The sequence below is a fragment of the Streptomyces sp. NBC_01707 genome, from assembly GCF_041438805.1.
GTDB lineage: Bacteria > Actinomycetota > Actinomycetes > Streptomycetales > Streptomycetaceae > Streptomyces.
In genome coordinates this window covers 9,294,697-9,351,911 of sequence record NZ_CP109190.1, presented here as the reverse complement: position 1 = coordinate 9,351,911, position 57,215 = coordinate 9,294,697, and the positions used below count along the sequence as shown (strand labels likewise).

Genomic DNA, 57,215 nt, shown 5'->3' with positions numbered 1-57,215 from the left:
CCAGCACCGCGTAGCCCGCACCCGCAGCGATCGCCGCCGCGTAGATCCTTTCGGTCCCGGTCTGCAGGGGCGAGTCGGCGAACGAGGCTCGCACCTCGCTGCGCAGCTGCACGTCGACATCCGCTCCCCCGGCCTTTGCGGCTGCCTGTACCGCTCTGACGTCCAGCTCGTCGCCGGAGGCCAGGAGGACCGTGGTCGCGACACGTTGCCTGAGCCTGGAGGCATCCACGAGGAGGAATTCGGGTACGACGACACCCGGCATGCGGCTGCGCACCGCCACCACCCGGACGGTGAAGTCTTTGCCGACCAGCCGGATCAGATGCGGTTCGTGGCCGAGCGTCTCGGCCACGTCTGGCGAGGCGATCACGTTCAGGACACCAGCCCCCTTCGGCCCCGGGCTCTCCTGACGTGCTTGGTCCGGGTACGTGTCGGACCCCAGTGCGCGGGTGATCCGGGCGTAGGACTGCGGTTCCACCGCGACCAGTGCAGGGGAGAGATCGCCCTTGACCGGGTGGGCACGGGGCAGGTCGAACGTGGGTCCGATCCACACAGGGGCAACCACCTGGACCCCGTGGACGTCCCGCACCGCCTGCTCGAGGCCGTTCGGGAGGGGCCCCGTCCCGGACGGGCCGGGGCGGGAGATCCTTGCGTCTGCGCCGACCGCCTGCAGCGCGGCGTGATCCCGTGCGTCGGCGACCCCTGACAGCACAGCGCCTCCGAACGCCGCCGTGGTGAGGGCGATCAGCAGCGCCAGCAACGGCAGGACACCTGTCGCCGAGGACCGGCCCGCCCGAGCCAGCGACAGGAAGCCGAGCGCTCCGCGCAGCCGGCCGGCCGGCCGGGCCGCCCACCGCAGGGGCAGGGGATACAACCGTGCGAGCACCAGTGCCGCGATCAGCCCGACCAGCACCGGGCCCGCGCTCACCAAGTGGTCGCCCGAGTCACTCGTGCCGCGGCGGCGGAGGGTCACCACGGCGCCCAGGGCAAGGAGCAACAGGCTCAGTTCGGCGACGGTACGCCGACGGCCGGGCCGGGCCTTGACGGTGTCGGCTCGCTCCACGCGGAGCCGGGGCCTTCGGTGCAGCGCGAGCGCACCGAGCGGCAGCGCCACACAGGCGAGCACCGCGACCGCCAACACCCCCACGACTGCCGGCACCAGTCGTCCTTCGGGCACCGCCAGGATGGCGGCCACCAGGCCGACGCCGGATGCCGGCAAGGCGACGACTGCGGACTCGACGAGCAGCCTGCCCCCGATGCCACGCAGCGACCCACCACGTGCCCGGAGCAGTGCCAGCTCGGCGCCGCGCCGTGCGGCCGACAGCCCACCGGTCATCGCCAAGGTCAATGCCGCCACCGTGCCGGTCCCGATCGCTGCCACCGCCACGACGGGGCGGACTGCGGAGCGCATCTCCATGTGGGACGCGAGGATGTCGTCCACGTCGGTGGTCAGAGAAGCGTGCTGGCCGGCCGCTTGCTTGAGGCGGAGCAGCTCCGGTCCGTTCTCGAGCGAGGCCACGCGGTCGCTGAGGACGGGGAGCTGTTGAGCCGTCAGCCCGGTGACGTCCGGCGCGATGCGCCAATAGGCCTGCGGCTCGCCGAGGGTGCCCAGCAGCGCGGGTGCCGCCTCGGGGGCGAGGAGCAGCCCCGCGTTCCAGTACGTGAGTGGCGGATGATCGCCCGTGGAGCTCAGGCCGGGGTTGCGCAGAATCTGGTCGCCCGACCAGTAGTTGCCCTCGGGCCGTACGGGGTCGACGATGCCGGTGATGCGCACGGCCAGAGCTCGACTGCCTGACGTACCGATGTGGACCAAGGAGCCTACGTGCATCCGCATCACCTCGGCCGTTTCGGTCGTCACCGCGGCTTCGAGCTCCCTCGTCCGCATCGTCAGGCCGGCCGGGGCGTTCGGCAGCCGCCCTGTCCGGATGGTGGAGTGATGGGCGAGTCCGGCCTGTGCGGCAAGGGTGAACTCGGGCGGAAGCCCATCGGGACGCGGCAGCCAGGCCTCCTGGCCGACCAGAAACTCAGTGGTCTGGACGCCGTACGCGGACTGCGTCGTGTCGGCGCGTACCGGTGCGGGCAGGAGCGGCAGAACCTTACGGTACGCGGCCGCGATCACCTCTGGGCGCAGCGCGTCCTCCCTGACGGACTGCGGAAGTTCGAGGCCGGGTTGCGGCGTGGTCAGCTCCAGCATGCTGCGGGCCGGACGTGCGCCGGAGAGATCCTGCCGCAGGCTGCTGGACTCGTTGGTGTCGACGGCTCGCGGGAACGCTGCGGCCAGGAAGGCCGTGAGCAGGACGAGCGCAGCGAAGGCGAGTGCGGAGCCCGGCGCGGTGCGCAACCGTGTCCTGGTCCATGGCGCGATCGGTCGCTGAGGCGTGATGTGCGGCCCGCCCGTACGGTTGGTCATCTCAGGCATCTCCCTGGTGGCGCAGCGTCACTGCGGGTTCGGCGCGACGCAGAGCGGTGACGGCGACCGTCAGCAGCGGCAGGAAGGCGACGCCGGCCAGCAGCAACATCACGTGGGAAAGCGGCAGTTCGACCAGAATGTCGGGGGTCGGCCGGGTGGCGCGTCCGGTGAGGACGATCAGCGGCACCACCGCGCGGGTCAGTGCCGTCCCCAGGGCGGCGCCGGCCAACAGTGCCATGGCGATCAGTACGCTCTGCTCGGCGGCGACCGACCAGGCAAGTCGACGCCGCGATGCGCCCAGGGCGTTCAGAACGGCCAGCTCTGCGGATCGTTCGCGCAGAGAGCCGACCGCGCCGACGGCGAACCCGATCGCGGCGAGCACAGCAGCCGCGAGCGCGACGGCCGGCAGCGCCTGGCGCGGCCCCGCACCGAGCGGGTCGTCGAACAGTTCCTCAGCGACCTCGTCGCGCACCAGAACGTCGGCGGGGTCGGCATCGGGCCTCACGCGCAACGCGTCGGCAACCGCGGCGGTCCTCCCGGGGGCGGCTCTCAGCCACCATTCGGTGGGAACGGGCGGAGCGCTCCCACGACGGGCGAACAGTTCGTTGACGGCACGGAGATCCAGCAACAACGCTCCGCCGTCGGTGCCCGTGGCGCCCGGCCCCGTGATGGAGGTGGATTCGCCGGAGCCGTCCGGGGCAGTGGCGTTCGCCTCGGGGCCAGTTGTCGGCAGCTGCCGCACGGTCCCGACGACCTTCACCCGCACGTCCTCGCCGGCCAGGGTGACGTCGACGCTCTGGCCCCGCCGCGCGCCCGCCGCCCGCAGGAACGCGTCCGTCGCGATCGCGGCGAGCTGCCGGGGAGCGGCGGGCCGCTCGGCCGTGAGCCGGAGCTCCGTGTTCTCCGCAGGGAGATACGGAGCATCCTTGTCCACCGTCGATGCAACCCGGTACGCAACGGTCAGCGGCCGCGCCGCCGAGGGCCGCAATGCCGTCGGCGGCTGCGCGATGCCGTCCACGGTGCCGGTGCTGCTGCCTTGCCAGCGCAGCCCGTCCGGCACGGCGACGGCATGCGACCTCGCACGGTCGGGGCCCTGGGCGAGTACCTGCTCCACGCTGAAGCACAGGTTGCTGTCCATACCCGGCAGCACCTGGCCGTCCAGCCTCAGCCCTGTGATCGTCAGGGGTCCTACAGGGACAGCGCGCCTGCCTCCGCCGGTCCTGTCGAGATCCAGCGTGCGTACGTGGACCGCGCCGTCGGCCGGGACCGTCCCTGCGGGAAGCCCGTACACCAGCCCGTAACCGTCCTCCACCACCACGGTGGCCGTGGCGACGAATCCCTTCGGCGCCGATTTCGTCAGCTCGTCCTGAAGGCGCAGACGGAGGGTGATCCGGCTGGTGCCGCCGGGCAGCACGAGACCCGACCGGGCGCCGGCCCCGTGGGAGCGGACGGCGGCCAGCAGCCGACCGGCCTTTCCGTCCGCATTGTCCTCTCGCAGCAGCAGGTGCTGTTCCGCTTGTGCGGTGTCCAGAGCCAGTACGGTGGCGACGCGGTTGCCCGACAGGCCAAGTGCGGAGCGGTGAGCGGGCGCGGCGGCCATGACTCCTGGCTGGGACGCGTACTGACCGGCGTCACCGGGACTGACGAGATCGTTGTCCCGTACCCGCATCGAGGCACCGACACGAAAGTCCGCTTGATCGCCCTGCGAGCGGTCCCAGGAAGCGCTCTGCCCGATGGCCAGCATGCCCATCGACACCGCAAGCACCAACAGCAGGACCGGCCCTGCGCCGCGCTGTGGACGACGGCTGAACTGCCAAGCCGCCAGCGCTGCGGGCAGCTTGCGTCCGCCCGCAGCCCTGCGCTCGACGAACCGTGCAGCGAGCGGCATCAGACGGAGGATCAGTACCGTGCCCGCCAGCAACGCCAGCGCGGGCGTGACGACCAGCAACGGATCGACGCCCAGGCGGCCGCTCCGGTCATCACTGAGTACCCCCGTGCCGGAGTGCGACGTCTGACGGTTCAGTTGCCAGTACGCCACAGCGGCGACGGCCAACAGTGCGATGTCCGCTCCTGCGCGCAGCGGTGCGGGCAGCGCTGCGGCCCGGCCCCGGCGCAGGTCCGCCCCGGCTGACACGGCGGGTGCCACCACCGCGGCGGCACAGCACACCGCGACCAGACCCGCCACCAGCCAGACGGAAGGCCCCGCGGCATCATCGAATCGCAACCCGATGCGGCCGAGCGAAGAACGTTCCACCAGCTCTCGGGACAGCGGACCCGCGAGCAGCGGTGCGCACAGAGCCGCCGGCAGGGCCAGCAGCACCGCCTCCAGTGCGATGAGTCCCGTGATCCGGCGGCGCGAACCTCCGCGGGCCCGCAGCAGTTCGGTCTCCCCGGCCCGCTCGCTGTTCAGCAGGCGAGCGACCAGAATCAGCGCACACGCGGCCAGCACCACCAGCTGCACTGCGACGATCACCAGAGTGGAACGGGACACCGTCAGCGTGCGCTCAGCCTGTACAAGTACCGTCGGCAGGCCGGTGCGTACGGTGACCGACCCGGCGAACACCGGATCCTTGCGCAGCGCAGCGGATCCGCTCTCGGCAGCGGATCGCAGCGCTGCGATCCGTTCGGTGCCGAGCCCGCGGAAGTCGGCCGTGGCCAACCAGGCAGAGGCCCCCTGCGAAGTCCGAGGCGAGGCGAGCACGGACGGATCGGCCAGCAGCGGCCCGTACGTGGTGAAGGCAAGGGTCCGCACCCCGCGCCCGCCGAGGCTGTCCAGCTGCCAGTACGGGTCGCTCGCGTCAGCGGCCCGGTACAGGCCGGTGACGCGTATGTCCACCGGCTTGTCCGACGCCCGGTCGGCAAGCGTCAACTGGGCACCCGGCCTGAGCCTCAGTTGCTTCGCGGCTGCCTCGGGAAGCGCGACCTGGAGGGGCTGTGCCGCTGTCCCGACGGGCCCGGGCAACGTTCCCTCGACGAGTTCGATCCGCGATCGGTCCAGCGCCGCGAACTCCGTGAGGTCGGGGAGCTCGGCACCGGAGGCCGCACCCGTCAGCTCACGCGGCAGCGCATAGGACCCCGAGCGCTCGAGGTCACGCACCGTGACCGGCAGACCGTCGAAGGTCTGCCGTGCGCCCCGTGCCACGGCCTGCGCGGCCGCGTGCCGCCGCTCGGAAGGGACGTGTGCGCTGACGACGAGAGCGGCGGCCCCCGCATCCCGATGGCCGAGACCGTGTTGCAACGCGGCTTTGCCCACGGTGCCGGAGAACGCGACAAGCACGGCAAGGACGCAGGTGGTCAGCAAAACGGCGAGCAGGGAAGCTGCCAGGAGCAGACGGTGGGCTCTGACGCGTAGAAGGATGAACCCCGTCACACTGCTTCCTGCCTCGTCTCTCAGGGACCGGACCACATTTTGTCGCACGGAAACATAACATGTGACACTGGACAGGAAACGGTTGAGTGTTCAAGACTCGTGTGATCGCCATCTGAACCTGTACGGAGCCCGGCGACCGCGCCCGCCCACCCAAGGGCGACACCCCTTGAGCTGCAAACGAGGCCTACTCGGCCGGCCCGACCTCCGCCGCTCGGAGGCACTGCCTGCTCTCCATGGAGTCCTGCCACGATCAGTTCCGATACAGGCACCGTAGGCGTGTTCGGCACCGTGCACCGTCACGGTTCCTGCCCCGGCCCGGGGCGCCGCACCACATCAGGACAGGAGATCCGCATGTCGAGGAACTCGAATGGGAGCACGACCGACAGCCCGGCTGCAGCACCGGCGCTGCGCGGCGACGGCCGGGCCGGTGTGGAGGAGCCGGCCCGCGCGCCGATAGTCCGCGTCGAGAACCTGCACCGCTCGTACGGCAGCGGCGCCGCGGCCGTACATGCCCTGCGCGGGGTGTCCTTCGAGATCCCGCGGGGCGAACTCGTCGCGCTGAAGGGCCGGTCCGGGTCCGGCAAGACCACACTGCTCAATCTGGTCGGTGGCCTCGACAGCCCGGACGAGGGCCGGATCACCGTCGACGGCTCGGACCTTTCCGAGCTCGGCGAGGACGGCCTGCTGGCGCTACGCCGCGACCGCGTCGGCTTCATCTTCCAGTCCTTCGGTCTGATACCCATCCTCAGCGCTGCCGAGAACGTCGGTGTACCGATGCGGCTGCGCAAGGCGGACCCGCGCGAGCGGGAGGACCGGGTGGCGTTGCTGCTCTCCCTGGTCGGGCTCGGCGACCACGGTGCGCAGCGGCCCGGGGAGCTCTCCGGCGGCCAGCAGCAGCGCGTCGCCATCGCCCGTGCACTCGCCAACCGGCCCGCGCTGCTGATCGCGGACGAGCCGACAGGACAGCTCGACGCGGAGACAGGGCTCGCCGTGATGGAGCTGCTACGGGCCGTCGTACGGAGCGAGGGAGTGACGGCACTGGTGGCCACGCACGACTCTCAGCTGCTCAGCCTGGCCGACCGGGTCCTCGAACTGAACGACGGTGTGATCACCGAACACTGATCGGCGCACGACCGGTCCACCGGCGGGACGACAACGACCCTAAGACACGCTGGTGATCGCGCACATGCAACTGGCGCCCGTTTCACGCCGGTTCCAGGGCACGCGGCGATCGCGTCACGGCAGGCGGTGGACCGACCGGACGCGGGCCGTGGCCGTGGCCGTGGCCGTGGCCGTTGGAAGAAATCACACTGTTACACAACATCTGTTCAACAGCAGTCCTGGGCGTGTGCGGGGCGAAGAAAAGTTTTGGTAGGCTGATCACAGCGTTCCGGACGCCAACCTCACGATCCCCCGTGAAGGCGTCCGAAACGCGTTGGCATCCACGGCCCGCCCGAGGGGTGGGGTCACACTTCTGAGCGACTCGCGGGCACGACGGTGAGCCGGCACTCGGTTCCGGTCATTCGGGTTTTCATCGATATCGGCTCCGCTCCCGGCTTTCCTGCCTGCAGGAAAGCCCTTGACGTCGGCGGGTTCCCGCCGTGAAACCGCTTCGGCTTTGGCAGAATCCGGGAGAACCGGCGGAGCGATGGTCATCGTCACATGCACGGGCCGACTCGGGATATCAGTGATCTGCACGACTCCGGCATGCAATGAATGGAACATCATGAAGATCGTAGTTATCGGCGGGACCGGACTCATCGGCTCGAAGGTGATCGTCAAGCTCAAAGAGCAGGGCCACGATGCGGTAGCCGCGTCTCCGAACACCGGCGTCAACACCATTACCGGCGAAGGCCTGTCCGAAGCGCTGCACGGCGCGGACGTGGTGGTCGACGTGACGAATTCACCGTCGTACGAAGACCAGGCAGTCATGGACTTCTTCACCACATCGACGGCGCACCTGATCGCCGCGGAGAAGGAAACGGGCGTCAACCATCACGTCGCCCTCTCCATCGTCGGTGTCGAGCGCCCTTCGGACGGAGGCTATTTCAAGGCCAAAGCCGCGCAGGAACAGCTGATCCGGGACTCGGGACTTCCGTACTCCATTGTCCATGCGACGCAATTTTTCGAGTTCCTCGGTGGCATCGCCGACACCGCGACCGACGGAGACACCGTCACGCTCCCGCCCGTGTCGTTCCAGCCGGTCGCTGCCGACGACGTCGCGGCCGCCGTCGCACGGGCGGCAGTCGGCGCTCCTGTGAACGGCATCGTCGACATCGCCGGACCCGAGATCGGCCGCTTCGACGAGATCATCGGCCGAGCCCTTCAGAGCCGCAACGACCACCGAAAGGTCGTCGCAGACCCGGCCGCTCCGTACTACGGAGCCCACGTGAGCGAGCGATCCCTCATCCCCGACGGGGACTCCCCCCGTGGCGAGATCACCCTCGCCGCCTGGCTCGAAGCCTCCGCCAAATAACCCGCCCAGTCCTACGTGGACGGCCACGACCAGCGCGACGACGGCTGTGCCCCCGAGAGTCACCCGGCGTCGTGGTTGGTCATCGGTGGTTTCGTCCTGTTGTCAGATGACCTGAAGTGCGTCGCGCTCGCCGATCTTCTGCGGGCGCGCGGTCAGGTACTGGAGGCTGTCCTGGTCTGTGACTGCGGCGCGGAGTATCGACGATTGAGGGCCGGCTTGCAGGGTGCACCGGCCCCAGTCGACGTCGATGGTCCCGCCTGTGTCGGACGATTCGGCGTGCTCGGTCCGGCGCGTTGCCCCGCCGTCGAGGTGCAAGCCGAGCCACGGACGAATGTGCATCTGGCTGGGGTGCATGCACAGCTGTGCCAGGTACCGGCTCGGGCGGTCGGTCCGAACGTGGCATGAGAAGACCGGCGCCGCAGCACGGGAGCGCCGGACCAAGCGTTGCAGCCGACGCCCATCCCAGCCCTCCCGTACAGCAGCCTCAGTGGCGCAGCGGCCGAGCTGCCGGTCAGGGCCCCTCTCTTGCGGCCGCCACTGCATTCAGCCGACTACCGAAGCCGACCCGCTTCGGTAGTCGGCTGAGCAGTTTCTGCCGATCTTCACCGACCCGCGCTCCGTGGCCGTCCGCCCGCAGCAGGACGGCGGGCACGTCCAGGTCCTCGCAGCCCGGCCGCGGCCTTGGTGGCCGAGTTGACAGCAGTCCCGCTTGCGACCCTGTCACAGATCAGAGCGCCGCCCGGTCTAGAAGTCAAAAGGTACAAATCGGGTCGGATTGATTAGGCCGGCCCGCCCCGTCCGTCCCGGTCGACACCGTCGTCCGCACCAGTTCCCCGCACCACCCTGCCACCCGTCCCCCACCTATCTGAGGGCAACACGACGATGATCAGCAACAGCAATGTGACACTCGGTGATCGACTGAACGCGTATGAGACCTCGGAGTCGGCAGTCGCCATGTTCGACGGGCAGGGGACGGTGGTCGCATGGACGAAGGCCGCCGAGCGGCTCGTCGGATACTCCGCCGGGGACATGGTGGGCCGTTCGACCGCACTCGTTCTGCCTTTCTCCGAGGAAGCGCCGACGATATCGGCGTTCATCGAGCAGTGCCGTGCCCAAAATGGCTGGTCGGGCACAACTGCGGTACGTCATCAAGACGGTCGCATCCTCAACATCAACCTGCGGATCTCGATGTTGCGGGGACAGGACGGAACACTCCGGTGGCTCATCTCCGTGACCGACATCGGCACGCTCTCCAGCGAGGCGATGGACGGATCAGTACGCGAGGCACTGCTCACCCGCGCACCGATCGGCATCGTCGTTCGTGACCCGCAGCTGCGCTGCACCTGGGTGAACGACACGATGGAGCGCCACGACGGCATTCCCCGTGACCGGCGGCTCGGGCGGCAGTTCACCGACGTGCTGCCCGGTGCCAAGGCCGAAGCAATCGAGGAAGTGATGCGGCAGGTGCTCCACAGCGGTGCCACCAAGGTGCACCAGTACCGGATGTGGCCGCCGACGAGTCCGCGCCAGGAGCACACCATGGCGGCTTCGCTCTTCTGCCTTCAGGACGCCGACGGCCAAGCACTGGGGGTGTGCACCATCAACGTCGATGTCACCGAGAGCCGGCAGGCGCTCGAGCGCCTCGCCATCCTCAGTGAGGCCAGTACGCGCCTGGGCAGCACCCTGGACGTGATGCAGACCAGCCAGGAACTGGCCGACCTTGCCGTGCCTCTGCTCGCCGACTACGCCATCGTCGACCTGGAGCAGTCGGTCCCGTTCGGCGAGGGGTCCCCGGTCCGCATCGGCCCGATGGACGGGCGCCTCCCCGAGTTCCGGCGTGCCGGTCTGGCCTCGATCCACCAAGGAGTCCCGGAATCCGCGTGGGTGCGCGGAGAGTCGGTCCCCCTGACGCCCACCTCACCCGTCACCGGCGTCCTGCGCACCGGAAGGTCCCACCTCGAGGCGATCCTGGACACCGCCCCGGGAACGTGGATCGACGAGGACCCGGCGCGAGCGCAGAAGATCCGTGAAAACAACATGCACTCCCTGATGGTCGTACCCATCCGTGCGCGGCGCGTCCTTCTGGGCGTGGCGTTGTTCGTCCGCACCGAGGACCCGGTGCCGTTCCAGGAGTTCGATCTGCTCCTCGCCGAAGAACTCGTCTCTCGCGCTGCGATGTCGATGGACAACGCTCGCCAGTACGCGCGCGAACACACCGCGGCCCTCGCGCTGCAACGCAACCTGCTCCCTCGCCGTCTGAAGGGCGGCACGGCGGTCGAGACCGCCTCGCGCTACCTGCCCGCCGACATGGACCACGGCGTCGGAGGCGACTGGTTCGATGTGATCCCGCTGTCCGGCGCCCGGGTGGCCCTCGTCGTCGGCGATGTGGTCGGACACGGCATCAACGCCGCCGCGACCATGGGCAGGCTCCGCACCGCCGTCCACACGCTCGCCGACATGGAACTGCCCCCCGACGAACTGCTGGCCCACCTGGATGACACGGTCCAGCGACTTGCCGAGGAAGACGCGGACGCCCCGAACCAGACGCCCACGGTGGTCGGCGCCACCTGTCTGTACGCCGTCTACGACCCGGTCACCCGGAAGTGCACCATGGCACGGGCCGGGCACCCCCCGCCCGCGATCGTCGACCCGCAGGGCCGGATCACCTTCCCTGATCTTCCCACCGGAACCCCTCTCGGCACCGGGCTGGGGGTCCCGTTCGAGGCCGTGGAGTTGGAGCTGCCCGAGGGAAGTCTCCTCGCTCTGTACACCGACGGCCTGATCGAGAGCCGCGACCATGACATCGACGTGGGAATGGATCGCCTGGCCGCCGCCCTGGCACAACCGGATCGGTCCCTGGAAGACCTCTGCACTCGCGCGACGGAGACCATCCCGGGGCAGGCACCATGCGACGACGTCACCCTGCTCCTCGTCCGCACCCGCGCGATCAGCCCGGCCCAGGTCGCCTCCTGGACGCTGCCGAGTGACGAGACAGCGGTCCACAGCGCCCGGCACTTGGCAGCCTGTCAGCTGGCCGAATGGGGCCTGGCGGGTCTCGAGGACGCCACGAAGCTGATCGTCAGCGAACTGGTCACCAACGCTGTCCGCCACGGCTCCGGCCTGATCGGCGTGCGCCTGATCCATCATCAAGTCCTGACCTGCGAAGTGTTCGACACCAACGCCGGCTCCCCACAGCCGCGTCGTGCAAACACCACCGACGAGAACGGCCGCGGCCTCTTCCTGGTCGGTCAGCTGTCCCGCAGATGGGGTGTCCGCTCGGTATCGGGCGGCAAGGTCGTCTGGGCCGAGGCGAACCTGGCCCCCGGCGTACCGAAGGCCCGTGCGTGTGAGGGTGCGGTTGCAGCCGAGGCCGGGGTCAGTGAGGGCCACGGAGGCGTTGCCGCGCCAGGCGTCCTCACACCGCGTGTAGCCGCGTAGCTTGCCGCGCATCGCCATGAGTGGCCGAGTCGTCGCGGGACGCGAGGTCACCTGCCGACCGACCACGGGCGTGGCGGGCGTTGGCCATGCAACGGCGGTGATCAACGGATTTCTGTTTCGACAGCTGCCCAGCACGCTGTAGTGGGATCTGTCGCAGCGTTTCGGGAAGGCTGACCCAGCAGGCGATCGAACGGGGTGGTTCGGCGACAGGCCGAGCTAAGTGGTGCCCCGCCCGGCGGAACACGGCGGCAAGGTTCCCGTGAATGCGCGATGCCGGACCGGGCGTACGGCGATGCTGCCCGCGTCGGCGTGACGGTAGGTCACAAGCGGGTCGAGCGCCGGATGCGCGAGACCGAGCCGGCGGCGTGAACCCGCGTTAACGGCTTCATGCGCCGCGACCCGAAGGCCACCCTGGACCCGGAGCCGGTCCGGCGCGCCCCCGGGTCACCCGGGCCGAGGCAGACCTCGCGCCCTCCGAGTACGCCGACCGCCTCTCCGACAGCCGGCGCATCCGGCAACGGCTTGGTTCAGCCCCGCCGAAGTCGAGGAGAAGGAGTACTCCGACGAAACGGCTGAACAGGCATACCTGACACACCCCCCCTTCCCCTCACCACGTACTGACCAGGGGATCGGCAACTGCCGCACGGCGGGGGCCCCAACCGGGGAGGGTACGGCGATGGCATGGTCCCCGAGACCCACATCACACAGCCCTTGATGTCACAGGTTGCCAGGCTGCCCGGTCTTCGCTGTGTACCTGCAACTGAATGAGGAGTTCCCATGGAATCGCGTCTCGACTACTACAGCAGTCCCCTCGCGGCCAAGGTGCTGAAGCACCTCGTCTCGGCCAGCAAGGTGTTGGCGGACTCGACGCTGCCGGACACCATTCAGCATCTGGTGGAGATCCGGGCCAGCCAGGTCAACGGCTGCGGCTTCTGCACCGACATGCACACCAAGGAGGCCACCCACGCCGGGGAGACCTCGGTGCGACTCAACCTGATCGCCGCCTGGCGCGAAGCAACGGTCTTCACCGAGGCCGAGCGCGCCGCACTGGAGCTGACCGAACAGGGCACCCGGATCGCTGACGCAGCCGGTGGGGTCACCGACACAGCCTGGGCGAACGCCGCCAAGCACTTCGATGAGGACCAGCTCGTCGCACTGATGTCTCTCATCGCCATCATCAACAGCTACAACCGCATCAACATCATCAACCAGCAGCCCGCCGGCAGCTACCGGGTCGGCCAGTTCGGCTGAGCCACGGCGTACGGTCCGGCCGAACATGAACGGTTCGGCCGGACGCGTACGATCCCTCACCGCGTCCACCCTGGCCTATGGTGACGAGGCTGATGTCGAACAGCCCATTCGGTGACTGGGGTTTCCACTCCGCACCCAACTTCGGTGGGGAGCAACACTGTTTCCCCGCAAGCCATTTCGGGACTGAAACTCGTGCTGACGGAGACAACTCACCAAATTTCCCTCAGCAACATACCCCTCGCGTCTGATCGACGCCGAAACCCGCCGGCGCAGACTCACGGGATGTCGCACACACGGCGAAGGCCCGCACCCAACGGTACGGGCCTTCGTGCTCCTGCTGCTCGTCGACGCTGTCAGCAAGCAGGGGCCGTGAGGAGGGTCGGAACACTCAGGGCCGTCATGGCTGGGTAACCCGTCGGTGTCGTCGTTTGGCCAGCTCCTCCGCGCTGACCACGGTCAGAACCGGGGTACCCGACGGCGCGAACATGGTCACCACCAGCTGCGACTGCGCGTCCGAAAGGTTGTTGGCGCCCTGATAGTGGATCACGTCACCCCCGGGCTCGAACAGGGCGTCACCGGCCTTGAGCACCCGGGGTGCTTGCCCCTCCAACTCGAAGAGAATCTCGCCCTGGGTCACGTAACCGAAGATCGGCCCGGGGTGCCGGTGCGGCGGCGCGCCGGGGTCACCCGGCGGCAGGGTGATCCGGATGGTTCTGGCCTCGGCGCCGGCCGGGATCCGGGCCGCCGCCTCCGGAAGGGTCATGATCACCTCGACGCCCGGGGGCAGGTGTGCGTGCTCAGCACTCATGTATTTCTCCAAACTGGGGACTGAGACTGTCCGCAGCAAGGACAGGACGGCCTCCCCGTTTGTGACACCCCTACGCGTCCGAACCGGCCGGGGCCGCGGCCCACGGATGGGGCAAGCGCACTCCCGCGGGATCATGCCCTCCGATCGGGGAGGGACGGCGGACGCGGCAGGGTCTGTGCGGTCGGGGCCAACGGGTCACACCCACCCGCGTACCGTGCGGAACTGCTCTGGCGCGAGGAGGTGCCCTCCACGACGACGCGATATCAACAGACCCTGCCCGGCGCAAACGGCCGGTTGCCCACTGTCCGTCGACCAACTTGTCTCCATATGCTCCTCACTGGCCAGCTCGCCTGTCTCAGGAGGTTTCGTGCCGCGCGACACAATGTTTTGCTATACGTGCGACTCCGACGAACCACATCGTCCGCTCACCGCTCTGGAGAAGTCCTGGCTCAAGGAGCGCACAAGCAGGAAGAACGTCGAGGGGTTCTTCATGTGCAAGGCGCCCAACTGCCGGAATGTACGCGCAGGCTTCAACAAGCGCCCCTTCGACCCGGTCATCCGTGTGCCCCTGCCCGACTGACCTGGTTGTTCAGGCCTTCGGTCAGCATCCCGCGCGAACGGTGCACATCCAGGCGCAATGCCAGGGCGCCGGGGACGAGGGGTGGCCGCGTCCGGCGCCGACGTACACGGTCACTGCCGGCACGAGGCCACCCGAGCGGGCCCGCCCCGACGTACAGCGTGCCACCGCCCTGTGTGGGCGGTGGCACGCTGAATCAGGACATCAGTGGCGGGGTCGGGTCATCGGCGGTAGCCCCAGGAGTGGGTGTCCACGGTGCGGCCATGGTCGTCGCGCAGCGTGGCCTTGTCGGCGTAGTTGCTCCAGATGTAGTCCCGGCTGTCCTGGTAGACGTCCCGGCGGGTGTCATTTCCGCGCCCGGTGTGGACACGGACCGTGGCACGGCTCGCCAGGCGCAGGTCGCCGAACCGGTACAGGTTGCCCTCCCGGTCCCAGAGCGTCCATCCGCGAAGGTTGACCGCGCGGCGGCCGGTGTTGGTGACCTCGACCCACTCCCTGTTCAGGGACCGGTTCGACCAGTCGTCGCGACCGGGGCTGTCGTACTGGATGTCGCCGAGGACAACGCTGGTGTACGACTGGTGGTGGCCGTGCCCGCGACCGTGGTCGCTGTCGGCGGAAGCAGGCATCGCCACCACGGCGACGACGGAACCGGCCGCCAGAGCGGTAGCGGCAATGCGGCGGACGGTACGAGAAGCAGACATTGACGTCCCCTCAGGTGAAGGCGCCCAGGACCCGTTCAAGGGCCATGCTGCGCGGTGCGGGTCCCGACCCCTCAGGCCGAGAACCCAAAGCCTGCGACGGTTCCCCCACCGCCGACTGCAACACCGGTTCGTGTTACTTAATGCGGACATTTCCGTAACGCGCAGTTGTACGGCTCACACACCCGCCGGGGCATGACCCTGACACCGACTGCCGGATGCACGCACCCGCCCCGCAGCCGGGAACAAGCCATTTCCAGCTCCCCCGCACACCGCACCGCACCACCGCGTGAGCCACCCATCCAGCAGCACACCCATCGGTAACAGCCACAACACTGCGCGATTCATACGCACATCGCATGACCAAACACTTGATCGACGCTGCCCAGCTTGCCGAGGTCGCGGCCAGGCACACAACCGGGGCCGGGCCCGCGGCCGAGGGGCGGTCAGAGAGTGCGGCAATCGCAAGCGGGTGCGGCGACTTCCGAGGCCAGAGGTGAACCTGCAAGCATCGGCGGAGCGGCCTCACCCTTGTCGCGACACGGGCCCGATTGCGGAATCGCCCCAGGATCATCGGGTCTGGTCAGTCGGTCGGATCAGCGCGTCGGTGACGGCGACATGGTCGGGCCGGGCGACCGCATGGACGACTGCGGCGTCAATTCCCTTGGGCCGGTGAGCTCGGTCGATCATGTACCCAGGACGTTGCCCACGCCTTCCCTCCCGGGCAGTCGGTGGTGCGGAGCCCGGGCCTCCAGGGGTGCCCGGCAGGTGGCGCCGGCGGGAGAAGAGATGACCACCGGGGCACCCAAGAGCTAATCTGACCCATTGGTCATGTTGTGGTACGGTACACGCAAGAAGGAGGCATCGATGACTGCAGCGGCAACCACTCCCGGCCAGCGGGCGGACATGGTGCGCAATCGACGTCTCCTGCTCGACGCCGCGGCCGCAGCCTTCGCGGAACACGGCCTGGACGCGTCGATGGGCGAGATCGCCCAGCGCGCAGGCCTCGCGAAAGGCACCGTGTTCCGGCACTTCCCCACCAAGGAAGACCTCCTGGCTGCGATCACGCTCCGGCTGCTGGACCAGCTCGCCGGCGCTGCAGGCCGACTCCTCGAAGCCGATGACGCAGCCGCGGCACTACGGGAGTTCATGACCAACGGTGTCGAGGCACTGGCCGCCGACCGCGCCTTCTGCGAAGTGATCGGGCGGCCGTCACTGCAGCACTCCGAGGTGCGGGATGCGATCGCGGAACTCTGCGTCACCGTCGAGGCCCTCACCGCCCGCGCACGCGAACAAGGCGCCATCCGCGGCGACATCACCGGAACGGACATCGTGCTGCTGCTCGGCGGCATCCACCAGACAGCAGCGCCCTTGCTCGCTACGCAGCCGGAGGCCTGGCGCCGCTACCTCGAACTGACCCTCGACGGACTGCGCACCGCCACCCCGAGCGCACTGCCACATCGGCCGCCCCTCCGTCCGGAGCTCACCGACTCCGCACTCACCTGACCTACGACGCCGCGAAGTCCAGGTCCTCGCACTGGACGTGCCCAACCAACGCCCCGGAGTCGCCCCGCGCCCCGTTGAGAAGCGTGCGCCGTCATCGGCTGACGGAGATGTCGTCGGGGGCTTCGAGGGGGACCCGGGTGAGGTCGATGGAGGATGCTTCGGTGTCCGGGCTTCCGCCTGGCCCGGTCGTGGCGGTCCGCTGTCGGCGACGGTCGTTGTACCAGGCGATCGCGCAAGCTGCCAGGTACAGCAGGCTGATGGGGGTGGCGAGCAGCAGCATGCTGAGCGGGTCGGTGCTGGGGGTGGCGAGCGCCGCGAAGGCGGCGATGGCGATGAACATGCCGCGCCACCAGTCGGCCATCCGGCGTGCGCTGATCACGCCGCCGAGGTTCAGCAGCACGAGGAGGACGGGGAGTTCGAAGGAGAGTCCGAAAACGAGGACCATGCGGGTGGCCAGGTCGAGGAAGTCGTCGACGGGCAGGAGGTTGGTGGCATTGTCCGGGGTGAAGGAGATGAGCACCCGCGCCGTGGTGGGCAAGGTCCAGTACGCCACCGCGGCACCGGTCAGGAACAGGGGGATGCCCGCCCCGAGGAAGATCAGGGTGTACTTCTTCTCGTTGCGGTGCAGTCCTGGTGCGACGAAGGCCCACAGCTGATACAGCCACAGCGGGCTCGCGGCGACGACCCCCGCGGTGATCGATACCTTCAGCGCGAGGGTGACGGGTGACAGAAGGCCGTTGAGCGAGATCACGCCGCAGCGCCCCGCGTCGTCCGCGCCGTCCGGTTGGCCCGGAGCGCAGCCGGGCAGGGGATCGATGAGGACTCCGATCAGTTGCTTGTAGAACAGGGCCGCGACGACGGTGATGAGCAGGATCGCTCCGACGGCTTTGAGCAGGCGGTTGCGCAGCTCGCGCAGGTGCTCCCCCAGGGGCATACTCGCGGCGTCCTGTGCTGGTTGGATCGGCATGAGCGGTCCCGGTCCCTTCAAGTGCGGCACCGGCTGGGTGCTGGTCGGTGGCTTCGGCGTCTCAGCGCCGGTGGGAGGTTTCTGCCTCCGTCGCCTCCGGGGCCGCGTGCCGGCTCTCGGACGCGAACTGGTGGGCTGCGGTGGCATGCACGGTCGAGAGTTCGGCGCCGTCGTCCTTCTGCATGGCCTTGGTCTCGCTCTTGAGGATCCGTAGCGACTGCCCGAAGGAGCGGGCCATATCGGGGAGCCGCTTGGCGCCGAACAGGAGCACGACGACGAGGAGTATGAGGATGATCTCGGGTGCTCCGAGCCTTCCGAACATGGGCGTTTCCTTTCCGAGTATCTGAAGGCGCAGGGGCGGCGCTCCTGCGCGGGTGGCCTGGCTGCTGCGGGTCGGACGCGGTAGCCAGGCCCTGCCTGCCGGTCGGTGCGTTGACGGGCCAGGCCGACGGCGGGACCGCCGTGGTCCTACACCGGGTCACGGGCCGTTCTTCTCGAGGCTGTAGTGCGCCGCGCCGGTGGCTTGCCGATGCCCGCGGCCGCCGGCTGGCGGAGGCGGGTCGGGGGTGGTGGCCTTCCCGAGGCCCTTCGACCTGTTGGTCCCGGTACTGTCGAGCAGTTGGTCCCCGAGGCCGAGGTCGGCGGTGAGGTCGCCCAGGCCCAGGCTCTGGTCACCCAGCAGGTTCTTGGCCATGAACGCCTTCGGGTTGAGGTCGTCGAGATTCAGGTCCTTGAGCTCGGCAGGGAGTTCGTCGCGAATGCTCGCCTGAGCGCTCTGCGAGAACTCACGGAGCTTGCGCAGGATCCGCACGGTGTCGGACACCATCTTGGGGAGCTTGTCGGGCCCGACAAGAATGACGGCCAGCACAATCAGCGTCACAACTTCGAGTGGGCCGATGTCGGAAAACATGCATTGCCTCCCGTCGGGGATGGTGAAGGCTCCGCCGCTCCTCGAAGCGGGCGAACCGTAGTGCGCGCCAGCCGTCCGAAGGGCCGCCTGCCGAACGCAGGTCGGCCGCAGGACGATGTACGGCTGCCCGGGTGCTGACCATCCCGGATACGACTGCGCAGGAGCGTTGGCTCCGGTCCTGCCCCCCGGGACACCCGGCGGGCAGGACGCGCTCGGTCGAGGGCTCTGCGGTGGGGATCGGCGCAGGAGCCGGGCGAGCAGCCCGGGCTCTTCGGTGAGGAGCCCGGGCTGCTCGAAGGCGGCGACACTGCCGCCCGGGTCGAGCGCGTTCCCTCACCCCTGGGGCCTGCCCGGGGGTGTCGTCCGGCCGTCCGCTAGCGGGACGGGCCGGCCGCACGGCGGTACGGGGCCAGGAAGCGCGTCAGTTCCGACAGCAGCTCCCTGGGGGCCTGCTCAGCGACCCAGTGGCCGGCACCGGGGATGACCACGCCTTGCACGTCGTTCGCGAGGGGAATCATCTCCTTCCCGACCATGTCACCCCAGCTTTCCGATCCACCGATCGCCAGGACGGGCATTGTCAGCTTGTTGTCGGAGCGCTTCGCGTTCTGCGCGGTGGTGGTGTCCCACGCGCGGTAGAGACCGAAGCCGCCACGCAGGGTCTCGGGGTCGGAGAAGAGACGGAAGTAGTACTCGCGCGCGTAGTCGGGCAGCTTCTGTCCGCCCTGGATGTCGAACTCGTAGCCGAAGAAGATCTCTTCCCGGCCCCTGACCAGCTTCTCGGTCAGCTCGTGGTCGACCCGGTTGAAGGGGATGTGCCAGAGCCTGTTGTTGTGAGCCTCATCGATGAACAGAGGCGGTGAGGCCTTCAGCGTCGGGGGCCCCGGGACCTCCAGGAGGGCCACGCGGGCGACACGCTCCGGATGATCTGCCGCCAACGCGTAGCCGATGATCATGCCGGTGTCGTGGCCGGCCACGGCGAACCGCTCGTGACCGAGGGCGTCCATGAGAGCGGCCAGGTCGTTGGCGAGGGTACGGGTGTCGTACCCGCTCCTGGGCTTCTCGGTCAGGCCGATGCCGCGCTGGTCGACGGCGATGACCGTGTAGTTGCGGGCCAGCTCCGGCATCACCATGCGCCAGGCGTACCAGTTCTCCGGCCAGCCGTGCACCAGCAGCAACGGCGGCCCGTCACCGCCGATGACCACGTGCTGCCGCAGCCCGCCTGCCTGCACGAACCGGCTGGTGAACGTCTTCTTGAACCCTGCCGGCAGATGCGGCGCCGCGGCGACCGAGCCGAAACCCTTCGGCATCTGCCTGGGGGCGGTGGCGGCCGCCGGCGTCAGCCCGCCCGCCGCCAGCGATATGCCGGCAGCAGCGGCGGAAGCAGCCGCGCCGCCGACGAAGGCGCGTCGCGAGAACCCGCGCCGGGCGCGATGGGGCGGCGGCGTCGCGCCGGCGCCGTCGGGGGTGGGCGGGTCGATGGGGGACGTGTTCATGATTTTCCTTTGCGATCTTTCTCGAGCGTCAGGGCGTGGCCGGGGGCCTCGATGGTGAGGAGCGCGTGCGCTCGGGCCGGGAACCAGCCGTCGGCTCCGTCGTGGGTGTACCCAGAGGTCGGACGGATCGGTGTTCCTGACGCATCGTCACGGACCGTCCGTCCGAAGGGGGTCGAGGGGGTGTCAGCGGCCGGGGAAGCGCTGCTTGACCTCCTGAAGCACCCAGCCGTTGCCGTCGGGGTCACTGAAGGTGGCGAAGGAGCCGTAGGAGGCGCGGTCGGGGTGCAAGCCGGCGATCCGTCCCTGTCCCTCGACCCGGTGAGTGACCTCTCCACCCTCGTGGCCGTGGAAGATCATGCCCCCGGAGTCGTGGAACACCTCGCTCACCTCGATGCCACGGCCGACGAGCTCGGCACGGGCCTCCTCGATGTCGAAGACAACCAGGTACAGGCCCTGAGCCGAGCCGGGCGCAGCCGAGGTCAGCCCCCGGCCGAACATGATCGAGCTCTCGGAACCGGGCGGCGTGAAGTGCACCGCGCGCCAGTTCTCGCTGACGGCCTTGTCGAGATCCAGACGGAATCCCACCTGCTCGTAGAAGGCCTTGGCCCGATCTACATCGGAAACAGGCAGCACGGTGACTTCGAACTTCATGTACATGTGGGTGTCTTTCTCTCTTGATGACGGTGAATCTCACACCTGCGAGTCACCGGTCCATGGGGCCGAAGGCGGCAGTGCAGTACGAGCTGCCCACGGCTGGGATTGCGATCCGGACGGTGGACGGTGTCCGCCGTCCGGCGTTCGGGAAACCGTGACCAGGACCGGCGCCTCGCACAGCGCGGCGGTTCTTCTGACCGATCCCATCGGGGTCACGGTGACGGATGCGTTCGCTGTCGCCTGCGCGGATACCGCCGGCTGCGAAGCGCTTGTTCATTTGTCCGCTTCGTGAGCGAGGCGCCCAGTCGTCGAAGCCCTTGAGTGGCACTTCCAGAGCGGCTCGTTCATCGTCGCTGTTAGGACCGTAAGCCATTAGCTCGCAACAAGCAACCTTCTGTGGAGAGGGCCACGGCACGCAGTTCGAAGAGGAACCGGCCCGATAACGCGGAACGGGTGCCATCCGCAAGCCGGACGCAGCAAGGGGTGAGGCCGCTCTTCGCCCGCATCCCGGCACCAGCACACCGCCCCGACGCGGCCGCACGCCCGCCTGGAAACATCGGACACGGGCGCGGAAACGAGGCACGGGTCACTGGGTGAACGACTGGCCGAAGCGACCCGCCGGCCCGCGTCACAGGTACGGCCGCAGGCGCGGGCGGCCGCTTCCCCCGCATACCGGCGAGCGCACTGACCGACGGAACCAGTGGGCCGGCGACCGAAGGCGCCGCGCCCGCTGCCGACAGCGCGCTCACGGCCACCAGCACAGCCCGGAAGGTGGACTTCAGACTGCCTGCCGGCGCGGTGACCGCGTTCACCGCGCCGTCCAGCTCGGCGGCCCCGGGCTTCGGCCGTCCTTCATGGCCACCAGCCGACGCGACGGGACGGGACGGCCGTCACCGGGGCTGTCGTCCCATCGGACGGTGCGGGCACGTCATGCCGCTCCCGATCCTCTCGACGCGGGCGGAATGACCCCTTGTCTCCACCACTACGACCGCGCACGCACCCGGGCGCCGGATGCGGTGCACCAGGGAAAGCGGTGCACCGCAGGGCAGAACACCGCCACCACCCATGCCGCCGAACCAAGGTGGCGACGCGGCCGCAACTCCCGCCGGCTCCACTCCGCACCCGGGGAGGGATTCCTCACCTCAGGGGAAGAGAATTGCCACCGTAATCGTTTCAGATATAACGTTGAGTGGTTCAGCCCGCCTTTGAGGGAGGAGGCCGACACGATGCCCCCGAGCACTACGAAGCCCAGCCCGCTGACCCAGCCGCCGGCAGTCGACGTGGTCCTGCAGTTCGTCAACACGCACACCTCGGGCCCCCGCCAGCTGAAGGAGCGGTTCTCCAACGCCCAGGCCATGCAGGCATGGCTGCACGAGAACGGTCTGGGCACGTCGGAGACCCATGTCACGGAGGCGGACGCGGCCGGGGCCCGCGAGTTGCGCGACGCCTTGATCACCGTGCTGCTCGCTCATGCCGGCGACAAGGACATCACGCCCGAGGTCCTCACCGAGACCGAGGAATACCTGCGTGGCATCGCCGCCCGCTATCCGCTGGTGACGGTCGTCACCGCCTCAGGGGCGTCCTTGACGACCGCGCAGACCGGCGTTCCCGGGCTGTTCGGCACCGTCCTGGCCGGCATCACCGAACTCGCCCAGGCCGGCGTGTGGAACAGGTTGCGGGCGTGCCGGCACCAGCCGTGCCATTTCTGCTTCTTCGACCGGACGCGGAACAGCTCTGCCGCCTACTGCGGGACGAGGTGCGGCTCCCAGGCGTCCATGCGGGCCTACCGGCAGCGGAAGAAGGAACTGGCTACGAACGCCGACCCGACGTGACAGGTACGGTGCGCGTCTGCCTCTGACGGGGTGTGGCGCGCAGGCGATGCCGGACGGCCCTCAGGTAGCGCGGGCCCGTGAGGTGGCCTCCGTCCCCGGGCCGCGGACAGGCTGGCGATCGAGGCCGGTGCACGTCGCCTGCAACCCACCGACGACGTCGACCCCGTATCGCAGAGCGGCGGACGCGTCTACGCCAGTCCGCCGGCCACCCCTTCTGTCTCCGGTCGACCTGAGCTGCATCGCGTGACCGCGTCTGCTGCTCTCCGCTGCCGATCGTGCCAGGGCCGACAGCAGAGCGCAGCAGCGTTCGACGCTCGGGATCGATCTCACCGCCAACCGCTGTACCGATGGTCCCCATGGCCGGAACAGGTCCGGTCGGCGGCAACCATGCCGGACAAAGTACCCGGGTAGCAGGCGGGGCCGTCGCGGTCCCTGACCCCGGCCGACACGTCTGTGAAGCGGGTACTTCGCCGACTTGGTCGGGCGGGCCGTCAGCCTGGTCGGGGGCGCGAACGCAGAGGGACGGCACCGCCGTCAACCGGACGGAAACGGTCTGTCCGGTCCGCTGTGGCCGTGGCTGCGTTGCTGCCGGTGACCGTGACGGCTCTGCCGGACCGCGACACCGGCACCCACCCGGTCAACGACCGTTCCGGTGACCCTGTCTTTCGAGTGCCTGCCGGACAAGGCTCTCGGGCTGCTGGGCGCGATGTCCACTCGCCGGCACGAGAGCCTCGTCCGTCGTCTGCCCCTGGAGCACGGTGTGCCCGTACGGGAAGGACGCACCGGGCGGCCACGCTGCCTCCGGTGCTCTGACGCCGCCGTCCTGCAACGCGTCCCTTCGCGGTTGGGTGCCGGGACTGAGCAGGCACCGGCGGCTGCTCAGATGCCGGGGAGTGTGATCCGGGTGTAGGTCAGTCCCGCGCTGGTGCCACCGGGGCTGGTCACGGTGACCTGGACGGCTCCCGCCGATCCGGTCGGGGCGGTGGCGGTGATCTGCGTGGCGGACACGATCGTGAACGCAGCCGCTACGGTGCCGAAGCGGACAGCCGTCACGTCGGCGAAGTTGGTTCCGGTGAGCGTCACTGTGGTGCCGCCCGTGGGTGGTCCTTGATTGGGAGACAGGTCCGTCAGGGTGGGCACCGCGACGTATTGGAAGGCCGCCCCTCCCCCGGTGCCGCCCGGGGTGATGACCGTGATCTGGGCGAACCCCGCGGATCCGGGAGGTGAGACAGCAGTGATCTGCGTGGCCGACACGACCGAGAACGCAGCTGCTGCGGCACCGAAACGGACGGTCGTGGCGTTGAGCAGGCTGGTTCCGGTGAGTGTCACCGTGGTGCCGCCCGCGGTCGGTCCTTGCCCGGGAGACACGCCCGTCAGGGTCGGCAGCGCGATGTAGTAGTACGGCAGCCCTCCGCTGGTGCCGCCGGGGCTGGTGACGGTGACCTGGGCAGGTCCCGGGGATCCGGCAGGGGCCGAGGGGGCGGTGGAGCTGATCTGTGTACCGGACAGGACCGTGAAAGCAGCCGCTACGGTGCCGAAGCGGACTGTTGTCGCTTGGCTGAGGTTGGTGCCGGTGAGTGTCACCGTGTTGCCGCCCGCCATGGTTCCCTGACCGGGAGACACGCCCGTCAGGGTCGGCAGCGCGACGTAGAAGTAGGACAGCCCTCCGCTGGATCCACCGGGGCTGATGGCGGTGACCTGGACGGCTCCCTCGGATCCGGGAGGAGCGGTGGCGGTGATCTGTGTTGAGGAAACGATCGTGAACGCGGTTGCTGTGGTGCCGAAGCGGACGGTTGTCACGTCGCCGAGGTTGGTTCCGGTGAGTGTCACCGTGTTGCCGCCCGCGGTCGGTCCTTGATTGGGAGACAGGCTCGTCAGACCAGGTGTCGTCATGGTGCCTCTTCGCAGCGGTGGACGGATACGGCCATAGGGGGTGGGGCATGGCGACGGCCCGGGCGCCTTCCGGGGAGCCCGGGCCGCCTGCTCGTCCGGCGTGTGCCGGGAAGAGAGCGTCGGTCAGATGCCGGCGCCCGCCACGTAGGTGAAGCCTGCGGCTGCGGTGGCGTTTCCGCCGGTTGTGCTGACGACGACGTCGACCGCGCCCACGTTGCCCGGAGGTGTGACCGCTGACACCGTGGTGCTGTTGATCACCGAGAACGGCGCGGTCACGCCGTCGAAGGTGACCGACTCTGTGGTGGACAGGTCGGTTCCGGTGATCGTGACCGCGGTGCCTCCGGAAGTCGAACCCGACGTCGGTGTCAGCGAGGCGATCGTGGGTGGATCCACGTAGGTGTAGGAGAACCCGTTGTTCGTACCGCCCGTGGTGGTGATGCTCACGCCGACCGAGCCGCTGGTGCCGGCAGGAACGGTGACGCTCAGCACGCTGTCGGATGTGACGGTCGGGGTTGCGTTGTTGCCTCCGAAGGCGACGGACGATGCGGTTGCGAGACCGGTGCCTCTGATGGTGACGGTGTTACCGCCGGCAGACGGCCCCGAAGCAGCACTCAGCGAGGCCTTGAACGGCGCACCGATGTAATAGAAGTTGAGCGGGTTGCTCGCACCTGCGGCCGTGGTCACCGTGACGGGGACCGTACCGCTGCCCGAGGGGGAGGTCACGGTCACAGAAGTGGGGGTGTTGGCTGTGATCGTGGCCAGTTTGCTTCCGAAGTTCACGGCAGAAGCACCAGCAAGGTTGGTCCCGGTGATGGTTACGGTCGTGCCACCGCCGGTCGATCCCTGATTCGGAGAAATGGGCATGGTGACCTCCTAGAGGGCAAACCGATAGTTTGGACGAGGTGTTGCTCTGCCCGGTGGGTCATGTGCCGTTGCTCGTCAGCAACGCGTGCACCGCAGTGGAATTTGCGGTACACGGGGGAAACCGGGTGCTCCCTGCATGAGCTCGTATTCCGTGAAGTCGACGGCTGTCGACCGGATTCGCATGCTTGCCCCAGAAGGCGGGATGTCAAGGAGTAGGTTGGGAAGGGAGGAATGACACCGCCGTCGGCGGAGCCTGGTCGTTCGAACGTGCCGCGCCGTCGCCGGCCCAGTCGTGGGAGTGGGCCTACCGTGCAGCTCAGCTGCGTCTATTGACCCATCTGCGCCAGCCTGGGCACAACCCCCTCATGACGGGATCATGAGAATTGACTGTTTCCGCCTCGCTCTGGTTCGCTAATTTCGAACGAATCTGCAAATTTCGAAGAGCGCAGAGAGACGCACTCGCAATTTCGGTGCGGCAGAGAATCGTTACGCCGCTCCTTGCCCGTTGGCACGGAAACGGAGCCGGCCTTCGTCCGGAGCCACGTCGGAATTCATCAAGTGCGCTCCGTATAAAGAGAGTTATGCACAACGCAGACGGACCATCCGGTCGACCATTCACTCCCGACACGCAAATCGTGTGCCTTCCGTGCGGAAGGCACACCATGCTGGGCGACCAATCGATTTTCGGCCGCCGCGAACGTGCATGATCTGTGGCGTGAGCGCAAGGTGGGCGGCTTCGGAATCACGCCGTCGCACGAGCCCTCCTCACCGGGTGGGTGGCGGACGGTCCGTCACCCGCCGCGGGGACCCAGGAGGTGCTCGAGGCCCGGGTGTCATCGCGTCGTCGCCCTCGTCATGACAATCAGGTGGGCGGCTGTGTCCCGGGCATGGTGCGCTCATCACGCGACCGCTCCTTCGGCCTGGTCGGCTCTTGGCGAGCGAGCTGCCGCCGCGGCCCGTACCGTGCGCGGATGCCGGCCGCGGCCAGTACTGCCATCGTGGCGGCGGCCGTGGTGGCGGCGGCGAAGCCGCCCGTCGCACCGGATGCGTCAACTGCCCAGCCGGAGATGGCCGCTGCACCGGCCGCGCCGGCCGCACTGGCCGAGTTCAGCCAGGTGAACGCCTGGGTCAGGACAGCCTGGTGGACGGCAGACTCGGCCAGCACCGAGAAGAGGACCAAGATGGGAGGGACTGCCGTGCCGGTCACCACAATCACGAACCCGAGCCCGAGCGGTGAGCCGGCCGCGAACAGCAGCAGGCTGCCGAGAGCCAGCCCGGTCGTGGCCGCCGCCAGTTGCACCCGCGGCTTCGCGTGCCACCGGCGCAGCCCGTAGAGCCAGCCGGCCAGCAGGCCGCTGCAGCTCGACACAGCGAACAGCGGGGCGGCCGCGTCGGGCGCGCCGTGTGCCACCGCGAAAGCCGTCACCGATACCTGCATGGCGCCGAAGTACACGCCGATGGCGAGGTTATGGACGACCAGCACCGCAAAATCGGGCCGCAGCAGCGAGCCGCGTGCTCGAGTGCGTTCAGCGAAAGCGGACACCGGTGGCGGTGCTGTGCTGTGCTGCGCGGCGAAGGCCAGTCCGCCGGCCACGACCAGCACGGCGGCCAGTACCGTGCCGAGCGCTGGATGCCCGCCCGCTCCGATAGTGCTGACCAGGGCTGGGCCGACCAGGTAGCCCAGCGCGTTGCTGAGCGACTCCAGCGCGAACGCGGTGGGCAGCCCCGCGCTCCGATCGCCGCGCAGCAGCGCCGACCAGCGGGCCGCGGACAGCGCGCCGAGCTGCGGGACGGTCGCGCCGACCAGCACCCCGCCCGCTGTCATCAGCCAGCTCGGGCTGCCACCCGCGACCAGCGTCAGCAGCGTGAGCACCGACGCGGCATGGGCGAGCAGCGCGGGCGGCAGCACCCGGGTCTGGCCGAAGTGATCCATCAGCCGGGCGACTTGTGGCCCGGCCAGCGCCTCGGCGACGGCGCAACCGCCGGTCACCAGACCGGCATCGGCATAGGAGTCGGTCTGTCCGTGCACCAGCCAGACGATGCCGAGGCTGGTCATCGCGATGCCGACACGGCCGACGGCGGCGGTCAGGAAGAAAGCTGCGGCGCCGGGGGTGCGCAGCAGAGTGCGGTAGGTCGCCGACGACACGGCGCGTCCCTTTCGCTGCCCGGCGGGGCGGACCACACGGGGTCGTCGGTGTCCGGAATTCACCGACCCGTGGTCGTCACCTGGAACCGTCCAGTGCTGGCGTGGAGCGGGGACACGCACCCCACGCCGACTCCATCACCGGGCAGAAGTCTCACAAATGGTCTCGGCTGAGTCTCAGCCGTTCGAATGCGGTGACTGTAGGCGCCTCGAGCCGGCCTGTCCAGACGCATCGGCGCATGTCCATCCGGAACAGCCTTGGCTTTCCGGCGGGACGGGAAGTGCGGGAACACCGCGCGTGGCTGGAGCTCGAACTCGTCGGCCAGGTGGGCCCGGACGCCGTAGTTGTTCAACTCGTGGCCCGTGTTGCCGAGGAAGAACACCGGGTGTTCGCGTGAAAGCTGGGCGGCCGGCGCCAACGCCAGCGCGAATCCGGTCCCGCGCTCGGCTGCGCAGGTGAACCATCCGCTCAGGGGGGTGGTGACCACGATGGGGTCGGATATCGGCTTCCGGGTGCCGAACCAGCCCGTCAGCAGTACGAACGCGTGGGAACGGTCCCCAACTCAGGTCAGGACGGTCTCGACAGGATGGTGTCCCGCTTTCCTGGCCTGCAGTTCCGGGCGCGCGGCCTGTCGCCGACCGCCAGAATGGGCTTCCCCGGCATCGTGAGCGCCTCTCCTGCGGTACCCGGCGTCGCATTCCACTACCCGGGTGCGGTACGAAGTCCGGTGTGAACGATCAGACTCAACCCGCGACCGTTCGTGTGTTCATCGCCCTCGCCCCGCCCGACCACGCGAAAGAAGAACTAGCCCGGGAGCTGCGCCCCGCCTATCACACACACCCTCATATGCGGTGGAACCGCATCGAAGACTGGCACATCACCCTGGCGTTCCTCGGGGAGCTGTCGGCCGAGACGGTTCCGCTTCTGCGAGCGCCTCTCGCCGACCTCGCGGCGGACCACCGACCACCTTGTCTGGCTCTACGCGGCAGCGGGACCTTCGACGACCGGGTGCTGTGGAGCGGAATCGACGGCGACCTCGATGAGCTGCACATGCTCGCCGCCGATGTGCGTACCGCCGTCAAGGACTGCGGGGTCGCCTTCGAGGAGCGGCCCCTGCGCCCCCATCTGACGTTGGCCCGCGCCCGGCGAGGAGACCGATCCTCGGCAGGAGAAATCGCCGAAGGGTTCGCCGGATTCACCGGACGCCGGTGGCGTGCCGAACGTCTGCACCTGGTCGGCAGCAACTTCGGCCGGAGCCGCGGACCGATCCACTACCGCGACATCGAGGCTTGGTCTCTCGGCAGGGGGAAGTCCACTGAATCTTGAACGAGCCATCGGCGAACTGGGGCAACGTGAATCACTCGGGGCTCCCTCAGAACTCGCGCACCATGTGCTGGGCGCTGACAGCACCGTGGCGGTGCGCGGCCCGGCAGGCGGCGGAGAACGCAAGCAGGGCGGCGTACGCCGACGCGGTGTCGGAGTACGCCACCCTGGAGCGGGCCGCGGCCCGCACACTGCTGATCGGCCCTTCTCCGGTTACTTCGGGTCGCGGTCGTACAGCGACTTGGACCAGACGTAGCCGAGCACGGCCAGCCCCAGGCACCAGACGACGGCCAGCCACCCGTTGTAGCCGATCTCGCTGCCCAGCAGAAGGCCGCGCAGGGTCTCGATGGCGGGGGTGAACGGCTGGTACTCGGCGATCGGCTGGAACCAGCCAGGCATCGCGTCGACCGGCACGAATGCGCTGGAGAGGAGCGGCAGGATCATCAGCGGTAGCGCGTTGTTGCTGGCGGCCTCGGCGTTCGGGCTGGACAGGCCCATCCCGACGGCGATCCAGGTGAGCGCCGACGCGACGAGTGTCAGCAGCCCCAACGCCAGGATCCACTCCAGGGCGGTGGCATCCGTGGACCTGAAGCCGATGGCCACCGCGACGGCCCCGACGAGGACCACGCTCATCATGCACTGCAGCACGCTGCCGAAGACGTGGCCGATGAGCACCGACCCGCGGTGGATCGCCAGCGTGCGGAAGCGGGCGATGATGCCCTCGGTCATGTCGTTGGAGACGGACACCGCGCTGCCGATCGTGGTGCCGCCGATGGTCAGCAGCAGGATGCCCGGGACGATGTAGGCGAGGTACTCGGACCGGTCGCCCCCGCCGTCCCCGATGCCGGCGCTCATCACGCCACCGAAGATGTAGACGAAGAGCAGCAGCAGCACGACCGGGGTGAGCAGCAGATTCAGCGTCAGGGACGGGTAACGGCGGGCGTGCAGGAGGTTGCGGCGCAGCATCGTGCACGAGTCGCGCACGGCGAGGGCGAGTGAGCTCATCGGACAGACTCCTTGGTCTGGCTGGGCAGGCTGGACCGGCCGGGCTGCGTGTCGGTACCGGTCAGGGCGAAGAACACGTCGTCGAGGTCGGGGGTGTGCACGGTCAGCTCGTCGGCCTCGATGCCGGCGGAGTCCAGCCGGTCGAGGATGGAGCGCAGTTCGCGCTGACTGCCGTCGCTCGGGATGGACAGCGACAGCGCCTCGTCGTCCCGGGTCACGCCACGCAGCGCCGTGGCGGCGCTCTGGTAGGCGGCCGGGTCGGTGAAACGGAGCCGGACGTGGCCTCCGGGGACGATCCGCTTCAGCTCGTCCGCAGTGCCCTCGGCGGCGATCCTGCCGTCGTTGAGTACCGCGATGCGGTCGGCGAGTTCGTCGGCCTCGTCCAGGTACTGGGTGGTCAGGAAGACGGTGACACCGCCCGTGACGAGCTCACGGATGATGCCCCACATGGTGTGCCGGGAGCGGGGGTCGAGGCCGGTGGTCGGCTCGTCGAGGAAGATGATCCTCGGGCTCCCGACCAGCGTCATCGCAATGTCCAGACGGCGCTTCATGCCACCGGAGTAGGTCGAGGCGGGCTTCTTCGCCGCCTCCACCAGGTCGAAGCGCTCCAGCAGCTCGGCGGTGACCCGCCGCCCCTCGCCCTTGGACAGGTGGTGCAGGTCCGCCATGAGGAGCATGTTCTCCTCGCCGGTGATCAGCCCGTCCACAGCCGAGAACTGCCCGGTCACGCCGATCGCGGCCCGCACCCCGTCCGGGGACGTGGCGACGTCGTGGCCCGCGACCTGCGCCTGCCCGCCGTCGGCGGTGATGAGCGTGGACAGGATCTTCACGACGGTGGTCTTCCCGGCCCCGTTCGGGCCGAGCAGCGCAAACACGGACCCGGCCGGGATACGCAGATCGATGCCGTCGAGCACGGTCTTGTCACCGTACGACTTGCGCAGACCGACGGCGGACACGGCGACCGACGACAGGTGACCGTCGCCCTGAGTCCGACTGGATGTGGGCATGACAGAAGAAGGCATGGAACCCTCCCGTTCGAAGGCTGAAGCAGCAAGGGAAATGGGCGAATAGGAGCTGATGCGAAGTGCGGAGGCGCTCAGGCCTTGGCCCGGCGCACGTCGATGTTGCCGTACCGGGTACGGGCGCGGACCTTGACGGAGTCCTCGGTCTCCTCCGGGGCCTGGGACGCGGTGAGCGTGTTACGCACCTGGCCGGATCCCGAGCTGACGTCGAGCCAGGCGGCCGTGCCTTCGCGGACGCCGACTTCGATGGCGCCGTAGGAGGTCTCCAACTGGACGGTACCGCGGGCCACGTCACCCACGCGCAAGGTGCCGTGGGCGGTGGTGGCGGTGACCGAGTTCTCGGCGCGCCGGATTTCGATGTCGCCATTGGCGCCGCTCACCCGCAGCTCCCCGGTCGCGGCACCGACAGTCGTGGTGCCGTGCGAGTTCTTCAGGACGGCGGGGCCGTCGACAAGGCCGACGCGCAGGCTGCCGGAGCTGGTGCTGATCTCCGCCATGCCCTCGACCCGGTCCACGGTGATCGAACCGTGCGACGCGGTCAGCTGCAGCGGGCCGGTCGTGTCGAGGCGGACGTCACCGGACGAGGTCTTCACGCGGACCTCGCCGAGCCGGCCCTCGCCGAGCACCTGGACCCAGGCGCCGGTCATGTCGATGCGCGAGCCCGTGGGCAGTTCGGCCGTCACGTCAACGGTGCCGGTGCGACCGAACAGATTGGACTTGGGCGTCCTGATGGTCAGTACACCGCTCGTGTACGTGACCTCGGTCTGGTCGGCCGCCCGCACGTCCTGGTCCCGCTTCGGGTCGCGAGGCCGCACCTCGACCACGGTGTCGGCACGGTCGCCCCCGGTGAACTGGATGGAACCGGCCTCCACGTGCGCAGTGACCGAGATCGGTTCGGGAGTGTCGAAAGAAGGCATGGCTGTCCCGTCCTCTTGAGTCTTTGGGACGTCCCCGCTGGTGGGACGTGGTGTGGGTGAAGCGGTGCGGGCGAGGGCGCGGCTAGCGCACCCAGCCCGTGAAGCTCTGTCCGACGGTCTGGGCCTTCTCGGTCGTACGGGGCAGAGCGCCGCCGTCGACCGCGGCCGACACGGTCCGCACCAGCCACGCGTTGACCGACAGGCCCTCGCGACTCGCGGCCTCCTCGGCGCGGACCTTGAGGTGGACCGGCAGACGCAGATTGACGCGGGCAGTGCCGCCCTCGTCACCGTCGGCCGGAGCCGGGGTCTTGAGCGGTTCGACCGGTGCGGCCGGCTCCGCCGCAGCGCCGTCAGTGGGCGGCAGCGTCACCACGAAGTCGGGGTCCAGCCCGCGCAGCCGTACGTCGACCGAGCCGGGGGCGAGTTCACGAGTGATCTCATCCATCGCGGCGGAGAGCACATTGAGCATGGTCAGCCGGGTCGCCGACTCGAGGGGAGCAGTGAGCCTCTCCGCCAGCTGGCGGGCTTCGTCACCGCCGGCTTCGGCGGCCACCGCAAGTTCGCGGCGGAGGGTGTCGACATACGGAGTGAGGTCCATGACGCCATCATGGCACCACTATGGCTCCATGCGCAAGCGATACAGAGACGCCGCTAGGGCGAAGACTGAAACAATCGCCCTGACCTGCGAAAATGCCATGGCACCTACCTGGGCGACCGTGGCGCCAAACGCGCTCGCACGCCTTTGAAGTCACGGAATGGCGCCGAGTGGCGCCGAGTGGCGCCACCCCGCGCCATCCAATGCCACGTGATGCCACAGGAAGGCGACCGGCCCCGGCCTCACGGGTGCCTCCGCCCGAGCCCACCAGGGCTTGTGGTGCGCAGGCATGGCGTGACGGGCACGCCCCGGACGGTTCATGCGGTGACCTTGGCGATGAATCCGGCGAGGTTCACCACGGTCCGCTGGATCTTCTCCTCCAGGGTGAGCGACTCATGGAGCCGCGCACCGACGCCCGCGTCCTTCTTGCCCCGCACGTACAACGAACAGGCGAGGTCGCTGCATATGTAGGCACCCACGGAGTTGCCCTGCCGGCCGGCCCTGCCCGTCTTCGCGGCGACCATCAGCGAGACGCCCCCGGTGTGGGTGGTCACGCACATCGAGCACATGCTGCGCCGCATCTGCCACGAGGCAGCACTGGGGCAACGCAGGGCGAGCGCCACCAAGCGGCCGTCCAGCTCGACGGCGAGGTAGGCACGATCGGGGGCCTGGGGGTCACGCCAGCCGAAGAAGTCCAGGTCGCCCCAGGGCCGCTCGGCCAGGTCGCGAGGGACGAACAGGCGCTTCGCCTCGCCCTTGGTGCAGTTCACGAACGCGGCACGGATCTCTTGGTCAGTCAGCGGTTTCATGAGCGGCACGGTAGTTTGCCTAAAGGTGTTAGGCAAATGCATAATGGTTATCGTCGAATGGGAGGAAGGTTATGGTTCGAGCAGGGCTGACCACGGAGCGTCTGACCCGGGCCGGGGCGGAACTGGCCGACGAGGTCGGCTTCGACCAAGTGACCGTCTCGGCACTCGCCCGGCGGTTCGACGTCAAGGTCGCAAGTCTGTACTCGCATCTGAAGAACTCCCAGGACCTCAAGACCAGGATCGCCCTGTTCGCGCTGGAGGAACTCGCCGACCGGGTCGCCGCCGCCCTGGCCGGACGGGCCGGCAGGGACGCCCTGGCCGCCTTCGCGGATGCCTACCGCGACTACGCCCGGGAACACCCCGGCCGCTATGCCGCCGCCAGACTGAGGCTCGACCCCGAGACGGCGGCCGCCAGTGCCGGCGTTCGGCACGCACAGATGACACGGGCGATCCTGCGCGGCTACGACCTGACGGAGCCGGACCAGACGCACGCGGTCCGGATGCTGGGCAGCGTCTTCCACGGCTACGTCAGCCTGGAGATGGCCGGAGGCTTCAGCCACACCGCCGTCGACTCGCAGGAGAGCTGGTCCTGGATCCTGGACCGCCTGGACGCCCTGCTGCGCAACTCGACCACACCCTGACCGGCAACGGCCCGCATCTCCGGACGCGGTCCGCCGCGCCGCACACCGGCGCATGCGAACAACCCGAACAATCCTGATCAACAGGCTGGGACGATGAACACTGAGCACGACTGGATCACCACACCTGTCACCGCGGACATGCTGCGCGGCTTTCTCGACGTGGAACGGACCGCGCACGGCCTGCTGCCGCATCGCCTGCCCGCCCGGGCTCGCCGACAGATCCCCGACAACCAACTGGCCTTGGCCGAGGCCCAGCCCTCCGGCGTGCGGCTGGTCTTTCGCACCCGAGCCGGCATCATCGAACTCGACACGCTGCCCACCAAGCGGGTGTACCGAGGTTTCCCTGCCCCGGCGGACGGCGTGTACGACCTGCTGGTCGACGGCCGACTCGCCGCCCAGGCCACGGTGACCGGTGGGAACGTCCACACGATCACCGACATGGCCACCCAGACCGCCGAACTGAGTGAGGGACCGGCCGGCACCGCCCGGTTCACCGGCCTGCCGGCGCGTGACAAGGACATCGAGATCTGGCTTCCGCACACGGAGATCGCCGAGTTGATCGCCCTGCGCACCGATGCCCCGGTCGAGCCCGCACCGGACAACGGGCGCAGGGTGTGGCTGCACCACGGCAGTTCCATCAGCCACGGCTCGAACGCCGCCCACCCGACCGCCATCTGGCCGGCCCTGGCCGCGGCCCAGGGCGCGGTGGAGCTCGTCAACCTGGGGTTCGGCGGCAGCGCGCTGCTCGACCCGTTCACGGCCCGTGCGATGCGGGACACCCCAGCGGACCTGATCAGCCTCAAGATCGGCATCAATCTCGTCAACACCGACGCGATGCGCCTGCGCGCCTTCACCCCCGCGGTCCATGGCTTCCTCGACACCATCCGCGAGGGACATCCGACCACGCCGCTGCTGGTCGTGTCCCCCCTCCTGTGCCCCGTCCAGGAGGACACCCCAGGCCCTCTCGCGCCCGACTTCGACGGCGGGACCTTGCGGTTCAAGGCCACGGGCGATCCCGCCGAACGCGCCGCCGGACGCCTGACTCTCAACGTCATCCGCGATGAACTCACCCGGATCGTCGAGCAGCGGGCTGCCGACGACCCGAACCTGCACTACCTCGACGGCCGTGACCTCTACGGCGAGAAGGACTACGCCGAACTGCCGTTGCCCGACGAGGTTCATCCCGACTCCTCGGGACACCGCCGCATCGGTGAGAACTTCGCGCAGCTCGCGTTCGGCGATGGCGGCCCCTTCGCCGCCGGGACCGGCTGATCAATTCACGGTCACGCCGACCGCGAGGCAGTCATACGGGTCCTCCGAACTGGCCGGCCCGCCTTTCGGTGGCGTTCTCAGGCGCGCGCACATTCAGCTGGAGGGCATCGGGGCGCAGGTCAGATGCAGGGGAAGTCGAAGTACGCGCAACAGCCCTGTTCGGCTGCGGCGAGATCGGCGTCCGGCGCGCAGGACAGCCGTAGCCCGTCGTCGACCGCCTCGCGCCGCTCCGCTTTCGCGAGGAGCGCGCGCAACTGCTCGGTCCGCTCGCCGAGCTCGGGGCCGTCGAGCCTGCAGGCGATCGGGGCCTCCCGGCTACGCCCGTCGCGTACGGTGACCGGCACCACGGTCACCGGTGTCGGTGGGAACCCGGCCCGCCCGGTGGGCGCGGAATGCCCACGGCTCCCGGAGCTTGCGCTCCGGGAGCCGTGGGATGTCCAGGTCGCCCGTCAGGCGACCGTGATGTTCTCGGCCTGCGGGCCCTTCTGGCCCTGGGTGACGTCGAAGGTCACGGCCTGGCCTTCCTGGAGCTCACGGAAGCCGTTTGCGTTGATGTTGGAGTAGTGCGCGAAGACGTCCGGTCCGCCGCCGTCCTGGGAGATGAAGCCGAAACCCTTTTCGGAGTTGAACCACTTGACGGTTCCGCTGGCCATGCTCGTGCCTCTCAGTCGATATCGGATCCGCACCGCGCGAACCCGGAGGTGATCGTCCTGGTCCCGCACTGCACAGCAAAACGCCCACGCCAGGGCGCGGGCAGGAACTGCGAACCACGACATCTGACAAAGACGTTACACGGCGGAACCGGCCCCCACCAGAGAGCAACGACCATGATCCAGACCAGGTCGCCATGCCGGACGGCGGCATCGGCGCGCACACCGGCCGAATCCCCGCGTCGTCCCGGCCAAGTCGGTCGCTGTCCGTCGCGCCCCACAACCACACCACCGGCCGACCACCCGCTGCCGTCCCACCCGTCGCAGCCCTCACCCTCGCGAAACCGTCCGACCCTGCGCCTGGCCTCCTCACCCCGTTCACGACGTTCGAGCAGCCCATGAAAAAGGCGGGTCCGCTCGCCGTCATTCGGGTGACCAGCGGCCTGTGCAGACGGTCAAGACGAAGCGCGTACGCACCTCCGGGCTTCGGCGCCACCCCGTCATGGCTTCGCGCCACGGGGCACGACCATCTCGGTCAGCCGGGCAGCACCCGGCTCCAGGTCCGGCCAGGGGCCGTGCAGGCACAGCACGGCGATCGCGGACGTCGGAAACTTCGCACGCGTCTGCTCCAGGGCGTAGCCGTCCGCCTCGCCGGAGAGCATCAGGACGAGGTCCTGCACGCCGGGGTTGTGCCCGACCAGCATGAGCGTCCGTACACGGGCCGGGATGTCCCGTACGACACCGAGCAACTCCCCGGCGCCAGCCCGGTAGAGGCGTGCGTCGTGGGTCACGGGCGTGGTGGCGTCGAGCTCGTCCGAGACGAGGTCCCACGTCTGACGGGTACGGCCGGCGGTGGAGCACACGACGAGGTCGGGGACGCAGCCGGTCTCGCGCAGCCAGCGGCCGGCCGCCGGGGCGTCACGACGGCCGCGCGGCGCGAGAGGCCGCTCGTGGTCGGCGACGCCGTCGGGCCAGGCCGATTTGGCATGCCGCAGCACCACCAGGCGTCGCAAGTCGCCCGAGGTCACGGTGTCACCCGCTGCCGGTGAGCGAATCCGGGCACGAGGTCCAACCCCAGAACACGGCCGATACGGAAAGTCTTCTCGCCGCTGGCACCAGCCTGCACATCCGCGTCCCACTCCACGCTGCGCAACTCGTCCCGGACGACGGGAACACCGAGATCGTCGAGCACGGCCATGACGCGGTCGAGCACCCGGACCTCCTCCTGCGGAGGCCGGCGGTCATCGCGACCAGGTGGAAGAGCGCGGAGACGGCCGCGATGCCGGTCGGTCATCGGTAGTACCCCTCGACCACGGCCCGAGCCTCGTCGAGCAGCGCGGGACCGTCCTGCGGCACGGGCGGCCGGCCGCTGCCCGGCCTGATGTCCAGGAGCTGTTCGTCGGACAGGGCGAACACCACCCGCTGCAGCCCCGCCTGCCGGATGACCGCCGCACACATCTCGCACGGCCGGCAGCTCGTGTACATCGTGGTTCCCGCCGCTGTGGCCGCGTCCAGCTCTCTTGCGGCCCATCTCGCCAGCTTCAGTTCCGGGTGGGCGGTGATGTCCTGGTCGGTGTGGGTCGTGTTGTGCTCCTCTGCCAGAACCGTTCCGTCCGGTCCCGTCAGCAGCGAGCCGAACGGTGGGTTGCCGGCCGCGCGGGCCTGGGCCGCGAGCGCGATGGCCCGCCTGAGGAGGGTGTGGTCGTCGGGTGTGATCATGTCGGCTCCGTTCTGGTGCGGGGTGAGTAGAGGTGCGTGGCCACCGTGTCGAGCGCTTGCCAGGCCTTCTGCGGGTGGCAGGTCTCGCGGGGGTCGCCGTCGTACGGGTCGAGGACGACGGCCTCGGTACCCAGCAGCCGCAGCTGGTCGAGGTCATCCACGATCTGGTCGATCGTGCCCACACCGGCGAGTCGGCTCGGTCCGCCGACCGGTGCCTCGGTGAGTCTGAGAGCGATCCGGGGGGCCAGGGCAGGTACGGGGAGACGCTGCTCGTGCGCGGACGTAATCATCCTGACCACGGCTTCGCGCAGCCACGGCAGGGTGCAGCGCAGCGGATGCCATGCGTCTCCGAACCGCACGGCCCGGCGCAGTCCCGCGTCGCTGTTGCCGCCGACCCACACAGGGATCCTCCGGTCGCTGTACGAGGCGGTGTCCGCCCACGCTGCGCGCATGTCCCGCAGGTGCTCGTCGGTCAGTCGTCCTCGGCGCTCGAACGGGATCCCGAGAGCGGCGAACTCCTGCCGTGCCCAGCCCGCCCCCACGCCGAGGACCAGTCTGCCGCCGCTCAGCTCCTGCAGGTTGCCCGCCATCCGGGCGGTGAGCAGCGGATTCCGGTAGGGAGCGATGAGGACCGTCGTACCGAGCCGGACCCGGGTGGTGAGGCCGGCCAGCCACGACAGGGTGGTGAAGGGCTCGTAGAAGGGTGCCGGATAGCGTCGGCGACGTCGGGCGTGATGACGACGTGGTCAGAGACCATCAGCAGGTCGAAGCCCAGGTCCTCCACGGTCTGGGCCCAGCTCCGAAGGACTCCCGGGTCGCATCCGGGGCCGAAATTGAGGACGTTGACTCCGATCTTCACGCCGTCGAGCCTAGCCAGTGCGCACCGGACGCCAGAAGGGCTTCCCGCCTGTCCGGAGGCCGATCGACCGTGGATCCGCCGCGGACGACCGAGAGTCCTGCTGAGGGCGTCGGCGACGAAGGAACGGGTGCGGCGGCTGGAGGCGGCGGAGACGAACACCCGGCCGCTCTGAGGAATCGCCTCAATACGCTCGGCCATGGCAGTGACGCTGCACGGCCATGGCCGTGTCAAAAGCCATGCTCCGAGAACGGCAACGGTCAGGATTCAGCGGCACAGGGCACCGGCAAGGCAAGGGGAAAGGGTCCGGAGAACGCCTAGAACGGCGCGCAGCCCTCGCCCGAGATCGGCACGATGGTGAACTCACTCTCGTGAGCGTGACTGGCCGGCTCCTGGCGGACTCGACGCTCCTGGCCGTTCGGCATGCACAGCCGGAGTTCGTCGCTGTCGAGCAGGTCGAAGATCCGGTTCGTCGGGACACCGCGCAGACTTCCGCGCCAAGCACCAGGTCCGGCCATCAGCTCGGCCTGTACAGGGATCTGCAGATGCCCAGCAACCAGCAACGCATCGCCGTGATACCGACTCGCCATATGTCCCACAGTCCCGCCACCACCACACCGGGGCAACCGCACGCCCAGGGCTCAGCCCCGCTCGCTCACACACGGCGAGCCACCGGCGTCGGGCGATCGGCGGTCCCGAGCCTGTGCCGGGGCCGCGGCGGCTGTCGGAGGCTGCGGGCACACACGGCCTCCGCGCGGCCCTGTTGCGGGCTGCGGACGGAAGCGTGGGAGAAGGGTCCCCTCGCGCGTTCCGCGGTGGGCAGCACAGGGCTCCGGCACGCCCGGAGACGATTTCCGTCAGTCCCCCGTGAGTGACCCGTGCACGTAACGCAAAGGTCTTCACCGCACGGCATTCCATGATCACGGCGTGGGAATGGTCCGGGGGTTGCCGATGCCCCCACAAGGAGTGATCCGCCCCATGAGCGCCCCCGCCTCGTCGACGACCCCCACGCCAACCGCACCCGGCTCCCTCCCGCTGATCGGGCATGCCCTCCAGCTCGCCCGGCGGCCGCTGCCATTCATGACCTCGCTTCGCGAGCACGGCAGCGTCGTGCGCATACGTATCGGGCCCACACCCGCATTTGTCGTCACCGACCCTGCGCTGACCCGCAAGGTCCTGGTGACCGACTCCGCACACTTCGTGAAGGGCGGCAAGATCATTGACGCGCTGCGGATGTTCTTCGGTGACGGACTCGCCACGGTCGCGGACGGCGACACGCATCTACGCAACCGGCGCCTGATACAACCCATGTTCAACAAGGCTCACATCGCCGACCGCGGCGCCGCCATGATCGACCAGGTCCAGGACGTGGTCAGCGCCTGGCCTGCGGTCGTGCCGCGCGACGTGTACGCGGACATGAACGAGGTCGCCCTCTCCGCGTTCCTGGTCGCCCTGTTCGGCGCGGACCTCCCCGAGCATCTGGAGGGCGAGTTCGTCACCCTCATGCCCGAGATCATGAAGGGCGCGATCCGTCAGACGATCCTTCCGCCCTGGGTAACTCGCCTCCCGCTGCCCGCCAACCGTGCGCACGCGGACCGTGTGGCACGGCTACGCGCGCTCATCGACCAGGCCATCGATCACCACGCCGACCGATCCCCGGACCTGGCGGCCACAGCCGACGCGGTCTCGACCGGTGCCGAGCGGTGCCCGCATGCCGAAGTCCGGACCAAGGGCCAGGGCGGACTCTTCAAAACCCTGCTGACCGCGGAGGACCCCCTCACACGGCAACAACTGCAGGACGAGGCAATCACCTTGTTGACGGGGGCGATCGAGACCACCGGAACCACCCTGGCCTGGACACTGTATGAGATCACTCAGCACGACGGGATACAGAGGCGCCTGCGCGACGAACTCACCGCTGTCTGTGGTGACCGGCCCCTGCGCTACGACGACATCGCTCAACTCCACTACGCCCGACAGGTGCTGCAGGAGGCCATCCGCAAGTACGGGCCGGCCTGGATGGTGACCCGAACCGCAGTTCGTGACATCGACCTCGGCGGTCATCGCGTTCCCGAAGGGGCGGACGTCGTGTGGAGCCCCTACCTCCACCAGCACGACGCACGCTACTTTCCTGACCCCGACACGTTCGACCCGGACCGCTGGACAGCCGAGCGCGCGCCCGCCGCACGTGGTTCGTTCCTCGCCTTCGGCGACGGACGCCGCAAGTGCATCGGCGAGAACTTCGCTTGGGCCGAGCTCCAGATCATTCTGGCGAGCATCCTCCAGACCTGGCCTCGCTTCACGCTCACCTCGCGCCCCCCTCGCACGCAGGCCGTCGTCACCGTCAAGCCGGACACCCTGACCATGGCGTACCACCCGCAAGCAACATCGATGCCGCGGGCAAGCGCGGAAGAGGCCCGTTCGTTGCAGCCTTCGAAGTCCCAGCAGGAAAAATAGCGATGGGCATGTCGGCGCTCGAGATCTTCGGCTCGGCTCTCCCTCCTCGCCACAGATCGTGATCCAGGCCACCGCAGAGAACACGCACGAGGGAGTCGGGGCGGGGCCCACGCGCAGAGCGCCGAGGGCAAGAGGCGGGCAGTGCCGACCAACTGCCCGCCTCGACCGTAAGTTGAGAGCATCCAAAGCGCTCCGGAGGATCGCCTCACAAGCCTGTCCAGGCAATCGAAGTCGGCCGGACCGTCAGCACGCAGACGATTGCGCCTCGAGGCAGCGAGATCTTCCTTGGCGGGGCGGTATTGGCTGCTTTCTACCGGTCCCGGATGTTGCGGATTTCGGGTCTTTCACGCCGATGGTTCGACGGGCGATCCGGCAGATGACATCGACGAGCGCGTCCACGGGCCTCCCGGGTTTTGATGGTGTAGGGACTCGGCATCCTGCTTCAGCTGCGACGAGGCGTGCTGAGCTGCGTCCCGCCCGAAGTCACACCTGCATCAAGCGTTGCAGAGATCACGGCATAGATCGTTTAGGCTCTGGGCAGTCTCGAAGCGTACTTGAGTCGTCAACTTCAGGCTCAAAAGGTGCAGTTCGAGTCAGTGGGCGTCAATTCAGATCGCCCTTTCGCAGGGGCGGGGGCCTGTGAATCGTCTCAAGAGAGGACGGCAATGCCGCAGGACGTCACATTCGACCTCCCCTTCAAGACTCCCGTGAGCGAGCATCTCCAGTACGCCCGGGAGCGTCACTTGCGCTGGGTGTGGGAGATGGGCCTGGTGCGCAGCCAGGCCGGGTTCGATGAGTATCAGTCCTGGGATCTACCCCAGGCGGCGGCGCGAACCTACCCCTACGCCTCGGCCGACGACATGGTCGTGCTGATGAACTGGTTCTCTCTGGCGTTCCTGTTCGATGACCAGTTCGACTCCGGGAGTCCGGACCGTGCGGACCGTATTGCAGAGGTCGCACGGGAGTTGATCGCCACTCCGCTGCGCCCCGCCGGGACCGCTCCTCGCGTGGTGTGCCCGATCACGGTGGCCTGGGCCGAGGTCTGGGACCATCTCTCGGATGGCATGTCCCTGACGTGGCGGACGCGATTTGCCGCCTCCTGGGGGCGGTTCCTCGTGGCGCACACCGAGGAGGTGGACCTGGCGGCCCGTGGTCTTGCGGGAACACTCGGTCTGGAGGAGTACGCGGAGTTCCGCCGCCGGACGGTGGGCATCCACCACAGCATCGACGCGGGCGAGCGAAGCCGTGGCTTCGAGGTGCCACCACAGGTGCAGGCGCACGAACTGATGGTCAGGATGCGGGATCTGGCCGCGGACACCATCGGGTTCATGAACGACATCCACTCCTTCGAGCGCGAGAAGCGCCGCGGGGACGGCCACAACCTGATAGCCGTGCTCCACCGGGAGCGCAGCTGCAGCTGGGAGGACGCCGCCGCGGAGGCGTACCGGATGACCACCGACTGCCTCGAGGAGTACCTCGAACTCGAAGCACGCGTGCCGAAGATGTGCGAGGAACTCGGTCTCGACACCGAGGAGCGGGTCCAGGTGTGGATGGGAGTGGAGGCCATCCAGCACTGGATCAACGGCAACTACGAGTGGGCGTTGACCTCGGGCCGGTATGCCGCGGCGAAGGAGGGCCCGGCCGCCACCGCCGAGTTGGCGGGCAAGGGTTCGCTGGACGACCTGCTCGCGGTGTGACGTAAGGCTCTGCCCGGCCGGGTACGCCCGGCCGGGCAGAGGTGGATCACATACCGGTGGTCCGTACTGGTCAGACCGCGGCGGTCTGTGCCACGAACTCGACCGGGAGACTGTCCAGGCGGGCCTCCCAGGTGGACGCGGTCGAGGTGAGGTCGTCGGCCGGCACGGCGAGGCGCAGTCCCGGCAGCCGGTGCACCAGGACGTCGACAGCCGTCTCGATGATGGCCTGGCCGATGTTCTGACCCGGACACTCGTGCGCGCCGCCGCTGAACGCGAGGTGCGACTGGTTGCCCTGGATGGAGACCTCGGTGTCGGGACGGATCTCCGGGTCCAGGTTGCCTGCGGTGAGTCCCAGCACCAACAGGTCGCCCTCCTTGATGTGGTGACCGGCGAGTTCGAGGTCAGCGGTGGCGAAGCGCCCCGGGAGGACGGCGAGCGGCGGGGTGTTCCACATCACCTCTTCGACGACCGTGGTGATGTTGAGCTGTCCGCTCACCAGCCCCGCGAGCCGGGAGGTGTCGGTGAGGATCAACTGCAGCACCCGGGCCAGCAGATTGCTGGTGGTGGTGTGCGCGGTGATCAGCACCAGGCGCAGATGGCTGAGGATCTCGTCGTCGTCCAGCCCGGCCTCGTGTCCGAGCAGCCCGGTGGTGAAGTCGGAGCCCGGCTCGGCGCGCTTGCGCTCGGCGAGTTCGCCGAGGATCTCCATGATGCGGTCGTTGTGAGCAAGGGCTCCCTCGCCGCCCTTGATGACCTGGGCGCAGGAGACGGCGAGGTTGTGCCCCTCGGCCGCCGGGAGACCGAACAGCCTGGTCAGCACGAGCATCGGCAGGTACTCGGCGTAATCGCCCACCAGGTCGGCGCTGCCCTCGTCGGCGAACGCGTCGATCTGCTTGTTCGCGAAGTGCGTGACATGGCGGCGGATTCCGCGGCCCGCGATGCTCTGCAGATTGTCGGTGACCGCTCCGCGCAGCCTGCGGTGCGGCTCACCGTCCTGGGACACGCAGTCGGGGCGCCAGCCCAGCATCTGGATGAGCGGTGAGGTGGCCTCGACGCGTCCTTCCTTCCAGTCCCGCCAGATGCGCGAATCCCGGCTGAACTGGCGGGGGTTGTCGAGAACCCGACGGTTCTCCCGGTAGCCGAGGACCAGCCAGGCCGGGATGTCGCCCTCAAGGAGTACCGGCGCCAAGGCCCCGTGCTCCTTGCGCAGCCGCCCGTAGATGCTGTGCGGGTCGAGTGCCGCGTCCGGCCCGTACAGCCGGGTGAGGTCGTCGGCACCGCCGTGCGCGACGGGGCAGCCACGGGGGGCGGAGGAGCCGTTCGAGAGCTGGTCGGTCATCGGGGCTCCAGAGCGGCGGCGGCAGAGCGTTCCTGGAGATGGCGTATCAGCGCGACAAGGACGTCGCGGCTGGATGCCCGGTCCCGGGCGTCGCAGGCCACGATCGGGGTGTGCGGGGAAATGTCCAGGGCGTCGCGGATCTCCTCGATCGGGTGCTCCTTGGAATCCGGGAAGACGTTCAGCGCGATGACGAAGGGGACGTCCTGCCGCTCCATCTCCTCGATGGCCCTGAAACTGGAGGCCAGGCGGCGCGTGTCCACCAGGACCACCGCTCCGAGAGCGCCCTTGAACAGACCGTTCCACAGGAACCAGAACCGCTCCTGGCCCGGCGTCCCGAACAGATAGAGCACCAGTTCGTCGTTGATGCCGATCTTGCCGAAGTCCAGGCTGACGGTGGTCTCCGTCTTGTCCGCCACGCCGATCAGGTTGTCGACACCGGCGCTGGCCTGGGTCAGCGTCTCCTCGGTCGTCAGCGGCTTGATGTCGCTGACCGAGCCCACCATGGTGGTCTTTCCGGTGCCGAAGCCTCCGGCGATCATCACCTTCACCGAGCGGGTGCCGCCGCCCAACTTTCGGTCGGGATGGTCAAAGCCTTTGAAGTCCACTGAGTACCTCCTCAAGGAGCGCGAGGTCGGGCCCGCGGCCGGCGCCTGACGCCGGGATGGGATTACGGGCTTCGACGCGGCCTGCGTCCAGCAGATCGGCCAGGAGCACCGCGAGAATGTTGAAGGGCAATCCGAGATGGGCGCCCAGTTCGGCCACCGACAGCGGATCGCGGCAGCGCCGGATGATCTCCTCGTGCTCATGCTGCATGCCCGGAACGGCAGCGGAACGAGAGACGATGAGGGTCGCCACGTCAAGACTCGCCGCAGAACCGTCCGGTCCGCTGCGGCCACCGGTAAGGACGTAGTAGCGCTCAAGACCGGACGGGTCCGTGGGACGGCGGGGAGCACTCATCCAGAGTGCTCGTCCAGGCGCGGAGTGGTGCCGAGGAGCTCGCCCATCCTGCGGGCCAGATCCCTCATCTGGTGGCCGAGAAGCCCCTGGTCGAGTCCCTCCCTGGCCAGCACTCCCAGGTATGTCTCCACGCCTGCCCTCACCACGAACAGGTGGCCCCCGTCCACCTCGATCATCGCGAGGCGCAGCTGCCCCTCGTACTTGGGGAACTGCTTGGCCACCGGCTGGGCCAGCGCCTGCAGACCCGCGACCACGGCGGCGAACCGGTCCACGTCGTCGGGGTCGTCGGCGCCGTAGGAAGTGATCGCCTTGCCGTCGCTCGATGCCACGAGGGCGAAGCGGATCTCCTTGATGCTCTCCGTCAGATCGCGGAGCGCCCAGCTCACATCGGTTCCCTGTTGCGTCATGGGACTAGTCGCTCTCTTCAGTGCGGTGCTCGTTGAACTCGCGTACGGCAGTCGTCTCGCCGTCCGTGGCCGCGTCGCGGTCCGTGGTCATCTCACGCGGCGGGCCGCTTGCCCGTCCGGCCGTGGCAAAGGCGGCCAAGCCGGTGAAGGACGCGTCGGGCGGCACGGCGGCCACGGTCTCCCTGCGGTCGGCGGCACCGGGCTGCGGTCCCGCAATATCGTTCCGGATGCTGCGGCGCCTGGGCAGACCACCGGGAGTGGTGTCCAGCGCCTCAGCAGTCTCCACAGACCCGGTCCGGACCGGCTCGGGCGCCGGCGCGGCCACTGCAGTCGGTGCCTGCTCGGTCGCGGCGGCGGGCAGCTGACTGAAGAACTTGTGCGGCACGACCACGACCACCGACGTGCCGAGCCACGGCGAGTCCGCAAAGGTGACCCGGATGCCGTAACGGCGTGCCAGGGAGCCCACCACACGCAGGCCCAGGTTCGCGTCCTCCGAGATGCCACCGAGGCCCGGGCCCTTCGAAGTGCCAGCGAGGGACTGCTCCGCCTCGCGCTTCTTCTCCTCGCTCAGGCCCTTGCCCGCGTCCTGGATCTCGATGCCGACGCCGTTGGGGACCTCCTTGCCGGAGACGACCACGGCCTCGGTGGGCGGCGAGTAACGCGCCGCATTGTCCAGCAGGTGAGCGAAGATCAGCGTGAGGTGGTCCACCAGACCGCCGTCGACACCGAGTTCAGGCAGGTGACGGACCTGGACACGGTCGAAGTCCTTGATCCGTCCGATGCCGCCACGCACCACGCTCAGCAGTCGCTGCGGCTCCTGCCACTGCCGTCCCGGCCGGTCCGAGCCCCCCAGCACACCGATACTGGCCGCGAGACAGTCGGCAGGGCCGATCTCCTGGTCCAATTCCATGAGCCCCTGGGCCACCGCGGGCAGTCGCCCGTGCTCGCCCTGCATCTCGTGCAGCCGTCCGCGCAGCTTGCTGGTCAGCACATGGATCCGGCTGCCGATACTGATCACAGCCTGCTCGGCCGATGTGGAACGGTCGAACTCCTCCTCCACACCGATCAGCGCGGTCCGCAGGACCTTGCGCAACTCGGCGCGCAGCTCCGGACCGGCATCCGTGTCCCGGCCGACCTCCAGGAGAAGGTCGTCGATCGCCTCGCCGTCCCGCAACCGTTTCAGCGCATCGGGCAGATACGAGTCCCCTAGCCTGCCCACGACGGCCTGCTGGAGGGCGAGTTGCTCCTCCCGGTCCCGGGCCTGCGCGGCAGCGTCGCTCTCGTGGGCCTGCGACTGCTCGAGGAGCCGAGCCTCGAAACCCCTGGCCTGTTCGGCCAGTTCCGCGTTCAGGCCGGAGCGCTCAGCCGCGAAATTCCTCTCCAGGCCCGCCGCGTGCTGCTCCCACTGCCGGGAGAGCTCGGCCTGCGAGGCGCGGAAGTGCTCGTTGGTATGCCGCAGTTGGCCCCGGGCGCGGACGAGGAGCCGCACACAGACAGCACTGGCCGCGGTGGCTGCGGCGCCGGCGAACGTCGCGGGTATCTGGACCTGGTCAGGACCCGCGACCAACGCGGCGACGGTCCCGGCTCCTAAAGCGACGGGCATCAGCCACCAGCTGTACTGGGCAACCGGTGCACGCGCCGCCGGGGGCGGAGAGGCAAGTTCCATCTGCATCCTTCGAAGCAAACGACCGAACAAGGGGGGTGTGCAAGCGCCGTATACGTCAAAAACACAGCACGAGGCGACCGAGTGCGTTCGTGTCAACTCGCAGCGCCGCAGGGGAGCCTATCGGGTCCGACATCAAAAGGATCAACCCCCTCCGCATACCTGTTCGTATCAAGTCACGCTCCGAGCGGATCAGGGCAGTGCATGCACCGGCCCTGCCGGGAAGCCCAGCCCTTCCTGCCAGGATCCAGCCGAGTTCCAAGCAACGACCGGGCGAGCCCCCTGACGAACACCGACCGCACTCCGCAGGGCTGCCCTCGCCGTCCGAGTGGCCTGGGACAGTCAACAGCGCACGCGGCAGGTGCAGTCGCCCATCCGGAATGAAGAGTCCCGGGACGGCAGTCCCCCGGACGGCAGTGCGGTCGACCTCGCGGGCAAGCACGTGCGAGAGACCGCCGCCTGTCCAGGACGCACCCGACGGCCTCACCGATCAGGCTCCAGCTCCTGCACCCGCCGGCCGGTGGTGTGCACTGCCGCCCACACTTCACCGCCGCGGCACAGGACACGGCCGGCACCCGACAGAGCGGCCAGACGGTCAGCGAGGCATCAACAGCATGGCCGAAATACAGCGGGGCGCCTTCGCTCAGCCGACCGGAAGCCCTGGTGGAAGTACCTGCGGCCTGCCCGACTCCGTCAGACGCCGCAAGAAGCTCCGCCACGCCCGGCATCGCTGTCGTCAGCGAAGTACGTCTGGCGAACGACGTCCCAGCGCGTCCTGCCCCTGCCATCTCGCTGACCTCGAACGGCGGCTCCGGACCCACCGAACCCGCCGCGCGTCACGCCTGTGGTCAGAATTCGCGGTCGATCCCCGTCACAGCGGCCGGGCCCAGCGGGGCATCGTCCTGCGAGAAGCCGCCGTCCCTCAGCGCGCTGGAGACCAGACGTACTGCTTCCGCCTCGGCGCCGGCCCGACTGTCGGCCTCGACTTCGAGCCTGACGGAAAACGTACTGCCCTCACCGACCGTCAGAAGGTTCAGCTCCTCGCTCTCCCCCAGATCGGTGTTCTTCGGATCCTGGGGGCGCAGCCTGCGTTCCATATCGGCGCGTGAGGCATCGGTGAGGCCGTGGACGAAGGTACCGGGAACAGTGATGACGTAGGTGGTCACAGGAACTCCTTACACGGACGCCCCTGCCATGCGGGGCGCATCCGGCCTGATGAGGGGTTGCCGTCACTCCATGGAGTGACGGCCAGTCAGCACGCGCACCTTGGTGCCACTTGTGCCGCCTGAGGACTGTCCCGCAATACCTTGCGGAACAGTGCACGGCGTCAGATGCGGTGCATCGCGAGGCGGAGGGACGATCGCCTATCGAATGTATTCGGGCGTACCGGCAACGCGGCGAGGGGTGTAGCTGTCCTCGTGCGCCCGCCAGGGACGACGGGACAGCCCTCAGTGGTTTCGGCCTTCGAAGTCACGCCGCACAGCGGCCCCCTCGTCCTCAACCAGCCCGTACCGGTCCGACAACTCCAGCACCTGCCCGCAGTGCTCACACAACTCCCCCTCCGCCGCAGGCGTGCCGCACGCCTTACAGAACTTCCGACCCTCCGCCTTCTCCGCCATGACTGACGCCTCCACTTCACCGAACGAGCCGTAGACGCCGCGTACCCCAGGAGGCCTGTTGGAATCCTTGCAGCTCAGCTTCGATCTTCGACTGCGGATCGATCCGGAACTGTCGCGAGCGCGCGGTTCCGCTCCCGGGCGACTTCCACTGCATCCTTTCCGTACCTCGCGACCGGCCAGGTGGTTCGCGGCAGTCGGCGATGCAGTCACGGTTGGCCGGCGTGGCAGCAGTAGGGACGGCAGATCGAGCGAAGTCTCACCCGTCCATCCGCCTGACGGCGGCACTGCACCCGCCCGACGAGGTGGAGGCGTGGACGGCCATCGGGACGCCCATGCCTCCGGGGTGGCCCGGGCGGCGGCGGATCATCCGCCCGGCCCAGGTGCAAGGGTCCCGGTCCGGCGTAAGGATCGGAATGCGCGTGGTGGCCCGGATGTCCCTCCCGGCCGCGGCTGGACCACCACCCGACCGATCCACGGGGGCTCTGGGAGGCATGCATGCCGTCGACAATTCGGAGCGCGGCGATCCCGTTGGGACCGGTCACTTCTCTGAACCAAGGCTTGCGCGCGTGAGTCTGTGTTTTCACTCCTTCCTGCTGTTACAGATGGCGCAATGTCGACGGAAAGACTTCCTGACAGCAGGGAAGCCGTATTGGTTGAGTTCTCAACGACTTCTGGTGCGTCGTAGGAGAAGTTTTACCCGGTGAAGTCGCTATCCGGGATGTCCCCGTTTCACCGGCAGAGTGCGTTGCTGGTCGATCGGCCTCGTCTTCGTGGACTCGCCATTCAACAGGCGAGGTCTCGGCACCCTTCCGGTGTTCCATGCCGCGTGGGTAGCCGTTCGATCACATAAAGTGCCGACGCGAGATATCTCCCACATGGAGTGTCGATGGATTCAGAGCCATTGAGCCCCGCCAGTTACCGTCCGGCGGGGCTTCTGATCGGCCGCCACAATCCCGTCACGAGGATCCATGGGACCGCCTTCACAGCCTCGGATGCGGCACTCAGGCCCGGTTACCCGACCAGCTGCGTACCCTCGGCGCCGCATCGAACGACACCTACGGCGACCACCCCGGCACCGTGCCCTGATATCCACCGGCGATCTCAGGCCGACTGCCTCAGGCTTGCACCACCTGCTGCACCGTCCAAGACTCCCCGCTGCGCACCGGTGACACCCAGTCCTCGTCCGGCGGCCGCCTCGTCGATCCGAGCCCGCACGACACCCACGGCCTGGTCAGCTCCACCCTGTCCGATATCCGGGACGGGAGCAGCGCACCGTCCCGCGCCCCGGCAACCGTCAGGGCAGCCAGGCCCCCATAGGCGGACGGACACCACCTACGACGGCGTCGCCGGACCTGGCGAGGCCAGGCCCGGCGCGCGCGAATATTCCCCTGCCCCTCGCGATCGACGCCGACGCTCGAACCAGACGATCACACATCGGCGAACGCGGAACTCCGCCTTCAGACACAGGGGACGCAATCTCTCGGAGCTCAAGGTGGCAGGCCTTGAACGACCCTTATTCATACACACCGAAATCCCGCAACCAGCGGGATCGAATAAGCGCCCCGCACCCGGGACAGCGGCGCGCTCAAGCCTGCTCGCGGGCGCAGCGGAGGCATCGTGTGTCACATGTCTCAGACAAAATATCCCCATTTTGGACACATGAGCTCAATACTTATCCGGGTACGAGCAAATCGACGATGTCAGGGAGTCCTCACTCGTCATGCAAACCCTCATACACGCTTGGGACCAGATCTACTCGTCCTGGCGCCAATTGCACTGGTACGGAGTGGCCGTCGGCTCTCTCCTTGGTGTCAAGTTGCTCCTGTCCATCCGCCGACGCCGCAGCCCCGGGCTCACATTCAGGAAAACGAGCCATCGGCTCAACATTCACGGGGTCGTCACGGTGTACAACGAATCCCCCGCGATGCTGAGGCGATGTCTGGAATCGATCCTCGCGCAGACCCTGCCGCCTCAGTCTTTGACGGTCATCGACGACTGCTCCGCCGACCAGTCCGCCGCTGCCCTCATCGGGGAGATGCGCCCGCAGTTCGACAGGGCCGGAATCCGTCTCGGCTTCATCCGGTTCCCTGACAACCGCGGCAAGCGCCACGGACTCGCCGCGGGCTTCCGTGAGGACCCGCTCGCGGACGCGTATCTGTGCATCGACTCCGACACTGTGCTCGACAAGCACGCCGTCGCCGAACTCGCCGAACCCTTCGGGGAGCGCCGTGTCCACTGCGTCACCGGGTTGGTCCTCGCCCACAACCGCGACACCAACCTCCTCACGCGCCTGATCGACATGCGGTACGTCAACGCCTTCCTCGGCGAACGGGTCGCATACTCCCGTCTCGGTTCCGTCCTGTGCGCCTGTGGCTCCCTCGCGATGTACCGGGGATGGGTCATCCGCAAGAATCTCGACGACTTCCTCGACCAGCGGTTCCTCGGGCGCCCCGCGACCTTCGGTGACGACCGGCGCCTGACGTACTACTGCCTCACCGAGGGCAAGTCCCTCATCCAGCCGTGCGCTGTCGGCTACACCGACGTCCCCGAACGTCTCGGGCACTACATCCGCCAGCAGATCCGCTGGGGCAAGTCCTTCATCCGCGAAGGGTTCCTGCTCTTCGCCAAGTTCCGGCTGAGCCGTATGTACTGGTGGCTCAATCTGATCGAGCTCGTCACCTGGGTTGCCTTCACCGCAGCCATGGTCACCGCGCTCGTGGCCATCGCGCTGCACCCGACCGGTTGGGCCCTGCTCGCCAGCTACATCGGCTACATGTGCGTCATGTCGTGGGTACGCTCCATCCACTACCTGCGCGGTGCCGCCATGGTCGGGATCGTCGACCGGGTGCTGACGTTCCTGGCCGCTCCGCTGTACGCGCTGCTCAACATCGCGCTGCTGCTGCCGCTGCGCCTGTGGTCACTGGCGACCCTGCGCCACACCAAATGGGGCACCCGCGCCAAGATCGAGGTCGGCGTGGACGTCGAAGCACCCGAGGGCCGCGTCGGTGCTCCGGCCCCGTCCCTCGCGATCCCGCACCAGGCCGCGAACTCACGGAGCGGACCCGCGTACAGCCCGGACGACGGGGTCGCACTGCCGGCCTTCGATTTTCCCGCCCCCCAGACGCAGGCCGTCCAGTAGGCGCCGCTCGGTTCGGCGCCGGAGCCGTCCGAAGGTCGGCGCATGCGGGAACCCGCATGGCCGGCGTTCCGCTACGGCGATGCGACGGAGAGTGCCGCCGCCTCTCTTCCTGAGCGTTCCGTCAGGTGCGCTCGAGGAAGACGGCTTCGGCCTCCGCCCGCTCCGGTGCCGCTGCCGCCCCTCCACCTCCACTGGGAGCTTCTGTGGGCACTGCCCGCCCTACCGTCCGCCCTGTCCGTCCTGATGACCGGGGGCCTCGACGTCGTGCGTGGAGCATGTTCAAGACGTTGCTTCTGGTGAGCGCCGTGGCCGCCGGTGGCCTCGCGCTCTATCCCGAGTGGCGGGCCGCGCATCAACCGCCCCCACAGCTCACCATCCGGTACAAGGCCGGGAGCCCTGCCACGGCTGCGGTGGCCCAGCCATGGCTGGAAGTTGTCAACACCTCCGACATGAGGGTGCGCCTGTCGGACGTGGCGATTCGCTACTACTTCTCCGGCGACGGGGCTTCCTCGTACACGTTCAACTGCGTCAAGGCCGCTGTCGGCTGCTCGAACATCTCCGGGGAGACCGTCGCGCCGGCTGATCCCACCCCCACCGCAGACCGCTACCTCCAGATCAGCTTCACGAAGGGCGCGGGCAGTCTGGCACCCGGCGCCAAGAGCGGAGCCATCGGACTGCAGCTGTACCGCCCCGACGGCAGGAAGCTGGACCAGCTGGACGACCGTTCGTTCAACGCCGCTGACACCACCTTTCAGGCGTCGAGGACGGTGACCGCATACCTGCGCGGTGCGCACGTCTGGGGGGACGAGCCCACCGGCCACGCCGGCTCCACCGGCCCTACCGGCTCCACCGGCCACGCTGCTGCGTCCGCACGGGACTCGTCCGTTCCCCGCCCGAAGCCTGCCCACCCGCGCGGAATCGTGTTCGACGACTTCCATTACAGCGGCCCCGACGATCCCGCGCTCCACGCGCACGGCTGGCTGGTCCGTACCAGCCCGGGTGGGCCCGGGATCCACGACACATGGTCGGCCGCAGGCGTCAGTTTCCCGGCCGAGAAGACCGCTGCGGGCGGCCAGGTCCTGCAACTGCGGGCCAGCACCGACGGGACGAAGGCGAGCACCAAGCAGGCCGAGGTGCAGAGCAGCGGCACCCACTTCCTGACGGGGACCTACGCCGCCCGGATCTACTTCAACGACAAGCCCACGAGTGGTCGCAACGGCGACCACGTCAACGAGTCCTTCTACACGATCTCGCCCAACAACTCTCGCTACAGCGAACTCGACAACGAGTACATGCCGAACGGGGGCTGGGGTGCGCCGGGTCCCAAGCTCGACACCACGAGCTGGTACAGCGCCGACACCGGGGACCGGGTCACGCACAAACTGGTCTCCAGCCTTCAGGGCTGGCACACCATGATGATCACGGCCGTGGACGGCGTGGCCACCTACTCGGTGGACGGCCACAAACTGTTCAGCAGTGGCGGCAGATACTTCCCACGCCAGAACATGTCCATCAACTTCAACACCTGGTTCGTGGACCTTCCCTTCACCGGTCCGCGCTCCTGGGACATGCAGGTCAACTGGTTCTACTACAAGGCCGGCAAGGCTCAGTCCCTGGAGGATGTGCAGAAGGCTGTGAAGGGCCTCTACGGCAGCGGCACCCACTACATCAACACCGCCCCCAAACACTGAGCCTGTCGCACTGCGCGACTGTCGGGTTACTCCGAAGTCCTGGGCCGGGCCCGCGCCTGGCGCCGGACCGGCGCGGCCCGCGAGCGCAAGACTGACCGCGACCGGCATCGCACGCGGCGCTCGGTCCACCGACCGTGCCGCCGCGTCGTCCACGGCAGCTTCGCGACGATGTCCGCCATTCGCGCGGAACACACGCGAACTATCACAAAACGCGCATCTCTCCCGGAATTGCCGCAGGCAGGCTCTGGCGCCGATTCGTGGGTGGCAACCTTGTCGGGCAGCAGCCGGCCACTCCGGACGTGGCGAGCAGACGAGTCTGGCCGCCCCTGCGACCGGGCGGCGTAGTCGCACTGTCCGGCCAGGTGCGTCACTCATTTCGGCGGTGGGCTCCCGGTGCGATCCTCGTCGGGCCGAGGATCTGCTGCGTGCCGGCCCGCGTCACCCCGACCGAGCCAACTGAAGGTGCACCGCCGCGGTGGTCCGCGCGGTGTCCCCGGTGGCGAGCAGGTCCAGCAGCGCCCCCCGCAAGGCTGCGAGGACAAGGGTGCGCTGCGCGAGCCCGGCCTCGGTATCGCGGAATTCAGCGGGCTGCCCGGAGGCGAGCAGCGCCAGCCAGTCGCCGACCGTATCGCGGGCGAACCCGGCCCACGGCCCGTCCGGTTCGATGAGGGAGCGGGCGTAGCTTTCGACCCACAGCGTCAGCAGGCCGCGGTGGGCGACGTCGGACAGCCACCGCCACAGTTCACGGGCGACCGATTGCAGCCCCCCGGGCCCGTCCTGGGAGTCGGCGATCTCCCTGATGACGGTCAGCTCGTCGGCTCTGGCCCGCGTGAGCAGGGCGCGGATCAGACCGTCCTTGCTGCCGAAGAGGTAGAGCAGCACGCGTGGGCTGGACCGGATCTCCTCGGCGAGCGGGCGCAGGGACAGGTCGGTGAGGCCGCTGCGCAGGGCGTGGGCGTACGCGGCTTCCAGCAGCTCCTGCCGCCGGGGGGAGGGGTTTGTCTCGGATCGGGGCACCGGACTAGTCTACTGAAACAGTCGTTTCAGTGATGCGGGAGTAGTGAGAACTTCATGGAGGAGCGTCAGGTGGCTATTCGTCCGCTGGACCGGCCCGGGGACCTGGGCTGGGTGGTGATGGCGCACGGCGCGCTCTACGACCACGAGTTCGGCTGGGACACCAGCTTCGAGGCGCTCGTAGCCCGGATCGTCGCCGACTACGCCGAGCAGAAGGACCCCGGACCGCAGGCGGCATGGATCGCCGAGGTCGACGGAGTGCGGGCCGGCTGCGTCTTCTGCGTACGCGGCGACGACCGAACCGCGAAGCTGCGCCTTCTGCTCGTCGATCCCGCGATGCGCGGGCTCGGCCTGGGTGCCCGCCTGGTCGAGGAGTGCCTGCGGTTCGCACGGGAGGCCGGGTACGAGTCGATCACCCTGTGGACCAACGATGTACTCGGCTCGGCCCGGCGCATCTACCAGAAACAGGGGTTCGAGCTCGTCGCCGAAGAGCCTCATCGCAGCTTTGGACACGACCTCGTCGGCCAGACCTGGCAGCGCCGCCTCTAGTGGAACCACCGGGGCCGACACCGTGTCCGCCCGGCGACTCCGAATCGACGGCCTTTCGCCCTTGCTCGGCCAGGGCAGGGTCCAGCCGCGGTGGGCGGCACCAGCCGCTGCCGAACGCACATGTCAGGCGACGCCAATACCTGGGTGCGCGCTGACGGCCGATGGTGGGAGACTCGCAGCATGCCGATCGCCGAAGCCTCGCCCGAAGTGTCCATCGAGTACGAGACTTTCGGCGATCCCTCCGATCCGGCTGTCCTGCTCGTGATGGGTTTCAGCGCTCAGATGATCGCCTGGCACGAAGACTTCTGCCGTGCACTGGCCGAGCGTGGACGCTACGTGATCCGATACGACAACCGCGACTGCGGGCTGTCCACCAAGTTCGACGATCACCCCGTCGACATGGGCCGGTTCATCAGCACTGTGAGCTCGGGGGACATCTCGTCCGCCCTCGCGATGGTGCCCTACACACTGCAGGACATGGCCGACGACGGCCTCGGGTTGCTCACCGCACTCGGAATCGAACGAGCTCACGTGGTCGGATCCTCGATGGGCGGCATGATCGCCCAGACGATGGCCATCCACCAGCCGGCGCGAGTGCTGACCCTGACGTCGATGATGTCCTCGACCGGCGAAACCGAATACGGCCGGCCCAGCGCCGAGGCCCAAGCAGTGATCTCCAGCCCGAAGCCGCCAGATCGCGAGGGATACATCGCAGCGGCGGAAAGGGAACTGGTGTGGGCCTCCAAGCGATTCGGCAGCCCCGCACTCCTTCGTGAGCTGGCTGCCGAAAGCTACGACCGCGCGTACTACCCGGCCGGAGTCGGGCGGCAACTCGGTGCGATGATCCTCGGGGGCTCACGCGCTGATGCACTCCGCGAGCTTCCGGTGCCGACCTTGGTGATTCATGGTCTGGATGACACGCTGATCGATCCCAGCGGCGGGAAGCGCACCGCCGACCTGGTGCCCGGAGCGAAGCTCCTGCTGCTCCCCGGCATGGGGCACGACCGTCCCCGCGAACTCTGGCTCGAGATCATCGACGCCTTGGACGCGCACACGCGCTGATCGCTCCCACTCGCAGGCCGAGGCGGCGTATCCACCGTCCGGACCGCGCCGCCGTCGCCATCGCGAGCCGGCAACCCCGCACTGCCAGTGGGGGCGGTCCGTCCGCTGGACCTTGTTCCTTGTGGCGGAACGTCAGATGGACTTCAGCCGCCTGCGCAGGAGACAGAACTCGTTGCCCTCGGGGTCGGCCAGGACATGCCAGCTCTCTTCTCCGGTCTGACCGACGTCGACGGGCACGGCGCCCAGTGCGAGCAACCTGGCCAGCTCTGCGTTCTGATCGCGGTCGGTGGCGTTGACATCGATGTGCAGCGGGAGCTTCCCGATCCGGGGGCTGCGGCCCGCGTTGAGGACGAGAGTCGGCTGTGCTCCGCCGAATCCGGCGCCGGGCGGACCGATCTGGATACTGCCGTCACTTTCTCGGTCCAGCTCGACGTAGCCGAGGACATCGCACCAAAATGCGGCCAGTCGGCCAGGGTCCTCCGCGTCGATGACGAGTTCGCTGATTCGGCATGCCATGCCGCGAGCATAGGTGCACCGACCCGGCCCCGTCCCCGTCGGAGCGGCACAAGCACTGCTCCCCCGCCCGATGAGTTTCTCCCATCCCATGGCGCGTCACATCGACCTGCCGGAATCCGGGTTGGGTCGGCAGTGGGGCGATCCCGCGTAAGAACTCCCCAGCGCAGCGGTGAGGACCTTGGCGTCGAGTTCGTCCGAGAGGTTGAGCAGACCGGTGGAGCGCAGGCTACGGGGCGGGCTGTCGACGGGGGCGAGGCCGTCGCAGACGTGAGCGGCGTCGGCGGTCCGGGTGAGCGGGGTTACGAGCAGGTGGGGGTTGCCCGAGCCGAGTGCGCGTGATCAAGATTCCCGCCTCTGCCGGCGACCTTGTGATGCCACACGGCGATCTCGCCGTACGGGTGAATAATCGTTCCGGTTTGTTCTTCTCTGTCCGATACGCGTAAATTCTTGTCATGCTGCCCGCGAACTGTTTGCTCTCGGCTCGCAGTTGAGCGACAACGCGACCCGTCATCATCGGCTGGGAGGACCCCGCCCACATGTCCGGAACCGTCGACCGGTGGACCACCACACTGCGGAGAGCTTGGAGGGCCGGCACGCTGTGGCCGTGGTGCCTGGCGGCCATCGCGGCAGCCTGCGGCTACGCCGTCGCCACCGTCTTTCACCCCGGGTACCTCAGCGCGGACAGCAACACCCAGCTGTGGCAGGCGCTGGGGGACGAGCCGATGAACGACTGGCATCCGCCGGTGATGGCGCTGCTGTGGCGGATCATCATCCGGATCACGGGGGACTTCTCGACCATGGCCGCCCTGCAGGCCGCCGTGCTTTGGGGGACGCTCTGGGTCCTCGCCCGGCTGGGGTGGAAGAAGACCGGCAGCCGTGGGCTGTCCCTCGCGGTGCTGGCCGTCGGCTTCGCGCCGCACATCATGAACCTCACGGGAGTGGTGTGGAAAGACGTGCACATGGCGTACGCGCTCCTCGCAGTCTTCGCGATCGCGCTCACCGTGCGTG

At 68.6% G+C, this 57,215-nt stretch carries 51 protein-coding genes and 1 pseudogene (2 of these 52 only partly in view); 18 read left to right on the top strand and 34 right to left on the bottom strand.

The features are described 5' to 3' along the window. Together OG963_RS41805 and OG963_RS41800 are read right to left on the bottom strand one after the other, a co-directional pair. On the bottom strand, window positions 1–2,407 hold the 5' portion of the coding sequence (locus OG963_RS41805) for an FtsX-like permease family protein (RefSeq protein WP_371800138.1). 389 nt of this gene lie to the left of the window's left edge; the window shows 2,407 of its 2,796 coding nt (coding positions 1–2,407); it begins with the start codon at window positions 2,405–2,407; its stop codon lies off the left edge, out of view. 1 nt (window position 2,408) lies between these two features. Then, on the bottom strand, window positions 2,409–5,777 hold the full coding sequence (locus OG963_RS41800; RefSeq protein ID WP_319741116.1) for an FtsX-like permease family protein: 3,369 nt from the start codon (window positions 5,775–5,777) through the stop codon (window positions 2,409–2,411). Between the two features lie 351 nt (window positions 5,778–6,128). Here OG963_RS41800 and OG963_RS41795 point away from each other — a divergent pair, with 351 nt between their 5' ends. Both OG963_RS41795 and OG963_RS41790 read left to right on the top strand, forming a co-directional pair. Continuing rightward, the gene (locus OG963_RS41795) at window positions 6,129–6,899 is read left to right on the top strand and encodes an ABC transporter ATP-binding protein (RefSeq protein WP_371800137.1); all 771 of its coding nucleotides are present in this window, start codon (window positions 6,129–6,131) and stop codon (window positions 6,897–6,899) included. A gap of 604 nt (window positions 6,900–7,503) precedes the next feature. After that, window positions 7,504–8,253: an SDR family oxidoreductase gene (locus OG963_RS41790; protein ID WP_319787727.1), complete on the top strand. Its 750-nt coding sequence runs from the start codon at window positions 7,504–7,506 to the stop codon at window positions 8,251–8,253. 102 nt (window positions 8,254–8,355) lie between these two features. Here the strand turns inward: OG963_RS41790 and OG963_RS41785 are convergent, their stop codons facing one another. Continuing rightward, the gene (locus OG963_RS41785; protein ID WP_371800136.1) at window positions 8,356–8,796 is read right to left on the bottom strand and encodes a DUF2218 domain-containing protein; all 441 of its coding nucleotides are present in this window, start codon (window positions 8,794–8,796) and stop codon (window positions 8,356–8,358) included. 339 nt (window positions 8,797–9,135) lie between these two features. Between OG963_RS41785 and OG963_RS41780 the strand changes: the two genes are divergently transcribed. After that, window positions 9,136–11,691 carry a SpoIIE family protein phosphatase gene (locus tag OG963_RS41780; RefSeq protein ID WP_371800135.1) on the top strand — a complete coding sequence of 852 codons (2,556 nt, stop codon included), beginning with the start codon at window positions 9,136–9,138 and terminating at the stop codon, window positions 11,689–11,691. Between the two features lie 777 nt (window positions 11,692–12,468). Continuing rightward, window positions 12,469–12,942, top strand: a complete 474-nt coding sequence (locus tag OG963_RS41775; protein ID WP_319740488.1) for a carboxymuconolactone decarboxylase family protein — start codon at window positions 12,469–12,471, stop codon at window positions 12,940–12,942. A gap of 397 nt (window positions 12,943–13,339) precedes the next feature. Here OG963_RS41775 and OG963_RS41770 read toward each other — a convergent pair whose 3' ends face one another. Beyond that, window positions 13,340–13,750, bottom strand: coding sequence for a cupin domain-containing protein (locus OG963_RS41770; protein ID WP_371800134.1), 411 nt, complete (start codon window positions 13,748–13,750; stop codon window positions 13,340–13,342). 382 nt (window positions 13,751–14,132) lie between these two features. Here OG963_RS41770 and OG963_RS41765 point away from each other — a divergent pair, with 382 nt between their 5' ends. Beyond that, on the top strand, window positions 14,133–14,330 hold the full coding sequence (locus tag OG963_RS41765) for a hypothetical protein (protein WP_371800359.1): 198 nt from the start codon (window positions 14,133–14,135) through the stop codon (window positions 14,328–14,330). Between the two features lie 218 nt (window positions 14,331–14,548). Here the strand turns inward: OG963_RS41765 and OG963_RS41760 are convergent, their stop codons facing one another. Further along, window positions 14,549–15,028 (bottom strand): lamin tail domain-containing protein, encoded by a 480-nt coding sequence (locus tag OG963_RS41760; RefSeq protein ID WP_319740485.1) that lies wholly within the window; start codon window positions 15,026–15,028, stop codon window positions 14,549–14,551. A gap of 864 nt (window positions 15,029–15,892) precedes the next feature. Here OG963_RS41760 and OG963_RS41755 point away from each other — a divergent pair. Next, window positions 15,893–16,531: a TetR/AcrR family transcriptional regulator gene (locus tag OG963_RS41755; RefSeq protein ID WP_037823386.1), complete on the top strand. Its 639-nt coding sequence runs from the start codon at window positions 15,893–15,895 to the stop codon at window positions 16,529–16,531. A gap of 91 nt (window positions 16,532–16,622) precedes the next feature. Here OG963_RS41755 and tatC read toward each other — a convergent pair whose 3' ends face one another. The 5 genes from tatC to OG963_RS41730 form a co-directional block, all read right to left on the bottom strand. Next, window positions 16,623–17,465 carry a twin-arginine translocase subunit TatC gene (tatC, locus tag OG963_RS41750; protein WP_319740483.1) on the bottom strand — a complete coding sequence of 281 codons (843 nt, stop codon included), beginning with the start codon at window positions 17,463–17,465 and terminating at the stop codon, window positions 16,623–16,625. Window positions 17,466–17,559: 94 nt separating this feature from the next. Continuing rightward, the gene (gene tatA / locus OG963_RS41745; protein ID WP_371800133.1) at window positions 17,560–17,820 is read right to left on the bottom strand and encodes a Sec-independent protein translocase subunit TatA; all 261 of its coding nucleotides are present in this window, start codon (window positions 17,818–17,820) and stop codon (window positions 17,560–17,562) included. Between the two features lie 156 nt (window positions 17,821–17,976). Next, window positions 17,977–18,408, bottom strand: coding sequence for a Sec-independent protein translocase TatB (locus OG963_RS41740; RefSeq protein ID WP_371800132.1), 432 nt, complete (start codon window positions 18,406–18,408; stop codon window positions 17,977–17,979). Window positions 18,409–18,782: 374 nt separating this feature from the next. Next, window positions 18,783–19,901 carry an alpha/beta fold hydrolase gene (locus OG963_RS41735; RefSeq protein WP_371800131.1) on the bottom strand — a complete coding sequence of 373 codons (1,119 nt, stop codon included), beginning with the start codon at window positions 19,899–19,901 and terminating at the stop codon, window positions 18,783–18,785. A 183-nt stretch (window positions 19,902–20,084) separates the two neighbouring features. Then, the gene (locus OG963_RS41730; RefSeq protein WP_319740479.1) at window positions 20,085–20,558 is read right to left on the bottom strand and encodes a VOC family protein; all 474 of its coding nucleotides are present in this window, start codon (window positions 20,556–20,558) and stop codon (window positions 20,085–20,087) included. A gap of 1,223 nt (window positions 20,559–21,781) precedes the next feature. Here OG963_RS41730 and OG963_RS41725 point away from each other — a divergent pair. After that, complete coding sequence (locus OG963_RS41725; RefSeq protein ID WP_362276524.1) at window positions 21,782–22,387, top strand: CGNR zinc finger domain-containing protein; 606 nt, start codon at window positions 21,782–21,784, stop codon at window positions 22,385–22,387. Window positions 22,388–23,266: 879 nt separating this feature from the next. Here the strand turns inward: OG963_RS41725 and OG963_RS41720 are convergent. The 3 genes from OG963_RS41720 to OG963_RS41710 all read right to left on the bottom strand — a co-directional run bounded on the left by OG963_RS41720 (window position 23,267) and on the right by OG963_RS41710 (window position 27,290). After that, window positions 23,267–24,280: an IPT/TIG domain-containing protein gene (locus OG963_RS41720; protein ID WP_319740477.1), complete on the bottom strand. Its 1,014-nt coding sequence runs from the start codon at window positions 24,278–24,280 to the stop codon at window positions 23,267–23,269. A 123-nt stretch (window positions 24,281–24,403) separates the two neighbouring features. Then, on the bottom strand, window positions 24,404–25,144 hold the full coding sequence (locus tag OG963_RS41715; protein WP_319740476.1) for an IPT/TIG domain-containing protein: 741 nt from the start codon (window positions 25,142–25,144) through the stop codon (window positions 24,404–24,406). 862 nt (window positions 25,145–26,006) lie between these two features. After that, complete coding sequence (locus tag OG963_RS41710; RefSeq protein WP_371800130.1) at window positions 26,007–27,290, bottom strand: MFS transporter; 1,284 nt, start codon at window positions 27,288–27,290, stop codon at window positions 26,007–26,009. Between the two features lie 236 nt (window positions 27,291–27,526). On the opposite strand from OG963_RS41710, the gene OG963_RS41705 reads away from it, so the two are divergent. Next, window positions 27,527–27,685: a hypothetical protein gene (locus OG963_RS41705; protein ID WP_371800129.1), complete on the top strand. Its 159-nt coding sequence runs from the start codon at window positions 27,527–27,529 to the stop codon at window positions 27,683–27,685. A gap of 332 nt (window positions 27,686–28,017) precedes the next feature. Then, window positions 28,018–28,614 carry an RNA 2',3'-cyclic phosphodiesterase gene (thpR, locus tag OG963_RS41700; RefSeq protein WP_362276513.1) on the top strand — a complete coding sequence of 199 codons (597 nt, stop codon included), beginning with the start codon at window positions 28,018–28,020 and terminating at the stop codon, window positions 28,612–28,614. A gap of 46 nt (window positions 28,615–28,660) precedes the next feature. On the opposite strand, the gene OG963_RS41695 is transcribed toward thpR, so the two are convergent. The 6 genes from OG963_RS41695 to OG963_RS41670 all read right to left on the bottom strand — a co-directional run bounded on the left by OG963_RS41695 (window position 28,661) and on the right by OG963_RS41670 (window position 32,959). Further along, window positions 28,661–28,801 (bottom strand): hypothetical protein, encoded by a 141-nt coding sequence (locus tag OG963_RS41695; protein WP_371800128.1) that lies wholly within the window; start codon window positions 28,799–28,801, stop codon window positions 28,661–28,663. 23 nt (window positions 28,802–28,824) lie between these two features. Next, complete coding sequence (locus tag OG963_RS41690; RefSeq protein ID WP_371800127.1) at window positions 28,825–29,616, bottom strand: ABC transporter permease; 792 nt, start codon at window positions 29,614–29,616, stop codon at window positions 28,825–28,827. After that, on the bottom strand, window positions 29,613–30,623 hold the full coding sequence (locus OG963_RS41685) for an ATP-binding cassette domain-containing protein (protein WP_371800126.1): 1,011 nt from the start codon (window positions 30,621–30,623) through the stop codon (window positions 29,613–29,615). Before OG963_RS41685 ends, OG963_RS41690 begins: the two co-directional genes overlap by 4 nt. 89 nt (window positions 30,624–30,712) lie before the next feature. Continuing rightward, window positions 30,713–31,555 carry a DUF4097 family beta strand repeat-containing protein gene (locus OG963_RS41680; protein ID WP_327424842.1) on the bottom strand — a complete coding sequence of 281 codons (843 nt, stop codon included), beginning with the start codon at window positions 31,553–31,555 and terminating at the stop codon, window positions 30,713–30,715. 82 nt (window positions 31,556–31,637) lie between these two features. After that, entirely contained in the window at window positions 31,638–32,153 is a 516-nt protein-coding gene (locus tag OG963_RS41675; protein WP_319740468.1) for a hypothetical protein, read from the bottom strand. Between the two features lie 314 nt (window positions 32,154–32,467). Continuing rightward, a complete protein-coding gene (locus tag OG963_RS41670) occupies window positions 32,468–32,959 on the bottom strand; it encodes an FBP domain-containing protein (protein ID WP_030932650.1) in 492 nt (163 codons plus the stop codon). Window positions 32,960–33,030: 71 nt separating this feature from the next. On the opposite strand from OG963_RS41670, the gene OG963_RS41665 reads away from it, so the two are divergent. After that, the gene (locus OG963_RS41665) at window positions 33,031–33,600 is read left to right on the top strand and encodes a TetR/AcrR family transcriptional regulator (RefSeq protein WP_030932653.1); all 570 of its coding nucleotides are present in this window, start codon (window positions 33,031–33,033) and stop codon (window positions 33,598–33,600) included. A 93-nt stretch (window positions 33,601–33,693) separates the two neighbouring features. Then, the gene (locus OG963_RS41660; protein ID WP_371800125.1) at window positions 33,694–34,872 is read left to right on the top strand and encodes a GDSL-type esterase/lipase family protein; all 1,179 of its coding nucleotides are present in this window, start codon (window positions 33,694–33,696) and stop codon (window positions 34,870–34,872) included. A gap of 119 nt (window positions 34,873–34,991) precedes the next feature. Here the strand turns inward: OG963_RS41660 and OG963_RS41655 are convergent, their stop codons facing one another. From OG963_RS41655 to OG963_RS41625, 7 genes and pseudogenes are all read right to left on the bottom strand, one after another. After that, on the bottom strand, window positions 34,992–35,225 hold the full coding sequence (locus OG963_RS41655) for a hypothetical protein (RefSeq protein ID WP_371800124.1): 234 nt from the start codon (window positions 35,223–35,225) through the stop codon (window positions 34,992–34,994). A gap of 96 nt (window positions 35,226–35,321) precedes the next feature. Next, a complete protein-coding gene (locus OG963_RS41650) occupies window positions 35,322–35,525 on the bottom strand; it encodes a cold-shock protein (protein WP_030932662.1) in 204 nt (67 codons plus the stop codon). A 497-nt stretch (window positions 35,526–36,022) separates the two neighbouring features. Next, on the bottom strand, window positions 36,023–36,550 hold the full coding sequence (locus OG963_RS41645) for a histidine phosphatase family protein (protein ID WP_362276708.1): 528 nt from the start codon (window positions 36,548–36,550) through the stop codon (window positions 36,023–36,025). Further along, on the bottom strand, window positions 36,547–36,735 hold the full coding sequence (locus tag OG963_RS41640) for a hypothetical protein (RefSeq protein WP_371800123.1): 189 nt from the start codon (window positions 36,733–36,735) through the stop codon (window positions 36,547–36,549). The genes OG963_RS41645 and OG963_RS41640 overlap by 4 nt, the downstream gene beginning before the upstream one ends. 77 nt (window positions 36,736–36,812) lie before the next feature. Beyond that, complete coding sequence (locus OG963_RS41635; protein ID WP_327424837.1) at window positions 36,813–37,241, bottom strand: nucleoside deaminase; 429 nt, start codon at window positions 37,239–37,241, stop codon at window positions 36,813–36,815. Continuing rightward, window positions 37,238–38,100, bottom strand: a pseudogene (locus OG963_RS41630) (TIGR03619 family F420-dependent LLM class oxidoreductase). Before OG963_RS41630 ends, OG963_RS41635 begins: the two are co-directional and overlap by 4 nt. 314 nt (window positions 38,101–38,414) lie before the next feature. Beyond that, on the bottom strand, window positions 38,415–38,687 hold the full coding sequence (locus OG963_RS41625) for a hypothetical protein (protein ID WP_030932677.1): 273 nt from the start codon (window positions 38,685–38,687) through the stop codon (window positions 38,415–38,417). A gap of 388 nt (window positions 38,688–39,075) precedes the next feature. On the opposite strand from OG963_RS41625, the gene OG963_RS41620 reads away from it, so the two are divergent. Both OG963_RS41620 and OG963_RS41615 read left to right on the top strand, forming a co-directional pair. Next, window positions 39,076–40,554, top strand: coding sequence for a cytochrome P450 (locus tag OG963_RS41620; RefSeq protein ID WP_371800122.1), 1,479 nt, complete (start codon window positions 39,076–39,078; stop codon window positions 40,552–40,554). A 665-nt stretch (window positions 40,555–41,219) separates the two neighbouring features. After that, window positions 41,220–42,251, top strand: coding sequence for a 7-epi-alpha-eudesmol synthase (locus OG963_RS41615; protein ID WP_030932682.1), 1,032 nt, complete (start codon window positions 41,220–41,222; stop codon window positions 42,249–42,251). Window positions 42,252–42,321: 70 nt separating this feature from the next. On the opposite strand, the gene OG963_RS41610 is transcribed toward OG963_RS41615, so the two are convergent. The 6 genes from OG963_RS41610 to OG963_RS41585 all read right to left on the bottom strand — a co-directional run bounded on the left by OG963_RS41610 (window position 42,322) and on the right by OG963_RS41585 (window position 47,783). After that, window positions 42,322–43,590 (bottom strand): cytochrome P450, encoded by a 1,269-nt coding sequence (locus tag OG963_RS41610; RefSeq protein ID WP_319740459.1) that lies wholly within the window; start codon window positions 43,588–43,590, stop codon window positions 42,322–42,324. Then, complete coding sequence (locus OG963_RS41605) at window positions 43,587–44,195, bottom strand: ATP/GTP-binding protein (RefSeq protein WP_319740458.1); 609 nt, start codon at window positions 44,193–44,195, stop codon at window positions 43,587–43,589. Before OG963_RS41605 ends, OG963_RS41610 begins: the two co-directional genes overlap by 4 nt. Next, a complete protein-coding gene (locus OG963_RS41600) occupies window positions 44,176–44,547 on the bottom strand; it encodes a DUF742 domain-containing protein (protein ID WP_030932692.1) in 372 nt (123 codons plus the stop codon). Before OG963_RS41600 ends, OG963_RS41605 begins: the two co-directional genes overlap by 20 nt. Continuing rightward, a complete protein-coding gene (locus OG963_RS41595; RefSeq protein WP_030932694.1) occupies window positions 44,544–44,954 on the bottom strand; it encodes a roadblock/LC7 domain-containing protein in 411 nt (136 codons plus the stop codon). The genes OG963_RS41600 and OG963_RS41595 overlap by 4 nt, the downstream gene beginning before the upstream one ends. A gap of 4 nt (window positions 44,955–44,958) precedes the next feature. Next, window positions 44,959–46,620, bottom strand: a complete 1,662-nt coding sequence (locus tag OG963_RS41590; protein ID WP_319740457.1) for an ATP-binding protein — start codon at window positions 46,618–46,620, stop codon at window positions 44,959–44,961. 845 nt (window positions 46,621–47,465) lie between these two features. Next, window positions 47,466–47,783 carry a hypothetical protein gene (locus OG963_RS41585; RefSeq protein WP_030932700.1) on the bottom strand — a complete coding sequence of 106 codons (318 nt, stop codon included), beginning with the start codon at window positions 47,781–47,783 and terminating at the stop codon, window positions 47,466–47,468. 2,173 nt (window positions 47,784–49,956) lie between these two features. On the opposite strand from OG963_RS41585, the gene OG963_RS41580 reads away from it, so the two are divergent. Further along, entirely contained in the window at window positions 49,957–51,375 is a 1,419-nt protein-coding gene (locus tag OG963_RS41580; protein WP_371800121.1) for a glycosyltransferase, read from the top strand. 275 nt (window positions 51,376–51,650) lie between these two features. Then, complete coding sequence (locus OG963_RS41575; protein ID WP_371800120.1) at window positions 51,651–53,066, top strand: cellulose binding domain-containing protein; 1,416 nt, start codon at window positions 51,651–51,653, stop codon at window positions 53,064–53,066. Window positions 53,067–53,504: 438 nt separating this feature from the next. Here OG963_RS41575 and OG963_RS41570 read toward each other — a convergent pair whose 3' ends face one another. Further along, the gene (locus OG963_RS41570) at window positions 53,505–54,083 is read right to left on the bottom strand and encodes a TetR/AcrR family transcriptional regulator (protein WP_371800119.1); all 579 of its coding nucleotides are present in this window, start codon (window positions 54,081–54,083) and stop codon (window positions 53,505–53,507) included. A gap of 54 nt (window positions 54,084–54,137) precedes the next feature. Here OG963_RS41570 and OG963_RS41565 point away from each other — a divergent pair, with 54 nt between their 5' ends. Both OG963_RS41565 and OG963_RS41560 read left to right on the top strand, forming a co-directional pair. After that, entirely contained in the window at window positions 54,138–54,629 is a 492-nt protein-coding gene (locus OG963_RS41565; protein ID WP_319740453.1) for a GNAT family N-acetyltransferase, read from the top strand. A gap of 180 nt (window positions 54,630–54,809) precedes the next feature. After that, window positions 54,810–55,691, top strand: a complete 882-nt coding sequence (locus OG963_RS41560; RefSeq protein ID WP_319740452.1) for an alpha/beta hydrolase — start codon at window positions 54,810–54,812, stop codon at window positions 55,689–55,691. A gap of 132 nt (window positions 55,692–55,823) precedes the next feature. Here OG963_RS41560 and OG963_RS41555 read toward each other — a convergent pair whose 3' ends face one another. After that, window positions 55,824–56,207 (bottom strand): VOC family protein, encoded by a 384-nt coding sequence (locus OG963_RS41555; protein WP_319740451.1) that lies wholly within the window; start codon window positions 56,205–56,207, stop codon window positions 55,824–55,826. Between the two features lie 536 nt (window positions 56,208–56,743). Here OG963_RS41555 and OG963_RS41550 point away from each other — a divergent pair. Then, window positions 56,744–57,215, top strand: partial view of a hypothetical protein gene (locus tag OG963_RS41550; RefSeq protein WP_319740450.1) — the start only. 1,049 nt of this gene lie beyond the right edge of the window; the window shows 472 of its 1,521 coding nt (coding positions 1–472); it begins with the start codon at window positions 56,744–56,746; its stop codon lies off the right edge, out of view.

Bases quoted from the DNA above. Each gene is read 5' to 3' on its own strand.
- OG963_RS41795 (WP_371800137.1), top strand. From the start codon at position 6,129: ATGTCGAGGAACTCGAATGGGAGCACGACCGACAGCCCGGCTGCAGCA.
- OG963_RS41790 (WP_319787727.1), top strand. From the start codon at position 7,504: ATGAAGATCGTAGTTATCGGCGGGACCGGACTCATCGGCTCGAAGGTG.
- OG963_RS41785 (WP_371800136.1), bottom strand. From the start codon at position 8,796: ATGCAGTGGCGGCCGCAAGAGAGGGGCCCTGACCGGCAGCTCGGCCGC.
- OG963_RS41780 (WP_371800135.1), top strand. From the start codon at position 9,136: ATGATCAGCAACAGCAATGTGACACTCGGTGATCGACTGAACGCGTAT.
- OG963_RS41775 (WP_319740488.1), top strand. From the start codon at position 12,469: ATGGAATCGCGTCTCGACTACTACAGCAGTCCCCTCGCGGCCAAGGTG.
- OG963_RS41770 (WP_371800134.1), bottom strand. From the start codon at position 13,750: ATGAGTGCTGAGCACGCACACCTGCCCCCGGGCGTCGAGGTGATCATG.
- OG963_RS41765 (WP_371800359.1), top strand. From the start codon at position 14,133: ATGTTTTGCTATACGTGCGACTCCGACGAACCACATCGTCCGCTCACC.
- OG963_RS41760 (WP_319740485.1), bottom strand. From the start codon at position 15,028: ATGTCTGCTTCTCGTACCGTCCGCCGCATTGCCGCTACCGCTCTGGCG.
- OG963_RS41755 (WP_037823386.1), top strand. From the start codon at position 15,893: ATGACTGCAGCGGCAACCACTCCCGGCCAGCGGGCGGACATGGTGCGC.
- tatC (WP_319740483.1), bottom strand. From the start codon at position 17,465: ATGCCCCTGGGGGAGCACCTGCGCGAGCTGCGCAACCGCCTGCTCAAA.
- tatA (WP_371800133.1), bottom strand. From the start codon at position 17,820: ATGTTCGGAAGGCTCGGAGCACCCGAGATCATCCTCATACTCCTCGTC.
- OG963_RS41740 (WP_371800132.1), bottom strand. From the start codon at position 18,408: ATGTTTTCCGACATCGGCCCACTCGAAGTTGTGACGCTGATTGTGCTG.
- OG963_RS41735 (WP_371800131.1), bottom strand. From the start codon at position 19,901: ATGAACACGTCCCCCATCGACCCGCCCACCCCCGACGGCGCCGGCGCG.
- OG963_RS41730 (WP_319740479.1), bottom strand. From the start codon at position 20,558: ATGTACATGAAGTTCGAAGTCACCGTGCTGCCTGTTTCCGATGTAGAT.
- OG963_RS41725 (WP_362276524.1), top strand. From the start codon at position 21,782: ATGCCCCCGAGCACTACGAAGCCCAGCCCGCTGACCCAGCCGCCGGCA.
- OG963_RS41720 (WP_319740477.1), bottom strand. From the start codon at position 24,280: ATGACGACACCTGGTCTGACGAGCCTGTCTCCCAATCAAGGACCGACC.
- OG963_RS41715 (WP_319740476.1), bottom strand. From the start codon at position 25,144: ATGCCCATTTCTCCGAATCAGGGATCGACCGGCGGTGGCACGACCGTA.
- OG963_RS41705 (WP_371800129.1), top strand. From the start codon at position 27,527: ATGTCCATCCGGAACAGCCTTGGCTTTCCGGCGGGACGGGAAGTGCGG.
- OG963_RS41690 (WP_371800127.1), bottom strand. From the start codon at position 29,616: ATGAGCTCACTCGCCCTCGCCGTGCGCGACTCGTGCACGATGCTGCGC.
- OG963_RS41685 (WP_371800126.1), bottom strand. From the start codon at position 30,623: ATGCCCACATCCAGTCGGACTCAGGGCGACGGTCACCTGTCGTCGGTC.
- OG963_RS41680 (WP_327424842.1), bottom strand. From the start codon at position 31,555: ATGCCTTCTTTCGACACTCCCGAACCGATCTCGGTCACTGCGCACGTG.
- OG963_RS41675 (WP_319740468.1), bottom strand. From the start codon at position 32,153: ATGGACCTCACTCCGTATGTCGACACCCTCCGCCGCGAACTTGCGGTG.
- OG963_RS41670 (WP_030932650.1), bottom strand. From the start codon at position 32,959: ATGAAACCGCTGACTGACCAAGAGATCCGTGCCGCGTTCGTGAACTGC.
- OG963_RS41665 (WP_030932653.1), top strand. From the start codon at position 33,031: ATGGTTCGAGCAGGGCTGACCACGGAGCGTCTGACCCGGGCCGGGGCG.
- OG963_RS41660 (WP_371800125.1), top strand. From the start codon at position 33,694: ATGAACACTGAGCACGACTGGATCACCACACCTGTCACCGCGGACATG.
- OG963_RS41650 (WP_030932662.1), bottom strand. From the start codon at position 35,525: ATGGCCAGCGGAACCGTCAAGTGGTTCAACTCCGAAAAGGGTTTCGGC.
- OG963_RS41635 (WP_327424837.1), bottom strand. From the start codon at position 37,241: ATGATCACACCCGACGACCACACCCTCCTCAGGCGGGCCATCGCGCTC.
- OG963_RS41625 (WP_030932677.1), bottom strand. From the start codon at position 38,687: ATGGCGAGTCGGTATCACGGCGATGCGTTGCTGGTTGCTGGGCATCTG.
- OG963_RS41620 (WP_371800122.1), top strand. From the start codon at position 39,076: ATGAGCGCCCCCGCCTCGTCGACGACCCCCACGCCAACCGCACCCGGC.
- OG963_RS41615 (WP_030932682.1), top strand. From the start codon at position 41,220: ATGCCGCAGGACGTCACATTCGACCTCCCCTTCAAGACTCCCGTGAGC.
- OG963_RS41610 (WP_319740459.1), bottom strand. From the start codon at position 43,590: ATGACCGACCAGCTCTCGAACGGCTCCTCCGCCCCCCGTGGCTGCCCC.
- OG963_RS41600 (WP_030932692.1), bottom strand. From the start codon at position 44,547: ATGAGTGCTCCCCGCCGTCCCACGGACCCGTCCGGTCTTGAGCGCTAC.
- OG963_RS41595 (WP_030932694.1), bottom strand. From the start codon at position 44,954: ATGACGCAACAGGGAACCGATGTGAGCTGGGCGCTCCGCGATCTGACG.
- OG963_RS41590 (WP_319740457.1), bottom strand. From the start codon at position 46,620: ATGGAACTTGCCTCTCCGCCCCCGGCGGCGCGTGCACCGGTTGCCCAG.
- OG963_RS41580 (WP_371800121.1), top strand. From the start codon at position 49,957: ATGCAAACCCTCATACACGCTTGGGACCAGATCTACTCGTCCTGGCGC.
- OG963_RS41575 (WP_371800120.1), top strand. From the start codon at position 51,651: ATGTTCAAGACGTTGCTTCTGGTGAGCGCCGTGGCCGCCGGTGGCCTC.
- OG963_RS41565 (WP_319740453.1), top strand. From the start codon at position 54,138: ATGGAGGAGCGTCAGGTGGCTATTCGTCCGCTGGACCGGCCCGGGGAC.
- OG963_RS41560 (WP_319740452.1), top strand. From the start codon at position 54,810: ATGCCGATCGCCGAAGCCTCGCCCGAAGTGTCCATCGAGTACGAGACT.
- OG963_RS41555 (WP_319740451.1), bottom strand. From the start codon at position 56,207: ATGGCATGCCGAATCAGCGAACTCGTCATCGACGCGGAGGACCCTGGC.